This is a genomic window from Mycobacterium sp. NGS59 (genome assembly GCF_059812345.1).
Genome location: NZ_JCALCN010000001.1, coordinates 1 through 56,382, shown reverse-complemented (window position 1 = coordinate 56,382; position 56,382 = coordinate 1). Strand labels below are relative to the sequence as shown.

Sequence of the window (56,382 nt, the reverse complement as noted above, 5' to 3'; positions counted from 1 at the left end):
CAAATCCCCGGCGGGAATTCCGAGCAGGGCATTGATCGCCGCCTGCGGTGTACCGACCAGCAGCAGGTTGAGGCCGTTGAGAGCGTTGTTGACCGCTCCGTTGAGCGCCCCGCCGGTGCCGAAGATGCCCAGCTGCAAGAGCTGTTCGTTGGCAACCAGGTTGGTGTTGAAGGCCAGCTGGGCGTTGACCAGAGCATCCAAGTTCGCGGGGGTCAGCCCGAGCTGCGTCAGCAGCGCGACATCGAGTCCCGGCACACCACCCAGGGCTGTGTTCAGCGAAAGCAGCTGCTGCACAACACCTGTCAACCCACCGACCGGCGGGAAGCCGCCGCCGAGCGCCAGCGTGGGGCTGACCAGCAGGTCGGCGGTCAGGTTGACCGCCGGGGCACCCACGACACCGTTGACCAGTTGCGCGCCGGTGCCCAGCAGCAGGTTGCCGGCGTTGAGCAGATAGCCGGCCGGACCGAGCAGCGCCGCGGGTCCGAGCAGAGCGGTGACCAGTGCCTGCTCGTTGATCACCAGGGCCTGGCTGAAAGCGATCTCGTTGGCGACCAGCGAACCCAATACGCTGCCTTGAAGTTGGTTCAACCCCGCCAGACCAGCCGTGGGAAGGCCCGCCACGGTGTTCACCAGCGCCGCGAGTGCGGCGGTGTCTCCGCTGAAGGCTCCGGTCAGCGCCGCATTGAGCTGCGCGCTCAGCGGGCCGAGGCCGCCGGTGAGGTTGGCCGCCAACGCGGGCAGGTTCAGCGCGAAACCGCTGCCCAGGCCGGCGAGTGCGGCGTTGAAACTGGCCGCCAGGCCTTCCAGGTTCAGCGGGAATCCGCCCGGCAGCGCGGGCAGCACCAGACCGAAGTCCAGGGCGGGCAGGCCGCCGAGGAAATTGCCGGACAGCGCCCCGGACAGGGCGGCATTCAGCTGAGCATTCAGGTTGGACAGGCTGCCGCTGATGTTGGCCGTCAGGGCCGGCAGGTTGACTCCGAAGTTGCCCGCCAGCGCGGCGAAGTCGGGCAGGCCGCCGGCGAAGCTTCCGGAGATGGCCGAGTTCAGCTGGGCAGCCAGCGAGCCGCCGGTCTGCGCCAAGGCATCCAGACCTGCATTGATGTTGCTGCTCAGCGACCCGCCGGTCTGGGCCAGCGCGGACAGGTTGGCCAGACCGGCATTCACTTGCGCGATCCCGGCATTGACCTGCGCGATCACCGAGTTACCCGCCTGCACCAGTCCAGCGAGCTCGGGGGTCAAGCTGAAGTTGCCCGACAGCGCGGCATTGAGTTGGGCGCCAAGGGCATTCAGGCCGCCGCTGAAGGCACCGGAGAGGCCACCGAAGCCGACGTTTCCGGTGCCGTTGACCGCCAGACTCGCGTTGAAGTCGGCCGGAATCTGGGCGCCCACCACCAGATTCAACGCCTGCTGGCCCGCGCCTATAACGGAGTTGAAGGAGGTCAGACCCGCGTTGATCGCACCGTTCAGTGCGGTGTCGGTGCCGAAGATCAACTGCTGCAGACTGAGCTCGGCGCCCACCAGCGCCCGGTTGAACGAAACCTCGGCATTGACCAGGTTGGCCGTGAATGCGGCATGCGCCTGGGCGAAGACGTCCAGCGGGGCGGCCGGTGCGGCCAGCAGGCCCGAGAGGGTCTGCACCGCACCCGTCTCGGCCGCCACATACGCGTTCGCGCCCGCCGCCACTGTCTGGACGAACTGCCCGTAGGACGCGGCCACCTGACCGCTGAGCTGCTGATATCCAAGACCGTTCTGGGAGAAGAGCGCGGCGATCGCGACCGATACCTCGTCCTGCGCCGCGGACACCAGAGCGGTCGTCGACCCCGCCACCGCCGCATTGGCGGCGCTGAGCGCCGAACCGATGCCTTCGAGTTGCGCGGCGAACGAAGCCATTATTTGTGGCTCGACAAAGACAAACGACATGGTGACCCCTCACCTAGCAAAATTGCTGGCTTACCCCTGTTCGCCAGGTAGCCCCCGACAGCACCTGGTCGAACGTATCGCGGGTGTTGACCACCGGCGCCGATTCCAAACCATAATTTCGATAACAATTTGTCACGAGCACAATTGGCCGCCGCGGACGTCGGCCCGGGCGCCCGCCAGCCCGCGCCTACGTCGGCGTCACGCCTGGTGAAGGGCCGTTTTGGATTACGGGCCGGTCTTGACCCACTGCCCGGCGTCACCGACGATCCCGACCGGTACCACGCCGGTGAGGCTGACGTTCTGCACGCTGGGTCCCGCCGCGACGATCGTGGTGTCCTGCAGGATCGGCAGCACTGTCGACATGTTCCACAGTCGCGGTTCCACCGCGGTGATCACGTCGTTGATGTTCTTGGTTCCGTTGAGTGCGGCCTCGATGTTCGATTCGATGCTGCGATCGCAGATTCCGGTGAGATTGGACGGCGCTTTCACCAGCGCCCCGGGGTCCGGCGGGCGGCTGGAAGTGGTGGTGTCGGGTCCGATCGACGAGCTCGCCGCGGTCGAGCCGGCCGGACTGCTGGTCGGCGTAACCGGCGGCGAGATTTGCGTGGCCTGCAACGCTGGGCAGCCGAAGCGGGACGCCAGCGACGTGGCCAGGTTCCCACCGGCCTGATGCCAGCCCACCAGCGCGTCGACTTGGTGGTTGTTCAACGCGTCGCGGTACAGCGCCACCGGGTCCAGCGCCAGCACGGTGGCGGCGATCCCGACATTGCGGAGCTGGTCGGCGGCGGTGTTGGCGACGGCCACCGCGGTCGGGTCGTTGGCCGCCACCCCGATGACCAGCGACAGTTGCTTGCCGTCCTTACTGATCCGGCCCCGGATGACTTCCGGAGGTCCGGCGCTCGCCGTGGTGGTGGTATTGGGTCCCGGCGGCGCCGGGGACACCGACGTGGTGCTTTCGATCTGGAACCCGGAAGCCTCCAACAGGCCCAGTGCCGCGGTGGTGCTCATCGCCGGCGGAGCGGTCGGCACATAGCCCGGGTCGCTCGGCGACCGGATCTGGGCCTGGTCCAAGGTGACCGTGTTGTCGCTGCCGGCACCCACCGCGGCCAGCAGGTCGACGTCGATCAACCCCAGGATCGCTTTGCGCACTTGGGAATCGGCCAGCTTGGCCTCGTTGGCCCGCAGTGTCAGCTGCATGACGCGCGGCGTCACGATCCGGGCGGTCCGCACGTCGGGAATCGCCGACAACTGCGCGAACGCGGCCGAACCGCCGTGCACCTGAGCCACCTGGGTGTCGCCGTTACGCACCGAATCCGCCAACGCGGCCGGCGCCCCGGCGCGGCGGAACTGGATCAGCGCCGGCTTGGCGGGCTGGCCCCAATAGCGGTCGTTGCGGGCGATCAGGATCTCGTCGCGCTGGGGATCGATGTTCTCCACGCGGAACTGACCACCGGTGACCGGTAGCGCACGGGCCAGCCCCGACGTGAACCCGCCCGGCACATCCTTGACGATGTGCGCGGGCAGCAGGTTGTTGAACAACTCCCGCCATGCCGGATACGGCTGGGTGAAGGTCACCACGGCCTGCTTGCCACCCTCGAGTGACTGGACCGAGGTGATCAGGTCATAGCCGGCCGGGTCCACCACGCCGGGCTGGCTGACCATCTGCCGCCACAGGTACCAGAAGTCGTCGGCGGCGATCGGCGCGTTGTCGGTCCACTGCGCTTCCGGGCGGATCTTGTAGGTGACCGTGAATGGATTTTCACTGGTCACCTCAGCCGAGATCAGCAGAGTCGGATCCATCTCCCAGCGCGAACCCGTCGACGAATTCGGGTCGGGTACCGGCCGGAACGCGCTCGGCAGCACCAGCGCGCTGATCGCGGCATTCACCGGAGACAGGTCGGAGAGCAGGTGTGGGTTGAAGCCGGCGCCGATCGAGTCGATGCCCATGATGATCTGGGTGGGGTGCTGCGGGGGTGGGGGCACGTTGTGCGGGGTGTCGGTGCTCTGCGGCGCCGGCGGCGGGCTCACCGTGCAACCCGACAACACCAGGCCGATGGCTGCGACCAGCACACCGACCGCTACCAGGACGTGGCGGGCTCGGTGCAGCACGCCCATCAGGGTATCGAGCCGCACGCGGCCTAGCCCCGAGCCTTTGCCCGCGACCGGCTGCGTGCTCTCGAGGTCGCGTCGAGCTCGACTTTGCGGACCCGCACGATCTCCGGGGTCACCTCGACGCATTCGTCGGCCGCGCAGAACTCCATGGCCTGTTCCAGGTCCAGTTCGAGCGGCCGGGCCAGCGTCTCCATCACGTCGGCGGTCGAGGAGCGCATGTTGGTCAGCTTCTTCTCGCGGGTCACGTTGACGTCGAGATCCTCAGCGCGAGGGTTGATCCCGACGACCATGCCCTCGTAGGTGTCCTGCCCGGGCTCGACGAAGAACTGGCCGCGGTCGGCGAGCTGCAGCATCGCGAACGGGGTGATGCTGCCGGTGCGGTCGGACACGAGTGAACCGGTGTGGCGGGCCCGGATCTCGCCGGCCCACGGCCGGTAACCGTCGAACACGGCGTTGGCGATGCCAGTGCCGCGGGTGAGGGTGAGGAAATCGGTGCGGAAGCCGATCAGCCCGCGGCTGGGGACGATGAAGTCCATCCGGACCCAGCCCGCGGCATGGTTCTTCATTTCTTCCATGCGTCCCTTGCGACCGGCCATCAACTGGGTGATGGCACCGACGAATTCCTCGGGACAGTCGATCGTCATCGCCTCGAACGGTTCGTGCAGCTTGCCGTCGATGGTGCGGGTGACCACCTGCGGCTTGCCGACGGTGAGTTCGAAGCCTTCCCGGCGCATCTGCTCCACCAGCACCGCCAGCGCCAGCTCGCCGCGGCCCTGCACCTCCCAGGCGTCGGGCCGGCCGATGTCGACGACCCGGATCGAGACGTTGCCGACGAGTTCGGCGTCCAGCCGGTTGCGGACCATGCGCGCGGTCAGTTTGTGACCGGATACCTTGCCGGCCAGCGGCGAGGTGTTGGTGCCGATGGTGACCGAGATGGCCGGCTCGTCGACGGTGATGCGCGGCAGGGCGTGGGCGTGGTCGGGGTCGGCCAGCGTGTCACCGATCATGATTTCGGGAATGCCGGCGATGGCGACGATATCTCCAGCTGTCGCTTCGTTCGTCGCGCTGCGTTCGACGCCTTCGGTGGCCAGCAATTCGGTGATCTTGGCGCTGGTGATGACCGGCAGCCCGTCCACCTCGCGCATCCACGCCACCTGCTGGCCCTTGCGCAACCTGCCGTTGTAGATGCGGACCAGAGCGAGCCGGCCCAGGAACGCCGAGGCGTCCAGGTTGGTGACCAACGCCTGCAGCGGCGCCTCGGGGTCGCCTTTGGGCGGCGGGACGTGTTCCTCGAGCACCTCGAACAGCGGATCCAGGTTGGTGCCGTCCGGGACCTGGCCGTCGGGCGGCTGCGCGGTGCTGACGATGCCGGCGCGTCCGGACGCGTACAACGTCGGCAGGCCCAGCGCGTGCTCGGCGGCCGCGGCGGCCTCGTCGTCCAGGTCGGTGGCGACGTCGAGCAACAGGTCGTGGCTGGCCTCGACGACTTCGGCGATGCGCGCGTCGGGCCGGTCGGTCTTGTTGACCACCAGGATCACCGGCAGATGCGCGGCGAGTGCCTTGCGCAGCACGAACCGGGTCTGCGGTAGCGGGCCTTCGGATGCGTCGACCAGCAGCAGCACCCCGTCCACCATGGACAGGCCGCGCTCCACCTCGCCGCCGAAGTCGGCGTGGCCGGGAGTGTCTATGACATTTATTACTGTGACGGTCCCGTCCGGGTGGTGACGGTGCACGGCGGTGTTCTTGGCCAGGATGGTGATGCCCTTTTCCTTCTCCAGATCACCGCTGTCCAGGACGCGTTCCTGCACTTCACCGCGCTCGTGCAGCGCGCCGGACTGCCGCAGCATCGCGTCGACCAGGGTGGTTTTGCCGTGGTCGACGTGGGCGACGATGGCGACATTGCGGAATGGCACGTCGGTGATTGTGGCAGTGGGGCCGCCGGATAGCGAACTGGGCGTGATCCGCTGTCGACTCTGCGTCTTTCGCTGTTGACTCTGCGCCTAGGGCGCGAAAGTGCGAGTAAGTTGCGACCTCAGCGCAGAATCAACGTGTTGGACCGCAGGACAGGGCACGGATCAGGTCGGGCAACCAGGCGCGATCAGCGGGCACCCAGTCGACCTCGGGCAGTTCGGCCGTCGTCACCCAGCGCAGCGCCCGGTGATCATGCGGCTGTGGGTCACCGCGCAGCAGGTGCACGCGATAGGCCCGTAAGACCGTCGACGAGTTCAGCGTGACGTCCTCGCCCAGCCGCTCCCCGACCGCGACGTCGACTCCGAGTTCCTCGGCCAGTTCACGGGCCAGCGCGGCGGGTTCGGATTCTCCGTCGGTGACCTTGCCGCCGGGCAGTTCCCACAGGCCGGCGAGCTCAGGAGGTCGTTCCCGTTGCGCCACCAGAAGGGCCGACCCGGCGACGATGGCGCCGGCGACGACGACCTGGTTCGGCATGGGCAGTGAGGGTATACCTAGCTGCTATGGCTGTGTTATCGGACGAGCAAGTAGACGCTGCACTGCCCGACCTGGACGGCTGGGAGCGGGTCGACGGCACGATACGCCGGGCGGTCAAGTTTCCGGCGTTTCTCGACGGGATCGACGCGGTGCGCCGGGTGGGCGAGCACGCCGAATCCAAGAATCATCATCCGGATATCGACATCCGTTGGACGACAGTGACTTTCGCGTTGGTGACACATTCCGAGAACGGCATCACTCAGAACGACATCGACATGGCGCGCGCCATCGACGGGATCGTCGGCAGTTGACGCTCCGGCTTCTGGGCCCGCCCGTCACGCTGGCGTGACGCTCCGGTTTCAGGGCCCGCCCGTCACGCTGGCGTGACGTTGGGCGTCGGCCGTCGCGCTGGCGTGACGCTCCGGCTTCAGGGCCCGCCCGTCACGCTGGCGTGACGTTGGGCGTCGGCCGTCGCGCTAGCGTGACGTTCGGCGCAGCGCGGGCGATCCAACCCAGCGTCGCCACCGCGGCCACCACGTAGACCGTCCCCGCCCAGGCCAGGTACCACGGCCTGCTGATCACCCAGATGGTCGGCTGCGCGAAGCTCAGCAACCAGGGCACGCCGACGACGGTGAGCACCAGCCAGCCCCACCCCAGGATCTTGGCTCCCAGCCGCTCGCGCAGCGGCCCATGCAGCATCCAGATCATCAGCGGAACCAGCCACACCCAGTGATGGGTCCAGGAGATCGGCGACAAGAGCAGCCCGAACAGCTCGACCACCAGCAACCGGCCCAGCTGATCGGTGGGCTCCAGCGCCCGCCATGCCAGGACGGCAACGACCGCCGTCACCGCGATCGCGGCCAGCACCGGTGGCCCGTAGCCGGCATCGTGGCCGAGAATGCGTGAGATCGCGCCGCGCCAGGACTGGTTGAACGACGTCGCGATCGGACCGATGCGGTGCGCGTCGCCGAGTAGATCGGTGAAGTAGTACCTCGCCTGCTCACCGACAACCAGCAACGACACTCCGACCGTGGCGAGGAAGACCGCCATCGAGAACAGCGCCGCCGCCCAGCGGCGCGCGCCCAGCAGGTACAGCCCGGCAATCGCTGGGGTCAGCTTGACCCCGGCGGCGAGACCGACCAGCAAACCCGAAAGCCACCACCGGCTGGTGTGGACCGCCGCCAGCACCGCCAGCACCAGGAACACATTGATCTGTCCGTAGTCGAAGTTGCTGCGCAGCGGTTCGATCCAGATGGCGATCGCCGTCCACAACAGCGCCACCCGCCGGTCCGAACCACTGCCGATCAACAGCTGACTGATCCGCACCACCCCGTACAGTGCCGCCACGATCGCGACGTGCCACAGCAGGGCAAGCAGCCCGAACGGCACCGCGTGCAGGGGATAGAGCAGCACCGCAGCAAAGGGCGGATAGGTGAACGGCAGCGGGAAGTCCGGAGTCTGGTCGGCGTAGACGTAGCTGTACAGCGTGCCGGGGTGGTTCAGGGCGGCGGCCCCGCCCACGTAGACGTGCAGGTCGACGAAGTTTGCGCCGTGCGGCGACATGTAGGTCCAGCCGAACCTGGCGGCGACGCTGAGGATCAGAAGCAGCGGTGCCACCATCGCCAGCGAAAGCGGGCGTCGCCGGCCGGTGGTTGCCGCCGGGGCGGCCGATGTGGTGTCTATCCGACCGACTTTAGTCAGCGCGCCGGGTCGATAACGACCACGCAACGAATCCCTGGTGGTCGGTCACCGCTGTCGCTCGTATCGATAACGATCCCGTAAATGCCACACGTGTCACTTGAGTCACTTCTGTACCGCGATAGCTTCGTCCGCAGGTCCTTGGGGGGCCTTGCTAGAGCCAGTTGAAGACAACCAGGGAGAGTCATGCCAACCATTTGGACTTACGTCCGGGCCGCCGCCGTACTCGTCGGCTCGTCCGCCGCGCTACTGACGGGCGGTATCGCCCACGCCGACCCCGCGCCGGCTCCGCCGCAACCCAACATCCCGCAGCAGCTCATCGCCTCGGCGGCCAACGCGCCGCAGATCCTGCAGAACCTGGCGACCGCACTGGGTGCCACCCCGCCGTTGACGCAGGCGACTTCGCCGGCCCCGCAGGGTGTGCTGCGCGCGCCCGACCCGGCGCCCGCGGCTCCGGGTGGGTTGAACCTTCCCGCCGTGGTTCCGGGAGCCACCGCACCCGCGACCGCCCCGGCGGCGACCTCGCCAGGGACGGTCCCGGCGGCGACCTCGCCCGGGACGGTCCCGGCGATTCCCGGCGTCAACACGCCGATCCCCGGGATCACCGCACCGGCGGCTCCCGTCGCGCCCGCCCCGGCCAGCGTTCCGTCCATCCCCGGGGTGAACACGCCGCTGCCGGCCCTCGCGGCTCCGACGGCTCCGGCGGCCGCCGCGCCGGCGAGCGTGCCGTCCATCCCCGGGGTCAACACCCCGTTCCCGGGCCTGTCCGCTCCGGCGGCCCCGGCGGCACCTGCCTCGCCGCTGCCTGGGTTGGCGTCGTCGCTGCCGGGACTGGCACAGGCCGCACTGCCCGGGCTGACCTCGGCGATTCCGGGGCTCTCGGGCGCCACGCCTGGTGCGCCGGCGGCGACCGGGCCGCAGACACTGCTCGCGGCGCTGCCCTGAGTCCTGTCTTCCGACGACTGACCTACCACTGATAAACAGGAGAAACACCGTGGCAAGCACTTGGAGTCTGTCCAGAGGTTTGGCCGCAGTCGTCGTCACATCGGCTGCCGCGTTCGTGCTCAGTCCGAGCGCGGCAGCCGACCCGGCGACGCCGTCGACCGACCCTGTCCAGTTACCGGGGCTGCCGGCGTTGACCCAGTTGAGTCCGATCATCCAGCAGGCAGCCAGCGATCCGGGGCAGGCGACGCAGCTGCTGATGGCGGCCGCGCAGGCGTTCACCCACAACCCCTCGGCACCCGCCGAGGCCAAGAACGTCGCGTCGTCGGTGCACCAGTTCGTCGCCGAACCACCGGCGCCCGAAGCCGGCCCGGTGGCGCACGTGCCGGCGCCGGGTGTCGTGCCCGGCGTGCCGCAACACCTGCCGACGGGTGTGGACCCCGTGTACGCGGCGGGCCCGCCGCCCGTCGGCGTGCCGGTGAATCCGCGCCCGGTGTCCCCGCCGCTGCCCGGGCCGGCGGTTCCGCCGCCTGCCGCGGCCCCTAGCGCGCCCCCGGCTCCGGCCGCTCCCGCGCCGGTGGCCGCACCCTCACCCGTCGCGGCACCCGTCGCGGCACCTGCGGCCGTCGCGGCACCAGCGCCGTCTCCGGCCCCAGCGCCCGCGGCCGCGGCCCCGGGGTTCGGCCCCGACGCCCCGCCCACCCAAGACTTCATGTACCCCTCGATCGGCACCAACTGCCTGGGCGAGGGCAACAATGCGCTGGCAACGGCGTTGTCGGTGGCCGGTCCGGCCGCCATTCCGACGCCGGGACCCGCTCCCGGCCAGACCGCCTACGTGTTCACCGCGGTCGGCACTCCCGGGCCTGCCGAGGTGCAGCGGCTGCCGTTGAACGTCACCTGGATCAACCTGACCACCGGCAAGTCGGGCAGCGCCACGCTGAAGCCACGCACCGACATCAACGCCGAAGGGCCGACCACGCTGACCGCAATCGTCGACACCGGTTCGGGCAGCATCATGTCCACGATCTTCGGTCAGGTCACGACCAAAGACCGCCAGTGCCAGTTCATGCCGACCATCGGCACGACGGTGGTGCCGTAGCTGCCATCCACTCGGTGGCAAGCGCGCACAAATACCGGGCGCACCGGCGTGGCACCGTACAACTGCTCACGCTCGCGACCGGCAAAGCGCCTGACTAGTAAGCCATGAACAGGATCGCGTCGCGGTCGTACTCCAGACCGGGGTGCACGCTGGCAAGGTGCGCCTGGGTGAGCTCGACGAGCTCGTCCTCGTCCTTGCCGACGATGGCTTCACCACACGGACACGTAATGTGCGTCTTCACTTGGCCGCCTTTCCTTTTGCTTTCCCCGAAGCAGAGGCCTTCATCTGCTTCTTGTACGACCGCACCCGGCCGAGCGATTCGGCATCGACGATGTCGGCCACGGAGACGTAGCTGCCGGGTTTGCCGAACTCTCCGGCCGCGGACTGCCAGCCCGCCGGCGTGACACCGTATTGCTTGCCCAGTAGCGCCAGGAAGATCTGAGCCTTCTGCTCGCCGAAGCCGGGCAGCCCCTTGAGCCGCTTGAGCAATTCTTTGCCATCGGGGTCGCCGGCAGTCCACAGGGCAGTCGCGTCCCCGCCATAGCGGTCCACAATGATCTGCGCGAGCGCCTGGATCCGCTTGGCCATCGACCCCGGGAATCGGTGAATCGCCGGCTTTTCCGAACAGAGCGCGGCGAACTTGTCCGGGTCATACTCGGCGATCTCGGCCGCGTCGCAGCCACCCATCCGGTCCGCGATCTTCTTGGGTCCGGCGAATGCGGTCTCCATCGGGACCTGCTGATCGAGCAGCATGCCTACCAGCAACGCGAACGGGTTGGAGTCCAGCAGGCCGTCGGCGGCCGGATCTTGGACGAGCTGCAGCTTCGGCACGGCCTCAGTCTAGAACTGCCGCATCGCGGCGACGTCGCAGCATCAGTTTCATCACTGAATTCGGTTGCCCGCCAACAACTATCCGCTCTTGCGGCGAAATTCCCGACGGTTACCGGCCACCCCGTGCGCCCGCGACTGCTTGCCGCCGCCGTCCTTGTGGTCGGACCCGCCCGACGACTTCGTCTGCTTGCGCTCCAGGGCTTCGCGGAACTTGCGCTTGGTGTCGTCCTCTGGGGGTTCCGATTCAGCCATACCGGCAGCCTAACGCTTGCCGGGCGGCAGCCCGTACACGTGCGAGATCGGCATCGTCAGCAGCACCCGCCGATCGGTGACCATGGCTTCGCGGTATTCGTCCCAGTCGGGATGTTCGCCGGCGATGTTGCGGTACAACGCAATCAGCGCCTCGACGGTGTCGTCGTCGGCCGCGGCGGCCGGCGGCGTCAGCTCCGCGACACCTTCGGCGACGGCGTAGGACCAGCCGTCGTCGGCGTCGACCAGCAGCGAGGCCCGCGGGTCACGACGCAGGTTTCGGGTCTTGGCCCGCGGCTCGGTGACCGAGACCTGCAGCACCAGCTGCCGTGGATCGAAGTGGTACTGCACGTTGGACAACTGGGGCCGCCCGTCGCGCTTGATGGTGGCCAGCACCCCGATCGAGTTGCAACTGATCACGGCCAGCAGCTTGTCGTCGAAGACTTGGCGTCCCATGCCGAAAGCCTACGTCTCCTACCGCCCTGGTGAAATTGAGTGATGACCAAGTACGCGGCATTCCTGCGCGGCGTCAACGTCGGTGGCGTCAACCTCAAGATGGCCGAGGTCGCGGAGGCATTGACCGCCGCGGGCTTCGAGAATGTCCGCACCATCCTGGCCAGCGGCAATGTGCTGCTGGAATCGTCGGCCAAGGTCGCGACGGTACGGAAGAAAGCGGAGGCCGCGTTGCGCGACCGGTTCGGATACGACGCGTGGGTGCTGGCCTACGACATCGACACGGTGCGCGCCATCGACCAGGGGTATCCGTTCGAACGCGAGCGCGACGGCTACCAGTCCTACGTCACCTTCGTCACCGACCCGCAGGTGCTCGATGAGTTGACCGAATTGAGTGCCGGTCCCGAGGAGCAGATCGGTCGCGGCGAGGGCGTCATCTACTGGCAGGTGCCCAAGGGCAGCACCCTGGACAGCACCATCGGCGCGACGATGGGCAAGAAGCGCTACAAGTCGTCGACCACCACCCGCAATCTGCGCACGTTGGGCAAGGTGATCAAGTGAATACCCCCAAACCACGCAAGGTCGTCCTCAAAGGCGTCTCGGAGACCGCGCTGCTGACGTTGAACGCCAGAGCCGCCGAAGCGCGGCGGCCGGACGCGATCCTCGAGGATCCGATGGCGGTGACTTTGGTGGACTCGATCGACTTCGACTTCGCCAAGTTCGGCCGCACCGGCCAGGACATCGCGCTGCGCGCCCGGACGTTCGACCTGGCGACACAGGACTATCTGAGCACCCACCCTGCCGCGACCGTGGTGGCGTTGGCCGAAGGCTTGCAGACCAGCTTCTGGCGCTTGGAAGCCGCCCTGCCGGAGGGCAAATTCCGTTGGCTGACAGTGGATTTGCCCCCGATCATCGAGGTCCGGGAACGGTTGCTGCCATCGTCGTCGCGGGTTTCGGTGCGGGCGCAGTCGGCACTGGACTACAGCTGGATGGACGACGTCGACCCGGGCGACGGGGTGTTCATCACCGCCGAAGGGCTGCTGATGTACCTACAGCCCGAGCAGTCGCTGGAGTTGATCGCCGAGTGCGCCAAGCGTTTTCCCGGCGGCCGGCTGCTTTTCGACACCCCGCCACGCTGGTTCAGCCTGTGGAGCAAGGTCGGCATGCGGACGACGCTGCGCTACAAGGTGCCGACCATGCCGTTCAGTCTGTCCGTTTCGCAGGCGGCCGATCTGGTGAACACGGTGCCGGGCGTTCGTGCCGTCCGCGACGTCAGGCTGACACCGGGGCGGGGCGCGTTGCTCAATGCCGTGATGTCGACGGTCTATCGGGTCAAACTCCTCGACCCGCTACGACCGAACCTGACGCTGCTGGAGTTCTAATCCTCCGCGACGTTGGTGAGGTAACGCATCGCGTCGTTCTTGGTGAGCCCCAGAGCGTGGGCCACCTCGACGTACTCCTTGGCCGCGGCCGCCATCGCGGCGTCTGTCGGATCGAAGCGGGAGATGAAAGTGCCGAAGCGGCCCCGTGTTTCGACGATCGCCGCGGACTCGAGCTCACGGTAGGCACGGGCGACGGTGTTGGCCGCCACACCGAGTTGACCGGCCAGGTCACGCACGGTCGGCAGTCGGGTGCCCGGCGGCAGCGACCCGGCCCGCACTCCGTCGATCACCTGGGTCCTGAGCTGGTCGAACAACGGCTTGCCTGCTTTGACGTCCACCCTCAGCAAATCGCGCAACTCCACGCATCCAGTATTGCCCAAGCGCGGCTATGTTTGTGGGATGCGAGTGGCGGTGCTGAGCGGCGCGGGGATCTCCGCCGAGAGCGGAGTACCGACGTTTCGCGACGACAAGAACGGGTTGTGGGCCCACTTCGACCCGTACGAGTTGTCCAGCGTGCAGGGCTGGGAGCGTAACCCCGAGCGCGTCTGGGGCTGGTACTTGTGGCGTCATTACCTGGTGGGCGACGTCCAGCCCAACGACGGCCACCGCGCGATCGCCGACTGGCAGAACCGGGCCGACGTGACCGTCATCACCCAGAACGTCGACGATCTCCATGAGCGCGCCGGCAGCGCTCCGGTGCACCACCTGCACGGCAGCCTGTTCGAGTTCCGTTGCGCGCGTTGCGGTTCGTCCTATCGCGAGCCACTACCGGTGATGACCGAGGCCGCCATCGAAGTGGAGCCGCCAATCTGCCGGTGCGGTGGCCTGATTCGGCCGGACATCGTGTGGTTCGGGGAGGCGCTGCCGCAGCAGCCGTGGCAGTGCGCGGTCGAGGCGACCGAGAATGCCGACGTGGTGGTCGTGGTCGGTACCTCGTCGATCGTCTATCCGGCGGCCGGGCTGCCGGAGCTGGCGCTGGCGCGCGGCACGCCGGTCATCGAGGTCAATCCCGAGCCGACCCCGCTGTCCCCGCACGCCACGCTGTGTGTCCGCGACTCGGCCAGCGTGGCGCTGCCGGGCTTGTTGGACAAGCTGCCGAGCTTGCTGAGCTAGACGCGACGCGCCCGGCCGACCGCCAGCTCGGACACCGGTAGCGGCGCCCACGCCGGCAACGTCCACTCCCGCCGGGACGTCTCCACCACGAACCCGGCGTCGACGATCGCGCGTTCGGTGTCGCGATGGGTGTGGCAGTTGCCGAACAGCCTCGGCCAGATCGTGGCGTCGGCCACCCGCTGCAACCGACCGCGAGCCCCGGCGCTGGCGATGTGCTCCAGGAAACGCAGCTCTCCGCCGGGCCGCAGCAGCGAATGCAGCCGTCGCAGCACGCCGGCCTGGTCGTGCACCGAGCACAACACCAGCGAGCACACCACCGCGTCGAATGTCTCGCCCTCGCCGAGGTCCTCGGCCATCTCGGCCGTCACGACCACCGGAATCGGCGCCGCGGCGGCCGCGTCGCGCGCTTTGGACACCAGTTGCGGCTCGGGCTCGACGGCGACGACCTGGGTGACGGTGTCGGGATAGAAGGCGAAGTTGGTCCCGGTGCCCGCACCGATTTCCAGTACCCGCCCCGTCAGCCCGGCCAGGTTCTCCCGGCGCAACGCGCGCACCGATTCGGCCTCGTGAGCGGCGACGACGGGCCAGATCCGGGCGAAGAACGGGTTCTGGACCTTGCCGGTGGTCATGACCCCGCCGGTGGGCGATGCTGCATGACCCAGTCCAGCAGCCGCTGCGAGGTCGCTTCCGCGCCGACGATCCCGGCCACCAGATGGCCGCACAGCACCGCGCCGAGTGCCCGGTCGGCGAACGCCTCGACGTCACCGAACGGCAGATGCGATTTGGCAATCAGAATGGCCGCCACTCCGTGCGCTGCGGTCCACAGTTCCAGGGCCACCATGGTCGGATCGTCGGTCCGGTAAAGGCCCTCTTCCATCAGCGTCTGGACCGAGGCGCGCATATTTGTGAACGCCGCGCTCTTGACCGCGATATCGAAGTTGCTGCCCGACCGGGTTTCGCACATGGTGGCCAACCGGTACAACTCCGGGGTCTGCACGGCGAACCGCACATAGGCCAGACCCTGCGCCCGCAGGACGTCCACGGTGCAGGTCTGCCCGACGACGGCGCGCGCCATCTCCTCGTCCAGTCTGTCCAGATAGCGCACGCACATTGCGTCCAGCAGCGCGTCCTTGTCCTTGAAATGCAGGTAGATCGACGGCGAGGTGACCCCCACGCGTTCGGCCACCGATCGGATCGAGATGGCCCGGACCTGACCGGTCTCGAGCAGCAACGCCGTTGCCGCATCGACGATCTCGTGCCGCAACCGGTCACCCCGGCCGCGGGGGGCACGCTGACGGCGCAGGCCGCCCACTGACACGTCAACCATTACGCGTCACCGAAGCGTGGATCTCGTGCCCGTTGTTGCGGGCCGACGCCTTGGCCGGGTCGGCGTCGGCGGCAGCCTCGTTTCCCGGGACCACGCCGGGCGGATCGACGGCGCCGCCCTCGCTGATCCCGAACCGCTCGTGCAGCCACACCAGCGGCTTGGGCGCCCACCAGTTCCAGCGGCCCATCACGTGCATGAACGCCGGCACCAGAACCATCCGCACCAGGGTGGCGTCGGCGATCACAGCCAACGTCAGGCCCAATCCGAACATCCGCATGAACGACACGTGCGCGGCGATCAGCGCGGCGAACGACATCGACATGACCAACGCGGCCGCGGTGATCACCCGGCCGGTACGTGCTACTCCGCGCGCCACGCTCTCGTCGTTGGCGGCGTGCGCCTCGGCCGCGGTGGGCCGGGCCGGACGCGCCGCCCCGGAAGCCAGCCAGTACTCGCGGATCCGGGAGACCAGGAACACCTCGTAGTCCATCGACAGCCCGAACGCGATACAGAACAGCAGCACGGGCATGTTGGCAACCAGAGTGCCGCTCGGCGTCGTGCCGAGCGCGCCGAAGTGCCCGTCCTGGAAGATCCAGACCAGCGCGCCGAACGCCGCGGTCAACGACAGCACGTTCAACACCAGTGCTTTCACCGGCAACACCACGCTGCCGGTGAGCAGGAACAGCAGCACGAAGGTGACCACGGCCATCAGCCCCAGCACCAGCGGAACCCGATCGGTCACGGCGTCGACACTGTCCCGGTTGACCTGCGCGACACCACCCATCTCAACGACGCGCCCACCCGGACCCGCGACCTGATGCAGCCGGTCGAGTTGCGTGTCGGACGCGCGGGAGAACAGCGGGGCGGTGCTGCTCACGGTCAGAAACGCGCTGCCGTCGGCCATTCCGGTCGCGCCGGTGGGCGGACCCGCGGCCTTGCCCGCCACGAAGGTGCCCGTCGGCGCCGATACCGCCGCCACGTCGGACACCTGGGACAGTTCCGCGGCGTATCTGCCCAGCTCGTCCGGGCTCAGGCCGCGGGCATCGGGGACGACGATCGGTACCGCGGTCGCCGAGTCCCGCGCGAAGTTGGTGCGCAACTGATCACCGACCTGATGGGCCGACGCCGACTTCGGCAGCACCCGGTCGTCAGGGAAACCCCACTTCACCGAGAAGAACGGCAGACCCAGGAGCAGCAGCAAGGCAACCACGGCGCCGCCGAGCGGCAGCCAGCGTCGCATCACCAGCTTGCTGGACCGGTACCAGAACAACTCCTCGATCGGCTTGTGCGACGGCTCGGGGCGCCGGAAGATCCGCCGGAGCAGTCGTCGCACGTCCAGTGCGTCGATTCGGGAACCCATCAGCACGATCGCGGCCGGGGTCACCACGATGGACGCGGTCGCCACGAAGGCCACCGTCGCAACGCCGGCGTAGGCGAAGGACTTGAGGAAGTACATCGGGAACAGCACCGTGGCCGCCATCGACAGCGCGACGGTGACGGCCGAGAAGATCACCGTGCGTCCGGAGGTGGCCATCGTGCGGATCAGCGCCTCGTCGCGGTCGGCACCCTCGGCCAATTCGTCGCGGTAGCGGCTGATGATCAGCAGCGTGTAGTCGATGGCCAGCGCCAGGCCCAGCGCGGTGCTGAGGTTGAGCGCGAAGATCGACACTTCGGTGGCGAAGGTGACCAGTCGCAGCACCGACATCGAACCCACCACGGCCAGCGCGCCCAGCGCCATCGGCAACGCGGCGGTCAGCAACCCGCCGAACACCCAGACCAGCACCAGGAAGCTGAACGGAATCGCGATCATCTCCATCACCAGCAGATCGGCCTGGTTCTGTTTGTTGATCTGGGCGTATTCCATCGCCGAACCACCGGCCTGGACGGTGACGCCGTCGCGGTCGTGCACGATCTCGTCGGCCAGGGTCTGGGCGTTCTTCTGCGCGTCGTTCTCGCCGCCCTTGAGGTTGACGACGATCAGTCCGGTCTTGCCGTCCTTGCTGATCAAGTCGGCGGCCGCTTCCGGCGGCGTGGTCCACGGCGAGGTGGCGTTGTAGACCAGCGGTGACTGCTTGAGTTGGTCGACGATGTCGGTGCCGGCCCGGCGGGCCTGATCGCTTTCGGCGCCGCCGGGCGCGGTCACCAGGATCAGCATTTGCTGGCCGCTTTGACCGAACTTCTCGGTCAGCACGCTGATGGCACGCGCCGATTCGGAGTTGGGGTCCTGGAAACCGCCGGGCGACAGGCTGTTGGCGACCGGGACACCGAATACCGCGGCGGCGATGAAGACGAGGACGGCGATGGCGATGATGCGTCGGGGGGCCGCAATGGCCAGCCGAGCGATGCCCTGCAGCATGTGTGTGTCCCTCCGCTGGCAGCGCAAGCCGCCCCGCCCGGACCCGCACCGTACCGCGATAACTTAGCAACGTTAACTTACAAGTGTCAAACAAGACCCTGTGGGTGATACGAGCGCAGGTCCGGCATGGTTCATCCGGCTTTGAAATGGGTATTCTCGCGCGATCTCGGCGAACCTACCCGTCGGTAAGAATTGCCATCATTTTCCGAATCGTGACTCAAAGATTCCTTAATGGCGGCTCTTACGCTCAATGTCATGTGGATCGACGACACCAGTGCCGATGTCATCAAGGCTGACTTCGAGGCTCTCTACCACGGCGACATGCTTGTCGAGGGCGAGACCTCCGAGCAGTTCGAAGACTGGCAACCCCTGCCTACGGCGAGCTGAGGTAAATCATGGGCGTAATCGCACGGCTGCTAATGGCCGAACCCACCGCGACCCGGTGGTTCCGTCGATAGCTAGCTTTCTAGCTCCAAGCCCCCCGCTGTGGCGGGGGGCTTTTGGTTTGTCGGGGGGCTTTTGGTTCGTCGGGGGTGAGGCGTTGGCCTCGGGTGTGAAGCGTTGGCGTCGGGTGTGAAGCGTTGGCGTCGGGTGTGAACTCAGGGCGTTGCGGGTGAACTCAGGGCGGGATAGTCGACCCGATCTCCACCCAGACTTCACCCGCAACGCCCAGACTTCACGCCCAACGCCCAGACTTCACACCCAACGCCCAGGCTTCACGCCCAACGCCCAGACTTCACGCCCAAACGCCGCAGACCAGTTACCGCGGCGCCATCCGGATCGCGCCGTCCAAACGGATCACCTCGCCGTTGAGCATCGGGTTCTCGATGATGTGCACGGCCAGCGCCCCGTACTCGTCGGGGTCGCCCAGTCGGGCCGGGTGCGGCACCTGCTTACCCAGCGACTGCTGCGCCTCTTCGGGCAGCGAACCCAGCAGCGGCGTCTTGAACAACCCGGGTGCGATGGTCACCACGCGGATCAGCTCGCGCGACAGGTCGCGGGCGATCGGCAGGGTCATGCCGACGACACCGCCCTTGGACGCCGAGTAGGCGGCCTGGCCGATCTGGCCTTCGAACGCGGCAACCGAAGCGGTGTTGATGATGACGCCGCGCTCCTCCCCGATCGGCTCGGCCTTGGCGATGCGCTCGGCCGATAGCCGCAGCACGTTGAACGTGCCGATCAGGTTGACGCCGACGACCTTCTTGAACCCGTCCAACGGGAACGGTCCGTCCTTGGACAGAGTCTTGATCGCGTTGCCGATACCTGCGCAGTTGACGTTGATGCGCAGGGTGCCCAGCGATTCGGCGACGTCCAGTGCGGCGCCGACGGCAGCCTCGTCGGTGACGTCGGCCTCGACGAAGCGGGCACGATCCCCCAGCTCGCTGACCGCGTCGCCGCCCCGCAAGTCCAGCACCACGACCTGAGCTCCCGCGTCCAGCAGTCGCTTGGTGGTTGCCAGGCCCAGACCTGACGCTCCCCCGGTGACGACTGCAACGGCGTCCTTGATCTCCACGCTGTGTTTCCTTCCGCTCCGGCTAGCCGACCTACTGGTTGGTCGGGACTATACCCAGTCCTGCAGCACCGCTTCGACGTCCCCCAACTCCGCCGGCCGAGGAGTATCGGCCGGGGTCCGGGAGAATCGCGGCGCCGGCATCGGCTGCAGACCACCGTCCAGTTCGTAGAAGGTGTCACGCTCGGTGATGTGCGGCTCGGTCTGCACCTCGCCGAACGCCAGGATCGGCGTCACGCAGGCGTCGGAGTCGGCGAACACCTTGGCCCAGTGGTCGCGGTCGCGGCTGCCGAACGTCTCGGTCAGGATCGCCCGCAGTTCCGGCCAGCGGCTGATGTCGTTCTGACCCGGCAGGTCGGCACCGTCGAGACCCAACCCGGTCAGCATCGCCGCGTAGAACTGCGGCTCGATCGCGCCGACGGCGACGTAGCGACCGTCGGCGCACTCGTAGGTGTCGTAGTACGGCGCGCCGCCGTCGAGCATGTTGGTGCCCCGCACGTCGGTCCACATGCCGGAGGCACGGAACTGCCACATCATCTGAATCAGCACGCTGGACCCGTCGACCATCGCGGCATCCACGACCTGACCTTTTCCGGACTGCTGCCGCTCGAACAGCGCCGACAGGATGCCCAGCAGCAGGAACATCGAGCCCCCACCGAAGTCACCGACCAGGTTCAGCGGCGGCACCGGACGTTCGCCGGCCCGCCCGATCGAGTGCAGGATGCCGTTCAGCGAGATGTAGTTGATGTCGTGACCGGCCTGCTGGCTGCGCGGCCCGGTCTGGCCCCAGCCCGTCATCCGGGCGTAGATCAGCCGGTCGTTGACTTTGGCGCAGTCCTGGGGACCCAGGCCCAGACGCTCGGTGACACCGGGCCGGTAACCCTCGATCAGCACGTCGGCCTTGGCGACGAGCTCGAGCACCTGTTGGCGACCCTCGTCGGACTTCAGGTCGGTGAACACCAGCCGGCGGTTGCGGTTGGTGGTGTCCTTGACGGCGTTGCTCTTACTGGTCGAGGGGCGCTCGACGCGGACCACGTCGGCGCCGAGGTCACCCAGGATCATCGAGGCGTGGGGGCCGGGGCCGATGCCGGCCAGCTCGATAACGCGCAATCCGTGCAGGGGTCCCGCCATGATGTTTCGACCTTCCGTCAGCTTCGTTGCCTAACAACCGGTTGATCACATATTCGCAGCCGCGGTGTCGGACCGTGCGTGCTGGTCGCTTAATCTCAGACGCATGCCCGAATCAGGAATCGCGTCCTTGCCACCCGTCGACGGCCTCGACGTCAAGCTGACCGACGGTGTGCTGTCGGTGACCATCGACCGTCCGGACAGCCTCAACTCGCTGGTCACCCCGGTGATCACCGGACTGGCCGACGCCATGGAACGCGCGGCCGGCGATCCCGCGGTCAAGGTGGTGCGACTCGGTGGAGCCGGTCGCGGCTTCAGCTCCGGGGCGGGGATCAGCGCCGACGACATGTCCGGTAGCGGCGGGGCGCCGCCCGACGAGATCATCCTGGAGATCAACCGGCTGATCCGTGCGATCACGGCGCTGCCGCATCCGGTGGTCGCCGTCGTGCAGGGGCCCGCGGCCGGCGTAGGGGTGTCCATCGCTCTGTCCTGTGACGTCGTATTGGCTTCGGAGAAGGCGTTTTTCATGCTGGCGTTCACCAAGATCGGGTTGATGCCCGACGGCGGCGCGTCGGCTCTGATCGCCGCCGCCATCGGCCGGGTCCGCGCCATGCGGATGGCCCTGCTGCCCGAGCGGTTGACCGCCGCCGAGGCCCTGCAGTGGGGTCTGGTGACCGAGGTCTATCCCGCCGAACAGTTCGACGCCCAGGTGGACAAGGTGATCGCCCGGTTGGTGTCCGGGCCGGCAGTGGCATTCGCCAAGACGAAGGCGGCGATCAACGCGGCCACGCTGACCGAACTGGATCCGGCGCTCGAGCGCGAATTCGACGGCCAGTCCGGGTTGCTGCAGGCACCCGATTTCAAAGAAGGCACCAAGGCATTCCAGGAACGCCGCGCGCCCAACTTCAGCGATTCCTGAGTTTCGTCGGCACAACGCGGGCAATCCGTCCTCGAGTCGGTTCCGAATGACTGACAGACGAGAACGGAGCAGAAATCTGTGACGGCTGACCAGGTTCGTTGTTTGGTTACCGGCGCTACCGGCTACATCGGCGGCCGGTTGATACCGCGATTACTGGACGTCGGCCATCAGGTGCGGGCGCTGGCCCGCACGCCGGAAAAGCTGGACGACGTGCCCTGGCGGGACCGGGTGGAAGTGGCTGCGGGTGATCTGAGTGACGCCGACTCGCTGGCCGAGGCGTTCGACGGGGTCGACGTCGTCTACTACCTGGTTCATTCGATGGGCGGGTCGAAGGATTTCGCCGACAAGGAAGCCGAAGCGGCCCGCAACGTCGTGACGGCCGCACGGCGCACCGGGGTACGACGCATCGTCTACCTGGGCGGGTTGCATCCCGAGAACAGCCGGCTGTCCGAACATCTCGAGTCGCGTAAAGCGGTGGGCGATCGCCTGATCGGCTCGGGCATCGAAACCGTCGTCCTCCAAGCCGGTGTGGTGATCGGGTCGGGGTCGGCGTCGTTCGAGATGATCCGGCATCTCACCGACCGGTTGCCGGTGATGACGACGCCGCAGTGGGTGCACAACCGAATCCAGCCGATCGCCGTGCGCGACGCGCTGCACTACCTGGTCGGCGCGGCGACGGCAAAGGTGCCCGAGTCGCGGACGTGGGACATCGGCGGGCCGGACGTGTTGGAGTACGGCGACATGATGCGCCTCTACGCCGAGGTCGCCGGACTGCAGCCGCGCCGCATCATCGTGTTGCCGTTCCTGACCCCGGCCATCGCCAGCGTGTGGGTGGGTGCGGTGACCCCGATCCCGTCGGGCCTGGCGCGCCCACTGGTCGAATCCCTGGAATGCGATGCCGTGATGCGCAACTCCGACGTCGACACCGTCATCGACCCGCCGTCGCGCGGCTTGACCGGTTACCGCAGCGCGATCGAACTCGCGCTGCGCCGAGCGTCCCAGGGCCGCGCCGAGCCGAGCTGGGATTCGCTGGAGTCCGAACCGGCCGACCCGCTGCCCAGCGACCCCGATTGGGCGGGCGCGGTGTCCTACGTCGACGTGCGGACCGTCTCGAGCACCGCGCAACCCGACGACGTCTGGCGCGCCGCCGAGCTTGCCGCCATCGGCCGCGGCTGGCAGGCCTGCGAACGTGGACCCGGACGCATGCTGAGGTTGCGCGGCCCCGGACGCGCACCCGGGCGGGAATGGCTGGAACTGACGGTGACACCGCAGAACGGCAGCGGCAGCCTGTACACACAGCGGGCGACCTTCGTACCGCTGGGGATTCCGGGCCGCGTTTACTGGCGGGCGGTGCGCCCGGCTCGGCTGGCCGCGCTACGGGCGCTGGCCCGCGACGTCGACAGTCGCCTGACGGTGGTCAGACACCTGCAGATCGTCAAACCCCAAACAGAGGGGGCAACACGAGCACCATGATCAGGCCCCAGAAGAAGTGCGTGAGCATCGGCGCCAGCACTCCCCCGGTGGCACGGCGCTGTAGGGCGTTGACGGTGCCCAAGATGATGCCGGCGAACCCCAGCATGTAGTTGCCGGAGGCCATGGTGGCGAACACGTACAGCACCGTGGAGATCACCAGCGGATGGTGCCGGGCCAGCGCGGTATAGAGCGCACCACGGAAGAAGGTCTCCTCGGCGACACCGTTGATCACGGTGATCAGCACGACCAGCCAGAAGGCACCCTGGTTCGCGTAGAGCAACACCCGGGTGATCAGGTCCGCGACCGGCGTTATCTCCCGGACGATCAATGCCCCGACCACGAACGCGCCGCCGAGCAGCAGACCGGTAACTGTCCCGGTGATGACCGGACGCTGGTTGCGCCCGCGCCAACAGATACCGCCCAGGTGCAGCGGGCCGGATATGAACGAACCGGCAAACCAGACCGCCGCCAACGTCAGCGTCAGCCAATAGAACGCCGGATCGCCAGGTTTGCTGCGCAGCGAGAATCCCAACACCACGGCACCGAGCACCAGGGTGATGGCGACGACGATGCGCCGTCGCAGTATGACGCGTGGTGATTCGTGGTGGGGCACTGCGACATTGGTTATCGCGCGGCGGAATTCCTGGAACGGGTTGGTGCGGTGGGGCGGGGTGCAGGGAGCAGCGGTGGACTGGCTCATGCAATGCGTACTTTCGGGGTCAGGGAGAGCAGGATGTCGAGGCTGGTTCGCACCGCCGCGGCCACGGGGCCGGGGACGATGTTGACCAACCCTAGAGTGTGGCGCGCGAAGGGTGGCGTGATGGTGCGGGCCAGCCTCCGGATGCGCAGCGCGTCACCCCCGGCCCAGATCGGATCGGTGTCGGCCAGATCGTGCGGATCGGCCAGGGCGTCGACCGGCCGGGGCGCTCGCTTGGTGCCGGCCAGCGCCAGGACGATGGACTCCTCGACGTTCAGCAGGCCGCCCGGCGGGTCGGGCACTTTGTCTTTCAGGCCGCTCCCCGAGGCGCGCATCGGATGATCCAGTGACTCCACCAGGTCGCCGGCCAGCCCGGCGGGCACCGGCAGCGCCAGCGCGGTCACCCGCGATGCCAGTGCGGTGTTGATCCCGATCACCGGCAGCGCGGCTCGCCACTGGCCCGAGGCCCGCGCGTACGTCTTGAGCAACCCGCGGTAAGAGGTGGTGTCCGGGCCGGAGATGTCGTAGGCACCTGCCGGTACCTGCTCGGGATCGGCCGCGGCGACGAGGTAATGCAGCACGTCGCGGATGGAGATCGGATCGATGGGGTTGTCCAGCCAACTGGGGATCGGCAGAAGCGGGAACCGGTCGGACACGTAGCGCAGCATCTCGAATGACGTCGACCCGGCACCGATGATGATGGCCGCACCCAGCCACACCAATTCCGGGCCGCCTTCGATCGTCAGCGCTTCGGCGACCTCGGCGCGGCTGGCCAGGTGGTCGGACAGCGTGTCGTCCTCGGGCACGAAGCCGCCCAGGTAGACGATGCGGCGCACGCCGGCCTCCTTGGCCGCGACGGCCATATTGGCTGCCGCGGTGCGGTCAGCGTCGCGGAAGTCGGCCTGGCCGATGCCGTGGACCAGGTAGTAGACCACGTCGACGGGATCGCCGGTGTCTGCGGCGGTCCCGAACGCCGACGTCAGGGAGGACGGATCCGCCGCGTCCAGCCTCACCGGGGTGACCTCGTCGTACCAGCCGAATTCCTTCAGGCGTTTGACGTTCCGGCTGGCGGCCAGCACCTGGTGACCGTCCGCCAACAGGGCCGTCACCAGCCGTGACCCGATGTATCCGGTGGCACCCGTCACCAGAATCCGCATACTGCACAACCTATCTGCTCGTCGCCCGCGAAATCCCCTCCGGATACGTACCCCACCCGGGGCCGTCGCAAATCGTTGCAGGTCACGCCCGTTTGAACCGATCGGGCGGCGACGTCGTGACCCTGATATGGCGGGCCTCGCATCCTGGTGGCGGTGCCGCGCGCCCGGGAGCGGTCGGATTACGTTCCCCCACGGTTCAGCGCGAAGATTGCTCGGTGACGCCCATCCCCCCGGGCTCCGGCGCCGGCGCCTTTGAGATGGTGAAGCCGTGTACTACCTGCTGATCCTGGCCGTGGCGCTGGAACGCGTCGCCGAGCTGGTGGTGTCGCGGCGCAACGCGAAGTGGTCCTTCGGGCAAGGCGCCAGGGAGTTCGGCCGTCGCCACTATCTGGTCATGGTCGCCTTGCACACCGCGCTGCTGGTGGGCTGTCTCGTCGAACCCTGGGCGCTGCACCGGCCGTTCGTTCCGTGGCTGGGTTGGCCGATGCTGGTCGTGGTGGCACTGTCGCAGGGTCTGCGCTGGTGGTGTATCAGGTCGCTGGGCAAGCGGTGGAACACCCGGGTGATCGTGCTGCCCCATGCCCAACTGGTCAAGCGCGGCCCGTATCGGTTCATGAACCACCCCAACTACGTCGCCGTGGTCGCCGAGGGCATCGCGCTGCCGCTGGTGCACACCGCGTGGCTGACCACGGCATGTTTCACCGTGGCCAATGCGGCGCTGCTCACGGTCCGGTTGCGGGTGGAGAACTCGGCGCTGGGTTACACATGACGGACTACGACGCGGACGTGCTGGTCGTCGGCGGCGGGCCGGGAGGTCTGGCCGCGGCGTTACACGCACGCGCGCAAGGGCTTTCGGTGATCGTGGCCGAACCGCGGGAGAACCCGATCGACAAGGCGTGCGGCGAGGGTCTGATGCCCGGCGGGCTGGCTGAACTGACCTCGCTGGGCGTGGACCCCGCCGGAATGCCGTTTCGTGGCATCGCCTATGTCTCCGAGGACCGGCGCGCGCAGGCCTGTTTCCGTACCGGGCCGGGGCGGGGGGTGCGTCGCACCACTCTGCATGCCGCGCTGGCCGCGCGCGCCAAAGAGCAGGACGCCGAATGGATCCGGGCCAAGGTGTCCGCCGTCGCGCAGGACGCGCACGGGGTCAGCGCCGCGGGTGTGCGTGTCCGATGGTTGGTGGGTGCCGACGGGCTGCATTCGGCGGTGCGGCGGGCCGTCGGGATCAAGGCGACCGCGGGTACGCCGCGCCGGCACGGTCTGCGCTGGCATTACCGGGTGCCGGCCTGGTCGGATTTCGTCGAGGTGCACTGGTCGCGGTGGGGCGAGGCGTACGTGACGCCGGTGGAACCGGACCTGGTCGGCGTGGCCATCCTGTCCCGGCAGCGGCCCGAACTGGACTGGTTCCCGACGCTGGCGCCGCAGCTGCGCGACGCCGAGCGCGGACCGGCGCGGGGTTGCGGGCCGTTGCGGCAGGTGGTGTCGCGGCGGGTGGCCGGTCGGGTGCTGCTGGTGGGGGACGCCGCGGGCTATGAGGATGCGCTGACCGGTGAGGGCATCAGCCTGGCGGTCAAGCAGGCCGCGGCCGCGGTGGCTGCCATCATCGACGACGCGCCGCAGTCCTACGAGCGCGCATGGCACCGCGTCACCCGCGACTACCGGTGGCTTACCCGAGGTTTGGTGCTGGCCAGTACACCGCCGCCCGCACGACGTGCCCTGGTGCCCGCCTGCGCGTTGCTGCCGCCGCTGTTCCGTTGGGGCGTCAACAAATTGGCGTCGTAGGGGCGCCCCCGGGCCCCGGGGCCCCCCGCGAGCAGACGCAAAAGCCCCTCATTTCGGTACGAAATGGGGGCTTTTGCGTCTGCTCGCCCTACTAACGCAACTCAGCGCGCCTTCCAGACCGGCTCCCGCTTCTCGGCGAACGCCAGCGGACCTTCCTTGGCGTCCTCGGAGCGCAGCAGCGTCTTCATCTCGCGCACGGTGCGCTCCCAGCCCGGCTCGTCGCCGGTGATCACGCCGTCGTCGACGCCGTAGGCGATGCGCTTGCTGGCCTGCACCGACAGCGGTGCGTTCCCGGTCACCCGCTCGGCCAGCGCCAACGCGGCATCAAGCACCGAACCGTCCGTGACAACCTGGTTGATCAGACCCCACCGCAGGGCGTCGGCCGCGCTCAGCGGCTCGCCGGTCATCAACAGCTCCATCGCCACCTTGCGCGGCAGATGATCCATGATCCGGAACACCCCACCGGCGGCCGCGATCAACCCGCGTTTGACCTCCGGCAGCCCGAACCGGGCGCGCTCCTCGGCCACCACCAGGTCGCTGGCCAGCGCCAGTTCGGTGCCCCCACCCAGCGCGGTGCCGTTGACCGCGGCGATGGTCGGCTTGTCGATGAAGTGGTGCACGTAGCCGGCGAACCCGTATTCGGGATGCTCGGGGTGGTACAGGTTCTCCCGGCGGGCGATGGCCTTCAGATCGGCGCCGGCGCAGAACGACTTGTCGCCCGCGCCGGTGATCACCACCGCCCGCACTTCGGGATCGTGCTGCGCCTCCTCCAGCGCGTCGCCCACGGCAATGCTGACCGAGGCATTGATCGCGTTGCGCGCCTCGGGCCGGTTGATCGTGATGATCAGGACATTGCCGCGGCGCTCGGTCAGAGCGCCCGGCCCGTCTGTCACAGCAGCTCGAGAATGGTGGCGTTGGCCTGCCCGCCGCCCTCACACATCGTCTGCAGCCCGTACCGAATCCCCTTGTCCCGCATGTGATACAGCAGCGTGGTCATGATGCGGGCACCGGAGCCACCGAGCGGGTGACCCAGCGCGATCGCGCCGCCGTTGGGGTTCAGCTTGGACTCGTCGGCGCCGATGTCCTTCAGCCAGGCCAACGGCACCGGCGCGAACGCCTCGTTGACCTCGTAGGCGCCGATGTCGCCGATGGACAGCCCGGAGCGCTTGAGCACCTTCTGGGTGGCCGGGATGGGAGCGGTCAGCATGATCACCGGGTCGGCGCCGGCCAGGGTGGCGGTGTGCACCTTCGCGATCGGCTTGGCGCCGATTTCTTTGGCCTTCTCGGCGGACATGAACAGCAGCGCGGCCGAGCCGTCGGAGATCTGCGAGGAGTTGCCGGCGTGGATCACGCCGTCCTCCTTGAACGCCGGCTTCAGCGACGCCATCTTCTCCATCGGGGTGCCGCGGCGAATGCCCTCGTCCTTGAGGATCACGTTTCCGTCAGCGTCCTTGATGCCCACGATCTGGTCGTCGAAAGCACCGGAATCTTGTGCGGCCGCAGCCTTTTCGTGCGAGTCCAGGGAGAACTGGTCGAGCGTGCGGCGGTCGAAGCCCCACTGCTCGGCGATCATCTCCGCGCCGATGCCCTGGTTGGGGATCTGGCCGTTGTAGCGGGAGAGGAAGTTCTCGGGGTAGGGCCGCCCGCCGTTGGCCAGCGACGCTCCCATCGGGGTGCGCGACATCGACTCGACGCCCCCCGCAACCACCACGTCGTAGTGGCCGGCCACCACGCCCGCGGCGGCGAAGTGCACCGACTGCTGGCTGGAGCCGCACTGGCGGTCGACGGTCACGCCGGGCACCGTTTCGGGCCAGCCCGCGGTGAGCAGGGCGGTGCGGCCGATGTCGAGGGCCTGCTCGCCGGCCTGCATCACGCAGCCCCAGATGACGTCGTCGACCAGCTCGGGGTCGATGCCGGCCTTGGTGACCAGACCGTTGAGGACCTGCGCGGACAGTTCGGCCGGGTGCACCCCGGACAGCCCGCCGTTGCGCTTGCCGATCGGGGAACGCACTGCTTCGACGATGACGGCTTCAGCCATGAGTTTGTCTCCTTTGACACGTGTTATCTCCTCCGATTGTCAACCAACGCGTTGGCCGGTGAAAGGGCGGGGTGGGTTTCGCTGACCGGGCGTGATAATGGTCACGTGAAGCGGCTCAACGGCATGGACGCGATGCTGCTCTACAGCGAAACGCCGAACCTGCACACGCACACGTTGAAGATCGCGGTCATCGACGCCTCGGATTTCGCCGGCGAGTTCACCTTCGACCTGTTCCGGCGCACGTTGCGACAACGGCTGCCGCTGCTGGACCCGTTGCGCTTCCAACTCGTCAACATTCCGTGGCGGCTGCATCATCCGATGTGGCTGGAGAACTGCGAGGTGGACCTCGACTACCACCTGCGCCAGGTGCGCGTGCCCGCACCCGGAGGTCGCCGCGAGTTCGACCGGATCGTCGGGGAGATCGCCAGCACACCCCTGGACCGCAGCCGCCCGTTGTGGGAGTTCCACTTCGCCGAGGGTCTCGCCGGTGACAGGTTCGCGCTGATCGGCAAGATGCATCACGCCCTGGCCGACGGGGTCGCCTCGGCCAACCTGGTAGCCAGGCTGATGGACGAGAGCGGTTCGATCGGCGACGGGCCCGGTGCGAAAGATTGCGCTCCCCCGACGACCTCGGAATTGCTGCAGGCGGCCGGACGCGACCACGCCCAGCAGATCGCCGCGCTGCCCGGGTTGATCGGTGACGCAGTCACCGGCGTGCGCCGGATGCGACGCCGCGCCCGCGAGCGTGACGAGCAACCAGACGTCGCCGACTGGCTGCAGGCGCCGCCGACCTTCATCAACCACGTACTGAGCCCGGTCCGGACGTTCGCCACCGCCACGCTCTCGCTCGCCCAGGTCAAAGAGACGAGCAAGCACCTGACCATCACCATCAACGACCTGGTGCTGGCCACCGCCGCGGGCGCGCTGCGGGAGCTGTTACTGCGCTACGACGGCAAGGCGGACCAGCCCATCGTCGCGTCGGTCCCGGCGAGCACCGACAAGTCCCCGGACCGGATCAGCGGCAACGAGCTCGGTGGCATGGTGGTGTCGCTACCCACCCATGTCGAGGATCCGTTGGAGCGGGTGCGACTGACCGCGGTGGGCAGCGCGATCGCCAAAGAGAACAACGAGTTGCTGGGTCCGGAGCTGACGGGCCGGCTGATCGACTATCTACCGCCGGCGGCCGCGCCCGCCACCTTCCGGTGGCTGGCGAAACGGCAGTCCCAGAACAAGCTGTTCAACGTCCCGATCTCCAATGTGCCCGGGCCGCGCGAACGCGGCCATTTCGCCGGAGCCCCGATCAGCGAGATCTATTCGGTGGGCCCGCTGATGGCCGCCTGTGGCATCAACTTCACCGTGTGGAGCTACGTCGACCAGCTCAACGTCTCGGTGATCGCCGACGACCAAACCCTGACCGACCCACACGAGGCGACCGACGCGATGGTGCACGCATTCAGCGAAATCCGCACCGCGGCAGGCCTTTCCGGGGAACTCGCGCGGGTCGACTCCGCGATGAGCCCGGCTACCGTATAGATCGTCACGGGACGGGTTCGACGACCATGTCGAAGAATGCCGCCCCGGCGTCCCGAGGGGCGTCGGAGGCCGATGGTGCGTGCGCCCAACGCTTTTCGCCGACGCACGCAACGACATGAGGATCGCGCGCAAAGTGATCGCCGACTGCCGCCCGATCAACGGACACAAGGACCCAGCGTCAGCTGTTCCGCTCATCCGCGCTGCTGATGCGTGTGCTTGGACCCTCGAGGGGCGGCACCGGCGAACTCTTCACGTGTGAAGAACTGTTGGACTCTCGTGTCCGGTCAGTCAGACCAACTCGACCAACTCACCAGGTTGGCCGGGATCGGATCAGGCCGGGACGAACTCGAGACGATGTGTCGCCGGCGTGTAGTCGGTTGACACCTGGCCGGTCGCGGGGTCAGGGCAGCCCGGAAACTCAGGCGACCACATGATCCTTACGTAGCCGACCAGCCTGTCGCCCTCCGGATGAAGCACGACCTCTTCCGGCGCGTTCTTCGCTTGCCCGACCTTGCACTCCATGTCGACTAACCCGCCGGGCTTCAGCGCGTACCAAACCTGTTCGTTGGTTGCGCTGTTGTTCTTCCACTCGTACACCAACTGGATCTTTGGACCCATGACGGTAAACGTCCCCGGCGCGCCGGCTTCGATCTGCCGCTGATACGTGGGATATTCCTCGCTGGCCGGATTGGTATTTGCCCACTCGTGGATGGTGTAGAGGCCGTTGGGCGCCGGGGGTGCGCCCGGTGCGGGCTCCGCGGTTGCCGTGGGAGCAGTCAGCAGGGCGGCGAGTGCTGCCGCTGCTGCCGCGAGTGTGATTTGCTTAGTCATTGCCTTTTACCTATCTTTTGCCATTGGATTGCTGCCCCCGAAACGCTTTTCGGGGAGCACTTGCTCTATTGGTTCCAACATTGTTGGACACATCGCATGTCGGCACACGTCAAATAGGCGATGCGCGGGATTGTCAGTGAAATACCCTTAGTACAAACAGCCCGCACAAACACACGTGTATTGGCATCAATTATCCGACTGAATCGCCATTGGAGTTCCGCACAACGGCGCCGATCCTCGCAGCGCTAACGCAACGGGCAGGCGCCTTTCATAACTGTTCCACCCCTCGGTCTACGAGCTACCACCGGCTTCGCCCGAAGCGCCAGCAAACTTATCCGGATATCTACCCGTGCTTTCATTTCGGCAAACCCCAAATTCAGAGCACCGCCAGTTTCCCTCGAAAACCTCATATGCGGTCAGGAATGTTGTGGCGCCATTCCCGGGATTACCTCGGCGGGCACGGTCGCCGCCAGCACGAACGTCTGCTGTGCGCTGCGTGGCGATCATCAGCGGCGAGAAAGGCCGAGCACTCCCCCTTCGGGGTCGCGCCGTAGGCATAGTCGCAACGTTTGCTGTAACCGAAACACGGGTACGACCGACTCAACTTTCGTGGCCCATTCGGGCAGGGCCAGAAGGCAATTCGTCGTCATAACGAGGGCGCAGGCAAGTCCCGCTCAGGGCGGGGCGGGCAAGGCAGGGCAATCATGAGGCTTGAAGCTGGCATCGTCGGTGCAATTTGGCGGCGCCGCAACATGTTCAGGTCGCCGCGCCCCACCTACGATTAGGCGACTCCTGCGAGGAGCTTCGCATGGGCATCGTCAATGTTGCGAATGGCATTGTGACTTACGATCTTTCGGAAGCTGCGCCGGTGCGGCGCGGCAACGTACACACCTCCATACCCCTATGGAGTTAACAGTCTTTGCGGCGCCGATATCGAGATCGGCGCTGTACGAACAACACCTACGGCTGGCGCAAACCGCCGAGGAGTGTAGCTATTCAGGGTTTTTCCGGGGCGACCACTACTGGGGTGAGCAGCCGCCGGGAACGACCGATGCCTGGGTGACCTTGGCGGGGCTCGCTCGCGAGACCACTAGCATCCGACTCGGGGTGCTGGTGACTGCAGCGACGTTTCGGCACCCGGGTTCGTTGGCCATACAAGTCGCCCAGATCGACCAAATGAGCGGTGGTCGGGTCGAGTTCGGCCTGGGAGCCGGCTGGTATGAGCCCGAGCACCGCGCATACGGCATTCCGTTTCCCTCCGGCAAGGAGCGCTTCGACCGCCTAGAAGAATCACTGGCAGTGATCCTCGGCTTATGGCGCACCTCGATCGGTGACCGCTTCAGTTACCGCGGTAAATATTTCCGCCTCGATGACTGCCCGGCGCTGCCCAAGCCCTACCAGCCAGGCGGTCCCCCGGTCATCATTGGAGGCGCCGGCGCGGTGCGGACCCCAGCGCTCAGCGCCCGTTACGCCGACGAATTCAATCATCTGTCGGCCAGAACAGACTCAGACGATCCGTTCAATTCCCCGCCGACAGGAACCGACGCCGCTGTCGTACAGTTCGAGCGAGTCCGCCAAGCGTGCCGGGCTATCAACCGGGATCCCGCCGAGGTCAAGCTGTCCAACACCCTGGTGTTGTGTTGCGGCCGCACCGACGCAGAGGTCGCATCGCGGGCCGCGGCGATGGGACGCAGTGTCGAGGAGTTGACCCGAAACGGAGGCGCCGGATCTCCTGCCGAACTAGTCGACAACTTCGGCCGCCACGCCGAAATCGGGGTCAGCCGCATCCATCTCATGATCAGAGATATCGACGACCTCGATCACGTTGAGCTTGTCGCCTCCGAGGTCATGCCGCAGCTCGCGCCGCGAAGCGTTACTGCGCCGGATACCCCACGGACTTGATCTCGGTGTACTGGTCGAAGCCGGCCACACCGTTCTGGCGCCCGACGCCGCTGTCCTTGTAGCCGCCGAAGGGGGCGTCCGCGCCGTATGCGGCGCCGCCGTTGACGCCCATGAAGCCGGCTTTGATGCGCCGCGCCACCGCCAGGGAACGCTCCAGCGAACCGGACATCACGTTGCCGGCCAGTCCGTACTTGCTGTCGTTGGCGATCCGGATGGCGTCTTCCTCGTCGTCGAACGGGATGACGGACAGCACCGGGCCGAAGATCTCCTCCTGCGCGATCGTCATCGAGTTGTCGACGTCGGTGAAAAGCGTTGGGCGCACGAAGAATCCCTTGTCGAAGCCGGTTTCCGCGTCGGGGCCGCCGACCAAGGCGGTGGCACCTTCTTCGACACCCTTGCGGATGTAGCCCATCACCCGATCGCGCTGCCGCTCGGAAATGACCGGGCCGCACAGGGTTCCGGGGTCCTGCGGGTCACCGCACGTGACGTTCTCGTAGATGCTCTTCAGGATCGCCACGCCCTCCTCGTAGCGCGAGCGCGGCAGCAGCATCCGGGTCGGGTTCGCGCAACCCTGCCCGGCGTGCATGCACGGCGCGATGCCGATCGCGCAGGCCATGCCGAAGTCGGCGTCCTCCAACACGATGGTGGCCGACTTACCGCCCAGCTCCAGGAACAGCCGCTTCATCGTCGCGGCGCCCTTTTCCATGATCCGTTTGCCGACCACCGTCGACCCGGTGAACGAGATCAGGTCGACCTTCGGCGACAGCGTGAGTTCCTCGCCCACAAAGTGATCCGACGCGGTCACGACGTTGACCACACCGGCCGGGATGTCGGTCTTCTCGGCGATCAGCCGGCCCAGCCGGGTGGCGTTGAACGGCGTGTTGGGTGCCGGCTTGAGCACGACGGTGTTCCCGGTACCCAGCGCCTGGCCGAGCTTGTTGATGGTGACCTCGAACGGGAAGTTCCACGGCACGATCGCGCCGACCACGCCGACGGGCTCGCGCCAGACCTTGATCGTCGTGTTCGTTCCGGTCAGGCTGATCACCCGGTCGCCCAGGTCGGTCTCCCACGCGTACTCGTCGATCAGCCGGGCCGGGTACTTCAGCCCGTCGGCCAGCGGGGCGTCCAGCTGCGGGCCGAAGGTGATTGCGCGCGGCGACCCGACCTCGAGGATGAGCTCCTCACGCAGCTCTTCCTTCTCCTCCTCGATCGCGTCGTGCAGCTGCAGCAGACACCGCTTGCGCAGTTCGCGGTTGGTCGACCAGTCGGTCTCGTCGAAAGCGCGCCGGGCGGCGTCGATGGCCCGGTGCATGTCCTGCTTGGAGGCGTCGGCGACCTCACCGAGCGACTCCTCGGTGGCCGGGTTGATGTTGGTGAAGGTGCCGGCCTGCCCGTCGACGAGCTTGCCGTCGATCATCATCTTCGGCTCGAACCGGACCTTTACAGTGTCAGCCATATCTGTCACTTTCTTCTGACTCGTTAAACGGGCTACAGAGAGCCTTACCGGAAACTAGCCGATTGGCAAGTTGCAACTCGCAGAGCCCCCTACTGCGGGTCGAAAAGCACCGGCACCGCCGTCGGCGACCGGAACACCTGCCCGCGGATGTGCGGGTCGTCCGCGTCGGGGTCCAGACGCAAATTCGGCAGCCGGTCCAGCAGCAGATTGATCGCGGTGCGCATCTCCAGTCGAGCCAGGTGCATGCCCAGGCAGACGTGCACGCCGTGCCCCCACCCCAGGTGTGCCCGGGCCTGACGGTGGATGTCGAACGTGTCCGGGTCGGGATAGCGGTCTTCCTGACGGTTGGCCGAACCCAGCATCGGCATCACCGTGGCGCCGGCCGGAATCGCCACCCCGCCCAGTTCGGTGTCGCGGGTGGCCACCCTGGTGATGGTGAGCAAGGGCGACTCCCACCGCACGCCCTCTTCGATCGCCTGCGGTAACAGCGAGCGGTCCGCCCGGATCGCCTCCAGCTGCTCGGGATCTTTCAGCAGCGCGAGCAGCAGGCTGCCCAGCGACCGGTACGTGGTCTCGACACCGGCCGGCAGCAGTAGCCGCAGGAACGAGAAGATCTCCTCGTCCGCCAGCATCTCGCCGTCGATCTCGGCCGCGCCGAGAGCGCTGATCAGGTCGTCTTTCGGCTCGGCGCGCCGCGCTTCCAGGATCGGCGCGAAATACTCGCACAACGCCGCGGCGGCCGCGAGTCCGCGTTCGGGGTTCATCAGCCAGCTCAGCAGCGAGATCGACCATCGTTGGAACTGCGGGTAGTCCTCCTCCGGCAACCCCAACAGGCCCGCGATGATCTGGCTCGGGTAGTCGAAGGTGAACTCCTTCACCAGATCTGCCTTGCCGTTGGGGGCGAACTCGTCGATCAGACCGTTGGCCACCCGACCGACCAACTCGTCCTGCCACCGCGCTAACGACTTCTGCGAGAACGCCTTTGACACCAGCGACCGCAACCTGCCGTGGATCGGCTCGTCCATCCCCAGCATCACGCGTTCGCCCAGCACCGGGCCGAACGCCGCGATGACGGCGGCCGACGAGAAGGTTTCGTTGTCGCGCAGCATCTGCTGAATGTCTTCGTGGCGATACACGATGAACATCGGCAGCGATTCCTCGTGCGGAAGTGCCCCCGAAGTCTCGAGCCGCTGCACCGGTTCCTCACGGCGCAGTCTCGCCAGTTCGGTGTATGGGTCACGCACGTCACCGGATATCGCGTCGTCGAAGGCGCCGAAATCATTCAGGTCGTCAAATAGCTGTTCCATCAGTGCCTTTCACCATCCTCGGCTGCTTTGCCACGCCGGGCCGCCAATGTCGCCAAGCGCTGCAGTACGGGTTGGGGCAGCACGCGCGCGGCCGCCACCATCGCTTTCTGGTCGACCGTCAGTGGCCAGGCCCCGTCGCGCATCGCGCCTTGTCGCGGTATCCCCAGCACGATCCGTGACATGTGGTGCATGCCGGCGGCGGGAAGAAGTCGGCTGAACGCCAACAACATCGAGGCATCCGGGCCGACGCCGCGACGGCGGAACGGGGCCTGGTCCGCGAGCGCTTTGAGCAGTCCGTCGGTGAATCGCTCTGGTGGACGGGCGAGTTTCATCGCGAACCTGCCCCGGGTGTTCATGGAGTTGTGCAGCCGGGCATACGGACCGGCGAAGTCACGGTCGTCGGTCGTGCCTGCGTCGGTGATGATGTCGGTGTCATAGGTGCCCGACACCAGGACCGTGACACCGAGGCCGAAGGGTGCGATCTCACATGCCATCGACTCGCCCCACCGTTCCAGCGCGCCCTTGGCCGCCGAATAGGGCGCCGTCGCCGGCTGACCGCGCACCCCGGCCGCGCTGGACACCAACACGATCCGCCCCTGCCCCGCCGCCCGCATCGACGGCAGCAACGCCTGGGTGAGCGCCACGGGACCCAGGACGCTGGTGGCAAACATCTTCTGCCACAACGCCATATCGGTCTCTTCCACCATCCCGGCGGCGGATATTCCAGCGTTGTGCACCAACGCGTAGGGAGCGCCGACGGTTTCCTCGATCGTCTTGGCAGCCGCGGAAATCGACGCCGGGTCCAGCAGGTCGAGCTGCACGCAGCGCAGTCGGTCGTCGTCTTCGTCGGCACCGGTCGCCTGACGCAGCAACGGCATTCCGCCCTCCGGTGGCCGCATGGCCGCCACTACCCGCCACCCTTCGCGGTACAGCCGTACGGCCGAGGCGAATCCGAGACCTCGGGAAGCGCCGGTGATGACGACGGCGCGCGGTTCAGCCATTCTTGTCGGCGACTTGATTCTGTGCCGCGCACGGACCTTGTCCCGGCGGCGGCGGATCGACATGTGGCCGCCCGTCGGGCTGTCCGCTCATCCAGGTCGACCAGATGCCGACTGAGAACGGCCCTTGGGCGCCGGATTTCTCGTAAAACCCTTGCGGGTCATAGACTTTGGCTTCAGGGTAGGGCCACGGGCAGGCCACCGACGTCGCCAGCTTGCTGGCCTTGATCGCGGCGAACCATCCGCCGTAGGCGAAGTAGGACACGTTGATGATGACGAACATCACCAGGAACGTGCCCAATACCGGCCTGCTCGGGAAGATCTTGGCTTTCGCGGCCAGCTTCTCGGCCACCGACTTCCCGGTGTCGTCGCGATAGACCAGGATCGCCGCGGGCACCATCACGAACGTCACCGAAAACGACTCCCAGATCAACGGGAACTGGAAGGTGGTGCCGGTGAAAATGGAGCCCCACGGAATCACCTGCGAGTAGATGTACATGCCCCAGTGGACCAACGTGTTCTCCAGCATGGCATCCATGACGAAGCCGATCACCAGGACTATCGAGCCCAGGCAGATCAACGGGTGCCGCGACACGAAATGCTCGGGACCCTTTCTGGCCTGCAGCTTGCGCAGGATCCATACCCCTGGGAAGTACGGGCCGAAATAGAACATCACGTAACCGAATACGACGAATGGTTCCACCGTCGGCGACAGCGAGACCAGCGGCCACGACTCCGGCCAGTGGATGAGGTCGGGGTTGTAGACCGCGAACGGCGCCCAGTTCATGATCGGGTCCTGCCACACGATCAAGGTGGTGCACAAGAACATCAGCATCGCCGGGCTGCCCGGATTCCGCCGCCAGCCCCTGACGAACACCGCCACGAGCACGACCAGCGCCACCGCAGTCGCGCTGTCCAGGAACGTGATGTAGTCCAGGCCGAACATGAACTCGACGGGACGCGGCCGGCCCTGCACGTTGGGATTGGCGACGCGTGGGCCGAGGGCCTTCCGGCAGTTCACGATGAAGAACAGCGCGAACGCTGCCAGCGCAGCAGCGGCAATCCACCCGCCCCACTTGCGCTTTCCGGCTCGCTGCGGTGTCTTCTGTTCTGCCACAAGCGGTATGGACTGGTCAGTGCTCATTGCGTGCGCCTCACTCTCCGAAGCGGTCCACCAGGTGGGAGTTGACGCCGTCGGCGTCCAGGGTCCGCGCCACCAGATACCCGGCACCCATCCAGGCACGGCGGGTCCACTTGCCCAACGACACCCGGGTGCCGGGTGCCCCCGACGCCGCGGGCAGCATCTTCACCCGCTCCAGCGCCTCCTTCACGCCACGCGGGCTGAGCGGGTGGGCGTCGGTGAACGCCCGCACCAGCGTCGCGGCGACGTCGCGGTTCACCACGGTCACGCAATACTCGGGACGGCTGCCGTTGTACTTCTGCGCGTAGGCGTCGAGGAAGTCCTGCCCTACCTGGTTCGCCTCGTCGTACTGGTCGACCCCGATCCAACCCATGAACGCGTTCCACATGATCGGGTTGACCCAGGCGTTCTGCCACGCGGTGGTGCTGAAGCGCGGCGGGTCCCAGCCGAGCCCCTCGAGTGCGGGGTTGACGAAGACGATTCCGAAGCCGAAGCCCAGGTGCACGATCGCCTCGGCCTTCGCCTCGTGCAGCGTCTGCACGGCAGCGTTGATGTCCTGAGCCGTCTGGGCGATCGACACTTCGGCGACAATCCGAATTCCCTTGCGCCCACAGGCACTTCGCAGGTTCTTCAGATAGCTCTCACCGATCAGGCTCCGCTCGACCAGGACCCCGATCTCGGTGAGTTCTCGTTTGGCGATGAGGTCGGCCAAAAAGATCGGCTCGTCGGTCATGGATCCCTGCGGGAACGCAAAGGTCCACTCGCCCAGCCAGTCGTCGGTGCCGGTCACGCTGATCGCAGGCACCTTGAAGCGTTCCTCGATGGCCTCACGCAGCGGCACACAGTTGTCGGTGATATTGGGGCCGAAGACCACCAGGCAGCCCTCGTCGACCAGTTCGCCATACGCGTCGATCACGGCCTTGACCGACCCTTTGGGCAGACCTTCCACCTCGCGATAGATCATCTGCACGGGCCGGTCCATCAACCCCTGCTGCAGCGCCTCTTCGAAGACGAGCTCGAACGTCCGGGTGAACGAGGCGAACAGCTCTTCCGGAAACCCGGGCGGCAGCTTGAAGTCCATCAGATAGCCGACCTTGATCGGCTCAGCGGTGCTTTCGTAGGACATCTGGCCTCCCGGACGGCCGCGAATGCGGCGGCACGTACTCGTGTTAAAACCTAATATTTGTTCAGACCCTAGTCCGGGCGGTTTGTAGCGTCAATTGCGGGATTGGTCCGTGTCGCCCAGATAGACCTCGATCATCTCGGCCAGCGCCCGCCCCACCGCCACGTCGTCGGTGAGCGGTCCGGCGATCGCCGCCAGTGCCGCCTCCGACATGGTCAGACCCTCGGCGACCAGCCGGCCCGCCGCGATCAGCACCCGCGTCGAGGCGACCTCGCGCAGGCCGCCGGTCTCCAACCGACGGATAGCCTGCCCGAAACGCACCAGATCGGCCGCCGTGCCGGCATCCACCCCGGCCTCGTGCGCGATAATTCTCTCTTCGACTTCCGGTGTGGGAAAGTCGAATTCGATGGCCACCATGCGTTGGCGCGTCGAGTCCTTGAGGTCTTTGAGCACACTCTGATAGCCGGGGTTGTAGGACACCACCAGGCCGAATCCGGGTGCCGCGTCCAGGGTTTCACCGAGCCGCTCGATGGGCAACTGTCGCCGGTGATCGGCGAGCGGATGCAGCACCACGGTGGTGTCCTGCCGGGCTTCCACCACCTCGTCCAGATAGCAGATCGCGCCTTCGCGCACCGCGCGGGTCAGCGGACCGTCCACCCACACCGTCTCGTCACCACGCAGCAGATACCGGCCGACGAGGTCCGCGGTGGTCAGGTCGTCGTGGCAGGCGACGGTGATCAGCGGCCTACCCAGGTCGTGCGCCATGGCCTCGACGAACCGCGTCTTGCCGCAGCCCGTCGGCCCCTTGAGGACCAGCGCCAGGCCTTGCCGGTAGGCCGCCTTGAAGACGGCCTCCTCGCGGCCGACCGCTTGATAGTAGGGCCGCAAGTCATCCACCTCGGGGGTCGCGCCGTTTCGGTAAGCGAGTCCGGACTCGTTTGACATGTCTTCCTTTCCGCCACCGTGGCTTGAGCTTAGCCGGAACAGATGTTTGTTTCAAGCGGACAGCCGGGGTGTCCCCAGCGGCCCGGGAGACTCACGAACTCCGTTCTGCTCCATGCGATTAGGAAACCCGCCGACGCACCTCAGCCGAGCGCAACGCGGACCGGAACAGCGGACCGATCACGCCGGCGAGTTGGTCCGGGCGGCCGATGGTCGCGTGCGCGGTCCTGCCGAAGACGCGACGCAGCGACTCCACGTCGGTCCCCGCGCCGATGGTCAGGCACACGCATCCGGTACCGCGGCGGCGGGCTTCGGACAGCGCACGGCGCGCGTCCGCGGCCCCGTAAGCACGTTCGTACCCGTGGTCGTAGGCCAACCCGTCGGACAGCACCACCAACAACCGCCGGGCCGTGCCGCCGCGCGCCTCCAGGACGGTCGAACCGTGCCGGACCGCCGCCCCCAGCCGCGAATACGCCCCGGGCTCCAAGCTGTTGAGGCGGCGCATGATCCGGGTGTCGAAATGGTCGTCGAACCGTTTGACGGGCACCATGCTCACCGCGCCCCGGCCCTGCGAGTAATACGCGTACAGCGCCACCCGGTCCCCCAGGTCGTGCAACGCGACGGCCAGGTTGGCGACCGCCGCGCGCTGTTGTTCGTGCACCGTGCGCCCGGCCGTGCCCGGTTCGGCCGTCGACCCGGAAACGTCGAGCAGCAGCAGCACCGAAAGGTCGCGCCTGCGTCGCAGGCTGTCCAGATACACCGCCTCGTCGGGCGCCGAACCCGACCGCACCTCTACCCGGGCTTCCACCGCGGCGTCGATGTCGATGTCGTCGCCTTGGGGTTGGCGGTGGCGCCGGTGCAACCCCATGCCCAGCCGGGACAGCGGGCGCCGCACGCCGATCGCGTCGTCGATGGCCTGGGTGGCCGACGGTTTGATCTTCGGTTGGATCTCGCGCACGGTGCACCATCCGGGGCGGTAGCGCTTGTTCCCCGCGTCCCATTCCGGGTACCGCGCGCCGTCGGCTTGCGCATCGTGGATCCGGTCTTCCTCGCTGGACGTCGACGCCAGCGACGACACCGCATGCGCACCACGCTTTCCGGAGTTGGTGCGGTGCGTCGGTGTGTCCGCGCCGGGCGGACCGCCGCCACTACCGGTCTTGCGCGCCGACGACAGCATCTTCTTGAGCCATTTGCCGATGAACCCACCCCCGCCCACCGGGCTGGTGAACATATCCGGATCGTCGGAATCGTCGATCTCGTCATCGTCCAGTTCCTCGAGCCGGTCCGGCTCCTGAGCCTTGCGGTCCCGCGGCACATGCTTGGGGTCCGCTTGATCCTGTTGCTCTGCCCGCCGGGTGTTGGCGGCCAGCACCTTGGCCGCGCGAATCACGCCGAAGGCCGGGCCCGGATCGTCGATTGCGGTCCGCCCCTCGGCGATTCGCAGCGACGCCATCGGTGAGTCGCTGAGGGCGGCGATGTCGCGGTTGCCCAACGACACCAACGGATTCGGCAACAGGTCCCGGTTGGCGCACAGCGCGCGGTGCGCTTCGATCGCCAGGTAGCGACCGGCCAGCTTGCGGTGCCGGACCAGCGGACGCACCACGTCGGGTTCGAGGCTGCCGGCTGCGATCAGCGAGGCCTGCACCGCGACCGCCTCGCGCTGGTAGCGCCGGCCGCCGGACGGATCGAGATAGATCGTCTGGCCGTCGGTCCACGGTGCTTCACCGGGCTGCAGTGCGGCAACCGCCATCGGCCGCCCGGCCAGCGCGGAAGCAAGCATGCCCAGACCCTGGTGGTGGCCCTGGTGATCAGGGGTGTCGCCGACCACGCCCCTCCTTCGTTGACCAAATATCTGTTCCACCGTAGAGTCCGGTCCGATTGCAGTCAACCGAGAGGATCCGGTGCATGACCACGGACAGCGAACTGCGAGAACAGATCCGGCGCCGGACCGACCGCGCGGAGACCCACGACTGCATGCGGTCCCCGGTGGCCGGGACGCGTACGGCACGGCACGGCACCGACGGCCCCTCTTACCACCGGCCGTTGACGGCGTCGCGCTGATTGACCAAATATCTGTTCCAACGTAGAGTGCGGCTTGGTCGCAGACAATTGCCCGAGGTCGAATAACAAACGTGGACTTCTCATACCCGGTGGAAGTGGAGCGCTTCCGCGATGAGTTGCGCGCCTGGCTGTCGACCAATCTGACCGATGAACTCCGGGCCGCGCGAAGGCCGTCGGGCCGTGACGACGCGGTGTTCGAGAAGCTGCGCGCGTGGGACGCAACCGCTGCGGATGCGGGCTGGGGCGCGGTCTCCTGGCCCACCGAATACGGCGGTCGCGGTGCCACGGTGCTCGAACAACTGGTCTACACCGAAGAAACCACGCGCCAGCGAGCCCCGTTGCCGCTGAACGTGATCGGGATGAACAACATCGCCCCCGCGATCATGCAGTACGGCACCGAAGAGCAGAAGACGACGCTGCTGCCGCGGATGATGCGCGCCGACGACATCTGGTGCCAGGGCATGTCGGAACCCGAGGCCGGATCCGATCTGGCCGCACTACGCACTCGGGCGGTGCGCGACGGCGAACACTTCGTGGTCACCGGGCAGAAAATCTGGACTTCGTTGGGCCACAAGGCGAACTGGTGCCAACTGTATGTCCGAACCGACCCGGAAGCCCCGAAACACCAGGGCATCTCCTGCCTGATCGTGGACATGAGCCTGCCCGGCATCGAGGCCCGCCCCCTGGCGACCCTGAACGGCGACACGGATTTCGCCGAGGTGTTCTTCAACGAGGTGCGGATACCGGCCGATGCGCTGCTCGGTCCGCTCAATGCGGGGTGGCAGGTCGCCACCACCACGTTGAGTCACGAGCGTGCCGGGGCCGCACGGTTGTACGCCGAAATGCACGTGCGGCTGGACGAACTCGTGGCCGACTTGACGGCCGTGGACGGCGCGCTTGAGGACCCGGTGGTGCTGCGCCGACTGGGCGAGCTCAGTGTGCGCATCAAGTATCTGGAAGTGTTGTGTCAGCGCGCCATTTCGGCGACGTTGCACGGCGGCGACCCGCTCGGGTCGGCCAGCCTGGCCAAGACCGTGTGGGGCGAGATCGGCCAGGACCTGGCCGCGCTGGCGTTCGACGTGCTGGGCACGCAGGGGCACTGGGCCGACTACCGGTTGTCGTCGCGGTCCTTGACCATCGCCGGAGGCACCAGTCAGATCAACAAGAACATCACCGCACAGCGAGTGCTGGGGCTGCCGCGCAAATGAACCTGGAACTGACCGAAGAGCAGCTCGCCCTGCGCGACACGGTGCGACGGTTTCTCGCTGAGCGGGCCTCGATTTCGGAGCACGTGCGTCCGTTGCTCGACGATCCGTCCGGCCTGACGGACGTGGTGTGGCGCGGACTGGCCGGCCTCGGGGCGACCGGCCTGCTGGTGCCCGATCGATACGGCGGCGCCGGCCTGGGGATGGTCGAGGCCGGCATCGTCGCCGAAGAACTCGGCGCCGCGCTGCACCCCGGCCCCTGGCTGTCCACCGCCGTCGCGGCCGCCCGCCTCCTGGACCGCCTCGGCGGTGACGCTGCCGGGCCGATCCTCACCGGGATCGCCAACGGCACCACCGTTGCCAGCGTCGCCTTTTTGCGCGAGCAGACGCAAAAGCCCCTCATTTCGTCCCGAAATGGGGGCTTTTGCGTCTGCTCACCACCCGTGGCCATCCCGGACGCGGGCGCGGCCGACGTGCTGCTGATCCTGGCCGAAAACGACGACGGCATCGGGGTTTTCGCCATCGACACCGGCGATCCCGGTGTCGTGGTGACGCCCGAACGCGGTATCGACCAGACGCGCAAGCAATTTCGGGTCGAATTGCGCGACGCCGAGGCACGACGGCTGGGCACGCTGGAGCCTTATGCCGTCGCCGCAGTCGAGGATGACGTACTCATCGCGATGGCCGCCGACGCTCTCGGGGCCGCGCAGGCGGTGCTGGACATGGCCGTCGAATACGCCAAGACGCGAAGGCAATTCGGTCAACCGATCGGGTCGTTCCAGGCTGTGCAGCACTTGTGTGTCGACATGTACGAGACGGTCGAGTTGGCCCGCAGCGGGGTGATCCACGCTCTGTGGGCGGCCGACGCATGCCCGCCCGAGCGGCACGCGGCGGCACTGCGGGCCAAGGCATTCGCCGGGCGGTTGGCCACCGTCGGTGACACCGCAATCCAGGTTTTCGGCGGCATCGGTTTCACCTGGGAACACGACGCGCACCTCTACCTCAAGAGATTGCTGAGTTGGAGCGCGTTCAACGGCGCACCCGACCGCTATCTCACCGAAATCGGGAAGCTCCTATCCAAGAAGGAGGCCAGATGATCGACTTCACCGGCCAGGTGGCGATCGTCACCGGAGCCGGCCGCGGCCTGGGCCGCTTGTACGCGCTGGAGTTGGCTCGCCGGGGCGCCGCCGTCGTCGTCAACGACCTCGGCGGAACCATGCACGGCGAAGGCTCCGATACCACCGTCGCCGACGAGGTCGTCGCCGAGATCAAGGCGGCCGGCGGAACAGCGGTGGCCTCGCATCACTCGGTGGCCAGCGCCGAAGGCGGCGAGGCGATCGTGGCGGCTGCCGTAGAGAATTTCGGCCGGCTCGACGCGGTGGTGAGCAACGCCGGCATCTTCGGCAGCGTTGCCTTCGACGAACTGTCCACCGACGATTGGCGTCGCATGCTCACCGTGCACCTCGACGGCGGGTTCTATCTGAGTCAGCCCGCCTACCGGTTGATGAAAGCGCAGAAGTACGGCCGGTTCGTGTTCGTCTCCTCCTCGGCCGGCATGTTCGGGCAGCCGCTGGAAGCCCACTACGCCGCGGCCAAATCCGGGCTGGTGGGGCTTTCTAACGTCATCGCGATCGAGGGCTCCGAACACGGCATCCAGTCCAATACCGTACTGCCGTTCGGGTTTTCGCGCATGGTGACCGAAACCGTCGGTGACCCGAAGGTGCTGGAAGAGATCGGTTTCCTCAGTGCGATCAAGCCCGAGCTGGTGGTGCCGATCGTCGCATTCCTGGCTAGCCGCGACTGCGGGTTCACCCACCACAACTATTCGGCCTGCGCGGGACGTTTCGCCCGGGTCTTTGTGGGTCTGGGCCAGGGCTGGTTCGCCGAATCCGGCAGCGAGCCCACTGCGGACGACGTGCTGGCTCATCTGTCCGAGATCTCGGCGACCGAGCCCTTCACCGTGCCCGGCTCGATCTTCGAGGAAGTGTTCGGCGTGGCCGCACAACTGGGCGTCGGCACCGGCTGATCATGGACATCCCCTACCTGCTGAACGCCACCCGGTCGGCCCGCAAGTCGCTCGATCTGGACGCGCCGGTCGAGCCAGCCGAGATCCGCGACTGTCTGCAGATCGGGCTGCAGGCGGCCAACGGTTCCAATCAACAGAACTGGCGATGGTTGGTGATCACCGACCCACAGTTGCGCGAGCAGATCGCGCGGCTCTACCGCGAGGCGTATCTGCGCCGGGTAGGCGGTCAATTGCTCGCCGGGTTCCTGCCGGCCGGCACCCCGGAGAGCCGGTTGATGTCGTCGACGGAGTGGTTGGTCGAGAACATGTCGCGGGTGCCGGTGCTGGTCATCCCCTGCTATCAGCCGTATTTGCCTCGCATCGAGGGCGACGAGTCGTTCCATCTGGCCACGCTGTACGGCTCGATCTTCCCGGCCGTGTGGAACTTTCAGCTGGCCTTGCACACCCGCGGCTACGGCACCTGTATCACCACCCTGCACCTGCATCACGAGGCCGCCGTGGCCGAACTGCTCGGCATCCCCCCGGACTACGTCCAGGGCTGCCTGCTGCCCGTGGGCCGGCTGCGCGCCGGACACACATTTCGGCCGGCTCCGCGGGCGTCCGTCGAGCACGTGGTCGCGCTGGACCACTGGACCGGCCCACCCATCTAGGATGGGGTCGTCGATGCGGAGCAGGTCGCTCAGCAGCGCGTTTGCCGCAGCCAATCTGATAACCTCTAACAAAGATTTGGTTCGGCAGGAGGACGGATTTCCGATGGTTTCCGCACTGCGATCCGCCCGGTCGTTCGAAGCGCCGTTCAGCGGGCCATGACTGACAGCGCCATCGAAACCGGTACCCGCCGCGCCGAGATCCTCGAAACCGCCGCGTCCCTGATCGCCTCCTCCGGACTGCGAACTTCGTTGCAGGAGATCGCCGATGCGGCAGGGATCCTTCCCGGCAGCCTGTACCACCATTTCGAATCGAAAGAAGCGATCCTGGTCGAATTGATCCGCCGCTATCAGGCCGACCTGGAACGCATCGGGCAAAGCGCCCAAACGAAATTGGACGAGGCCGACTCGCGACCCGCCGCCGGGAAGATCGTCGAATTGGGCCAGGCGATCGCCAACTGCGCTGTGCGGCACCGCGCCGCGCTGCAGATGTCGTTCTACGAGGGCCCGAGCGCGGACCCCGAGCTGATGAAGCTGACGCGGCAGCGGCCGGTCGCGATCCAGGAGGCGATGCTGCAGACCCTGCGGGCCGCCAGGTGGAGCGGCGACATCAATGCCGACGTCGATCTTCCCACGTTGGCCGACCGGATCTGCCAGACCATGCTGCAGGTCGGCCTCGACGTCATGCGGCACAATTCCTCCGCCGATCAGGTCGCAGCGCTGCTGTGCCGGATAATATTGCAGGGCTTGGCATCTCGTCCTCCTGACGATGGTCCGCTGGACCGCTCGACGGCTTTCACCGCGGCCAGCGACGTCATCGACACGTGGGCCGACGACAGCGAAGCCGACCCCCGTGACAAGGCCGCCCAACTGCGTGCGGTCGCACGAACGGAGTTCGGCCGCAAGGGATACGAAGTCACCACCGTCCGCGACATCGCCGCCGCGGCCGGACTGGGCACCGGAACCGTCTATCGCGTCATCGGGTCCAAGGACGAACTGCTGGCGTCGATCATGCGGTCGTTCGGCCAGAAGGTGGAGGCCGGGTGGATCGCCGTGCTGCGCGCCCAGGCGAGTCCCGTGGCGAAGCTGGACGCGCTGAGTTGGGTCAACGTCAATGCGCTGGACCAGTTTTCCGACGAGTTCCGGATCCAGCTCGCCTGGATGCGCCAGTCCCCGCCCCGGGATGCGGTGAACCCGGGCTGGTCGTACACGACGCGGTTGCGTCAGATGAAATCGCTGCTCTCCGAAGGGACTCGGTCCGGCGAGATCGCTATCGACTCGCCGTCGACCACGATGCTGGCCCGCTGCGTCATCGGCATGCAGTGGATTCCGGAGAACATCCTGCGCGACATCGGCACCCGGGCCTCGCTCATCCTGGCCCGCGACACCGTCCTGCGCGGTGTCGCCGTTCGCGGCAAGTGACGATCCGTTCCGAGCTGTAGCGTCGAATCATGGCGAACATCATCGTGATCGGCGGCCACGGCAAAGTCGCCCTACACCTGGCCCGCATCTTGAGTGACCGCGGCGACGCCGTGACCTCGGTATTCCGCAATCCCGACCACACCGACGACGTCGCTGCGACCGGCGCGAAGCCTGCCGTCGCCGACATCGAGCGTCTCGACACCGACGCGCTGGCCGACCTGCTGTCCGGACACGACGCCGTCGTCTTCTCGGCCGGGGCCGGTGGCGGCGACCCGGCGCGAACCTACGCGGTGGACCGCGACGCCGCCATCCGGGTGATCGATGCGGCCAGCCAGGCCGGCGTGCCGCGGTTCGTGATGGTGTCGTATTTCGGCGCCGGCCCCGATCACGGTGTGCCCGCCGATGATTCGTTCTTCGCCTACGCAGAAGCCAAGGCGGCCGCCGATGAACACCTACGTGCCAGTGCTCTCGACTGGACCGTGCTGGGGCCGGGCCGGCTCACGCTGGACCCGGCGACCGGCCGGATTGCGGTGGGCGAAGCGAAGGGCGCGGTTTCCCGCGAAGATGTCGCGCTGGTGGCGGCGGCCGTGTTGCCGGACGACTCGACCGTCGGCCGCACCATCGAATTCAACAACGGCGATGTGCCCATCGCGGACGCACTGACCGCGGCCGGGGAGTCGAGCTAACGCTCTACGGGCTGTTGTATCGACTCGAGACCGCGCAGCGACACGAGGCGCAGACATGCCTAGTAACATCTACCGTGCAGCTGGTCTGTTGTCGTCGCACCATGTGACGCCGGCATCGAGCGGGGCGACTTTTGCCCCGCGAGAGGGAACCCGGTGGGAATCCGGGACTGTCCCGCAGCGGTATGCAGGAACGAACGCCGTTTTCGACAAGCACTGGTCCCGAACGTGGGGGCTGGGAAGCGACGGTCACTAGGAGCACCACCTCGGTGCGCGCCTGCGAGTCCGAAGACCTGCCAGCTGTGCCGGGCGCGCCGCGTCCGGCGGTTCATCGCCTCGTGGAATGGGCGTTTGGCCGCACCCGTTGAGGTGTATGCGACTGACGACAGTCCGACACGCCCAACGGACGGCTGCGCGTCCGCGGGCGGTGTCCACTCCGTCGATCGAAGGACGAACCCGCTCGTGAACGCCACACCATTCACCGCCACCATCACCGGCTGCCCCCGCATCGGTCCGCGCCGCGAACTCAAACGCGCGACCGAAGGCTACTGGGCCGGACGTACCAGCCGAGCCGACCTGGAGTCCGTCGCCGCCTCGCTGCGCCGCGACACCTGGTCGGACCTGGCCGCAGCCGGCCTGGACTCGGTGCCCGTGAATACCTTCTCCTACTACGACCAGATGCTCGACACCGCGGTACTGCTCGGGGCCCTGCCGCCACGGGTAGGTGACGTTCCCGACGAACTTGACCGCTACTTCGCCGCGGCGCGCGGCAATGACGAGATCTCGCCGTTGGAGATGACGAAGTGGTTCGACACCAACTACCACTACCTGGTTCCCGAGATCGGGCCGTCCACCCGGTTCGCGCTGAACCCCGACAAGGTGCTCTCGGAGCTCAAAGAGGCTCAGGCCCTGGGGATTCCCGCCCGTCCCGTGGTCATCGGGCCGGTGACGTTCCTGCTGCTGGCCAAGTCCGTGGACGGCGGCGGCGCACCGATCGAGCGCCTCGAGGAATTGCTGCCGGTCTACACCGAGCTGCTGTCGCTGATCGCCGACGGCGGTGCTCGGTGGGTCCAACTCGACGAGCCCGCCCTGGTCACCGATATCTCCCCCGACGCACCCGCGCTGGCCGAGGCCGTCTACACCGCGTTGTGCGCGGCAAGCAATCGACCCGCCATTCATGTCGCCACCTATTTCGGCGACCCGGGTGCCGCCCTGGCGGGCCTGGCCCGCACCCAGGTTGAGGCGATCGGTATCGACCTGGTCGCCGGTGCGGGCACAGCGGTCGCGGCCGTTCCGGATCTGGCCGGCAAGACGGTGGTGGCCGGTGTCGTGGACGGACGCAACATCTGGCGCACCGACCTGGAAGCGGCGCTGGGCAAGTTGACGACTTTGCGCAATTCGGCTGCGGCAGTGGCGGTTTCGACGTCGTGCTCGACCATGCACGTGCCGTACTCGCTCAAACCGGAGACCGGGCTGGACGAGAACCTGCGCAGCTGGCTGGCTTTCGGCCGCGAGAAAGTGGATGAAGTGGTCGTGTTGGCCCGCGCGCTGCGCGACGGGCGCGAGACGGTCGCCGACGAAATCGCGGCATCCAACGCCGCGGTGGCCGACCGCAAGCGCGATCCGCGGCTGCACAACGCCGAGGTCCGGGCCCGGATCGATTCGATCGTGGCCTCCGGCGCGCATCGCGGTGACCCGGCCGAGCGTCGCGCCAGCCAGGAGGCGCGGCTGCATCTGCCGGCCCTGCCCACCACGACGATCGGCTCCTACCCGCAGACTTCGGCGATCAGGGTCGCCCGGGCGGCGTTGCGCGCCGGCGAGATCGACCAGGACGAATACGAGCGCCGGATGAAGGCCGAGATCGCCGACGTCGTCAAGCTGCAGGAGCAACTCGGGCTCGATGTGCTGGTACACGGGGAGCCCGAGCGCAACGACATGGTGCAGTACTTCGCCGAGCAACTGGACGGCTTTTTCGCCACCCAGAACGGCTGGGTGCAGTCCTACGGCAGCCGGTGTGTCCGTCCGCCTATCCTCTACGGCGACGTGTCCCGGCCGCAGCCGATGACGGTCGACTGGATCAGCTATGCGCAGTCGCTGACCGACAAGCCGGTGAAGGGGATGCTGACCGGTCCGGTGACCATCCTGGCGTGGTCGTTCGTCCGTGACGACCAGCCGCTGGCCGACACCGCAATCCAAGTGGCACTGGCGATTCGGGACGAGACGGTGGACCTGCAGTCGGCCGGGATCGCGGTGATCCAGGTCGACGAGCCGGCGCTGCGGGAGCTGCTGCCGTTGCGCCGCGCCGAGCAGGACGAGTATCTGACGTGGGCGGTGGGAGCTTTCCGGTTGGCCACCTCCGGTGTCGCCGACTCGACCCAGATTCACACCCACCTGTGCTATTCGGAGTTCGGCGAAGTGATCGGCGCGATCGCCGACCTGGACGCCGACGTCACCTCGATCGAAGCGGCCCGCTCGCACATGGAGGTGCTCGACGATCTCAACGCGATCGGCTTCTCCAACAGCGTCGGGCCGGGGGTCTACGACATCCATTCACCGCGGGTGCCGAGCACTTCGGAGCTGGCCGAGTCGTTGCGGGAGGCGCTCAAAGCCGTTCCCTCGCGGCGCCTTTGGGTCAATCCCGACTGCGGGCTCAAGACCCGCAATGTGGACGAGGTGACCGCGTCGCTGGAGCACATGGTGGCCGCCGCCAAACAGGTCCGCGCGGGGCTCTAGTTCCTTGCGCGAGCAGACGCAGAATCGCGTTCCGCCGGGGCGAAACATGCGATTCTGCGTCTGCTCGCGCTACTCGGGCGACTCGCGCGGCTCGGGCGACTCGCGCGGCTCGGGCGGCTCGAACAGCACCTGGACCGGCACGTCGTCGGCCCAGGGCTGGCGGGTCACCATGTCGGCGACCCGGACGTAGCCGCGCTCGAATTCGCCTGTGGCAGCGTCGTATAACCGATAACGCTGGGTCTGCCGGTGGATCGGCTGCGCGTCGAGCAGCACCACCCGCACCTCGCCGGGCTCGAACTGGCAGCGTCGCTGCATCGCCTGGATCAGCTGCTCGTTGTGCATATGGCCGTCGCCGAAGTTCCAGCCGATCGCGGTGCTGCAGATCCGTTCCCCGTCGGTGATGACGTAGTCCTCCTCGTTCTGCCCGGCCATCGCGCGGTGCGCCAAGGTGAACAGCGCGCGGCCGTGCGTGTTGAAGCCGCGGAACGCATATCCCATGTAGATCGGGATCTGCGCGGCCTCCGGACTGCCGTAGAACCGCTCCAGCTGAGCCTGCGGCATGCTGGCGATCGCGACGATGCCGCGCGAAATCTTGTCGCTCGCCGAAGGTTTGATGCACCACAACGTGGTGTCCCAGTTCCCGGCGTAGTACCGCATCCCCGGCAGGAAGGAGATCTTGCGCGGGAACAGGTTTCCGGCGATCACGGTCCCCACCAGCACGGCGAACAGAAGCGCCACCAGGACAGGGTGTCTGACATCATCGAGACCGAGCGTCGGATGGCCGACGAACAGCGTCAGCACCCCGAAGATCATGAAGACGTTCCACTCCAGCGGGACACCCATCGGGATCGCGGACAGGATCCCCAAGTGGAAGATCCCCATGGCGATGGCGGCGACTTTGAGTTGCCAGCCTCCCTCGGCGAAGAACAGCGCCACCGGCACGAACATCTCGATGAACGTGCTGGCGTGGGCCAACATGCGCGACAAACGTCCGGGCCGCAGGTCGTCGGGAAACTTCTCGAAGAAGCGCCGCTTGAGCCAACGGGTCCGGATCAGCGGGTTGTTGGACATCATCGTGGAGATGACGAACGGGAAGTGCTTGTTGAGCTTGGACGTGGCCGCGCCCATCCAGATCACCAGGAACACCAGCTTGGCGGCGACGATCATGTCGACACCGCCGAACAGGAAGGTCACCGTCAGCGACCCGTACACCTCGCCGCGGGCGGCCAGGAAGATCACCTTGTCGCGCAACCCGCACGCGCCCAGCACCAGCAGGATCGCCACGATCTGCCACGTCGGCAGCAGCCCGACCTTGCTGCCCACCTCCGGTATCGGTCCGCTGCCGTCGGTGAACAACGCGGTGACCAACAACAGCAGCAGCAGCGCGTACAGCGCGACGTCCAGCGGCTTGCGTTTGGTGCCGAAAGTCAGCGGAACGCGGTCCGGCCACGGTGGCAGGCGGATGGTGCCGAACCGCAGCCAGTACAGGATCGAGCCCAGCGGCGGGAAGAACCGGTTGTTCAGCGGCCCGAAGCCGCAGCCCAATCCGACCACCTCGAACAGCATCGTGTACAGCACGATCTTCTCGAAGACGATGGGTTCGGCGTACCAGGCGCGGACATTGGTGAACCCGTCAATTCCTTTGGTGCTCAACACGATCAGCCAGCCGACCAAGATATAGAGCAGGATCTTGACCACATAGAACAGGTGCAGCACGACCGGCGTGCCGAAGCCGACCTCGGCCCAGTGCCGGGCCATCGGGCGGATCCGCTCGCTACGGGTGCCCTTGCTCCATTCGGCGAAGTCGACTTCCGGAAGTTGGGGCTTGAGAAATCCCATGGTTTGACACATTAGAACGTGTTCTAGCGCTGCGGGACCTCACGGCGCTCCCGGCGGGAGGAAGGGCAGCCCCGGCGGGCAGCCGTGCCGGGCGAGTTCGAGGACGGCGTCGACGTCGAGGTGGCGTTCGACGAGATCGCCGAGCAGGTCGAGACGGCGCTCGCGGGCGGCCGAAAAGCACATGCCCGACGGGTCGAGGCCCAGCGCTTCGCGCAGGAACGCCGCGCGCAGGTGGTCGTCTTCCAGGGCGCCGTGCCACATCGTGCCGAACACCTGTGCGTCACGCGCACCGCCGAGGAACTCCGCCACATCCGCGCCGCGGGTGATCCTGCCGTGGTGAATCTCGTATCCGGACGCGGCCACGCCCAGCGCCTCGCCTTGCGGCCGTCGCAGCACTTTGCGGGCGTCGAACGTGGTCTCCACGTCGAGCAGACCCAGCCCCGCGACCTCGGTTGCCGGTGGACCTTCGACGCCGTCCGGGTCGCGGATCACCCGTCCCAGCATCTGGAAACCGCCGCAGATGCCGAGCACGGGCTTACCCGCCGCCGCGTGCGCTGACACCGCCCGGTCCAGGCCCCTGTCCCGCAGCCACGCCAGATCGGCAACCGTCGAGCGGGTGCCCGGCAGCACGATCAGGTCCGCATCGCCCAGAGCACGGCCGTCGGAGACGAACACGATATCCAATCCGGGCTCCAGGCCCAGCGCGTCCACGTCGGTGAAGTTGCTGATTCGGGGTAGTCGCACGACGGCCACGCGGCACGCCGCCGGACCCGACGCGCGTCGGCCCGCCAGGTCGAGTGCGTCTTCGGAGTCCAGCCACAGGTCGGGATGCCACGGCACGGTGCCGTACACCCTGCGCCCGGTGACCCGTTCCAGATCCCGCAGCCCCGGCGCCAGCAGGTCGAGGTCGCCGCGGAACTTGTTCACCGCGAACCCCGCGACCAGCGCCTGGTCCTGGGCGGACAGCAGCGCGACGGTGCCCAGGAACGCCGCGAACACGCCGCCGTGGTCGATGTCGCCGACCACGAGGGTCGGCAGCCCCGCGTGCCGGGCCAACCCCATGTTGACGTAATCGCCTGCGCGCAAGTTGATTTCGGCCGGACTGCCGGCACCTTCGGCAATGACGACGTCGTAGCGGCCGGCGAGGTCGTCGAAGGCCCGGTGCGCCGCCTCGGCCAGCGCGCGCCGTCCTTGCAACCAGTCCGACGACTCCAGCGCACCCCAGGGCTGCCCCAGCAACACCACGTGGCTGCGGTGATCGCTACCCGGCTTGAGCAGGACGGGGTTCATCGCCGGCTCGGGCGTGACCCGCGCCGCCAGGGCCTGCACCCATTGCGCCCGGCCGATCTCCGCACCCGCACCGTCCGGGCCGGTGCAGACCATCGAGTTGTTGGACATGTTCTGCGCCTTGAACGGCGCCACCCGCACCCCGCGTCGGGTCAACGCGCGGCACAATCCCGCGGTGACGGTGCTTTTTCCGGCGTCACTCGTCGTACCCGCCACCAGCAGACCTGACATCAGCACGAGCATGCCACTGTCACCGAATGTGCTCCTGACCACTGCTTGACGACTGGTCCGAAGGCGGCGGTGTCGAGTAACCTTGAGCCCGCAACTGGTTTGCTGGTGACATCGTGACCGTCGCCGGCGTCGAGGGGCCGAACGCTTATCCAGGTTCGCCCCGAGAGGGAACCCGGTGGGAATCCGGGACTGTCCCGCAGCGGTATGCAGGAACGACCGCCGTCAGGCGCACTGGCCCACAGTCCGGGCTGGGAAGCGACGGCCAGTAGGTACATCGATCAGTCGGTGTGTGCCTGTGAGTCCGAAGACCTGCCAGCTGCGCCGGACGCGTCGTGTCCGGCGCCCGGCGCCTCGTGGAGTGGGCGGACGGTCTTTGCTGGAACACAATCGTTCCGGGACTGGACGTTCCGAGGATGGCGGCGGGCATCCCGCCGCACCAAAGGAACCGTCGATGACCGCCCCGATCTGGCTGGCTTCGCCGCCGGAACTGCATTCGGCGCTGCTGAGCAGTGGCCCCGGGCCAGGCCCACTGCAGGCGTCCGCGGCCGAATGGACTTCGCTGAGCGTCACCTACGCCGAGGTCGCCGACGAGTTGTCCGCCCTGCTCGGCGGTGTCCAGGCCGGCGCCTGGGCAGGTCCGACCGCGGCAGCGTACGCAGCCGCTCACGTGCCGTATCTCGCGTGGCTGCGGCAAGCCTCGGCAGATTCCGCTATGTTCGCGGCTCGCCAGGAAGCCGCGGTCGCGGCCTATGCGTCGGCACTGGCGACGATGCCGACTCTGGTCGAACTGGCTGCCAACCACGTCGCGCACGGCGTGCTGACGGCGACCAATTTCTTCGGCATCAACACCATCCCTATCGCGCTCAACGAAGCCGACTACGCGCGGATGTGGATCCAAGCCGCGACCGTGATGGGCACCTACGAGGCCGTCTCCGCCGCGGCGCTGGCAGGCATACCGCCTTCCGGACCGGCCCCGCAGGTCGTGAAATCCGAGGCGCCGGCCACCGCGGAAGCGGCGGCGGATCCGCTGCAGCAGTTCCAGCAGTGGGCGTGGCAGATATATACATCGTTCTACGACAACGTCATTCAGCCGTTCATCGATTCGACGACCACCATCCCGTTCTTCCAGGAGATGTTCGGGGGATTCAACCCCTACCTCATCATCCTGGGTAATCCGCTGACCTATTTCAGTCCGCTCAACATCGCGTTCGCCATCGGCTACCCGATGGACATCGGCACCTATGTGGTCCTGCTGTCGCAGATGTTCTCTTTTGTCGCACTCGATCTCGCTGCCGCGTTCGCTTCGGGCAACCCGTTGACCATCGGCTTCACCATCATGTTCGTCACCGTCGAGATCTTCGGCACGGTGATCACCGACACCATCGCATTGCTCAAGACGACGCTGGAAAGCACTCTCGCGCTGACGTTGACCCTGGTGCCGTTGCTGACCACCCCGTTGGTGCCGCTGGCCGCCGGTGCGGTACTGGCGCCGATCGGCGTCAAAGGGCTGCTGGCGCTGGCGGCGGCGCCTGCGCCGCCGGTGACCGGTGTACCTGGCGCACCCGCGCTGGCCGCGCTCGCGGCGAGCCCTTCGCCTTCCACGCCGAGCCCGGCACCGTCGCCCGTCGAGGTGACCGCGTCGGCCCCGACGCCGGGAACGCCGCCACCGACCGCCGCGCCGCCGACGACGACCGGCACTGGGGTGGGTGCGCACCTGAATGCGTTCGACTACCTGGTAGGCGACCTGGGTTCGACGGCCAAGCGGGTGGCCAGCGGTCGCGCCCGGAAGCCGGCGGCCGAACCCGACAGTGCCGAGATCCCGGCGCCCGCCCCCGCGCCGGAGGAGTTCGCGCCTGCACGCAAGCGGCGGCGCTCGAAGGCCGAAATGCTCGGCCGCGGTTACGAGTACGCCGACTTGGATGACGACGCGTTCAGCACCGTGGGCGTTTCCGAGAAGGGCGCGGGGACGCTGGGATTTGCCGGCGTCGGCCCCAAACGCGGCGCCGAAGCCGTAGGGTTGGTCACGCACGGGGGTGAGGGAACGGCTGTCCCGCTGATGCCCAGCATCTGGGAGGCAGACAAAGGAATCGGAAGCAAACTGCCGTAAGCGCACGCAAAGGGGATGTATCCCCCGATAATTGGAGAAATTGAGCGGAGGGGTGGGCGTCATGACGTTGCGAGTGGTTCCCGAGGGATTGGCCGGCGCCAGCGCCGCGGTGGAGGCGTTGACGGCGCGTCTGGCCGCCGCGCACGCCGCCGCGGCGCCGTTGATCACCGCGGTGGTGCCGCCGGCCGCGGACCCGGTGTCGCTGCAGACCGCCGCCGGGTTCAGTGCGCAGGGGCAGGAGCACGCCGCGGTGGCGGCCCAGGGTGTCGAAGAGCTG

At 67.3% G+C, this 56,382-nt stretch carries 52 protein-coding genes, 1 pseudogene and 2 riboswitches (1 of these 55 only partly in view); of the genes and pseudogenes, 24 read left to right on the top strand and 29 right to left on the bottom strand.

The window, feature by feature from the left end; genetic code table 11:
• The 4 genes from AC5Y46_RS00265 to AC5Y46_RS00250 form a co-directional block, all read right to left on the bottom strand.
• Positions 1-1,920, bottom strand: the 5' portion of a protein-coding gene (locus tag AC5Y46_RS00265; protein WP_499989756.1) for a PE family protein. 207 nt of this gene lie to the left of the window's left edge; 1,920 of the gene's 2,127 nt are visible here — the first part of the coding sequence; its start codon is at positions 1,918-1,920; the stop codon falls past the left edge of the window.
• Between the two features lie 225 nt (positions 1,921-2,145).
• Positions 2,146-4,035 carry an ABC transporter family substrate-binding protein gene (locus AC5Y46_RS00260; RefSeq protein WP_499989967.1) on the bottom strand — a complete coding sequence of 630 codons (1,890 nt, stop codon included), beginning with the start codon at positions 4,033-4,035 and terminating at the stop codon, positions 2,146-2,148.
• Positions 4,036-4,058: 23 nt separating this feature from the next.
• Complete coding sequence (gene typA / locus AC5Y46_RS00255; RefSeq protein WP_499941311.1) at positions 4,059-5,945, bottom strand: translational GTPase TypA; 1,887 nt, start codon at positions 5,943-5,945, stop codon at positions 4,059-4,061.
• A 130-nt stretch (positions 5,946-6,075) separates the two neighbouring features.
• On the bottom strand, positions 6,076-6,477 hold the full coding sequence (locus AC5Y46_RS00250) for a (deoxy)nucleoside triphosphate pyrophosphohydrolase (protein WP_499941313.1): 402 nt from the start codon (positions 6,475-6,477) through the stop codon (positions 6,076-6,078).
• Between the two features lie 26 nt (positions 6,478-6,503).
• Between AC5Y46_RS00250 and AC5Y46_RS00245 the strand changes: the two genes are divergently transcribed.
• On the top strand, positions 6,504-6,788 hold the full coding sequence (locus AC5Y46_RS00245) for a 4a-hydroxytetrahydrobiopterin dehydratase (RefSeq protein WP_499941315.1): 285 nt from the start codon (positions 6,504-6,506) through the stop codon (positions 6,786-6,788).
• Between the two features lie 130 nt (positions 6,789-6,918).
• On the opposite strand, the gene AC5Y46_RS00240 is transcribed toward AC5Y46_RS00245, so the two are convergent.
• Complete coding sequence (locus tag AC5Y46_RS00240) at positions 6,919-8,205, bottom strand: mannosyltransferase (RefSeq protein ID WP_499989755.1); 1,287 nt, start codon at positions 8,203-8,205, stop codon at positions 6,919-6,921.
• A gap of 156 nt (positions 8,206-8,361) precedes the next feature.
• Between AC5Y46_RS00240 and AC5Y46_RS00235 the strand changes: the two genes are divergently transcribed.
• Positions 8,362-9,120, top strand: coding sequence for a hypothetical protein (locus AC5Y46_RS00235; protein WP_499989754.1), 759 nt, complete (start codon positions 8,362-8,364; stop codon positions 9,118-9,120).
• A gap of 28 nt (positions 9,121-9,148) precedes the next feature.
• Positions 9,149-10,216, top strand: a complete 1,068-nt coding sequence (locus tag AC5Y46_RS00230; RefSeq protein ID WP_499989966.1) for an Rv1157c family protein — start codon at positions 9,149-9,151, stop codon at positions 10,214-10,216.
• A gap of 94 nt (positions 10,217-10,310) precedes the next feature.
• On the opposite strand, the gene AC5Y46_RS00225 is transcribed toward AC5Y46_RS00230, so the two are convergent.
• From AC5Y46_RS00225 to AC5Y46_RS00210, 4 genes are all read right to left on the bottom strand, one after another.
• Positions 10,311-10,457 carry a hypothetical protein gene (locus AC5Y46_RS00225; RefSeq protein ID WP_003875447.1) on the bottom strand — a complete coding sequence of 49 codons (147 nt, stop codon included), beginning with the start codon at positions 10,455-10,457 and terminating at the stop codon, positions 10,311-10,313.
• Complete coding sequence (locus AC5Y46_RS00220; protein WP_499941320.1) at positions 10,454-11,047, bottom strand: HhH-GPD-type base excision DNA repair protein; 594 nt, start codon at positions 11,045-11,047, stop codon at positions 10,454-10,456. Before AC5Y46_RS00220 ends, AC5Y46_RS00225 begins: the two co-directional genes overlap by 4 nt.
• A 78-nt stretch (positions 11,048-11,125) precedes the next feature.
• On the bottom strand, positions 11,126-11,299 hold the full coding sequence (locus AC5Y46_RS00215) for a DUF5302 domain-containing protein (protein WP_499989753.1): 174 nt from the start codon (positions 11,297-11,299) through the stop codon (positions 11,126-11,128).
• 9 nt (positions 11,300-11,308) lie between these two features.
• Complete coding sequence (locus AC5Y46_RS00210; protein WP_499989752.1) at positions 11,309-11,752, bottom strand: PPOX class F420-dependent oxidoreductase; 444 nt, start codon at positions 11,750-11,752, stop codon at positions 11,309-11,311.
• Between the two features lie 42 nt (positions 11,753-11,794).
• On the opposite strand from AC5Y46_RS00210, the gene AC5Y46_RS00205 reads away from it, so the two are divergent.
• On the top strand, positions 11,795-12,310 hold the full coding sequence (locus tag AC5Y46_RS00205) for a DUF1697 domain-containing protein (protein ID WP_499989751.1): 516 nt from the start codon (positions 11,795-11,797) through the stop codon (positions 12,308-12,310).
• A complete protein-coding gene (locus AC5Y46_RS00200) occupies positions 12,307-13,131 on the top strand; it encodes a class I SAM-dependent methyltransferase (RefSeq protein ID WP_499989750.1) in 825 nt (274 codons plus the stop codon). The genes AC5Y46_RS00205 and AC5Y46_RS00200 overlap by 4 nt, the downstream gene beginning before the upstream one ends.
• On the opposite strand, the gene AC5Y46_RS00195 is transcribed toward AC5Y46_RS00200, so the two are convergent.
• Positions 13,128-13,493: an Rv1152 family transcriptional regulator gene (locus AC5Y46_RS00195; RefSeq protein WP_499941329.1), complete on the bottom strand. Its 366-nt coding sequence runs from the start codon at positions 13,491-13,493 to the stop codon at positions 13,128-13,130. The two genes, AC5Y46_RS00200 and AC5Y46_RS00195, sit on opposite strands and share 4 nt — an antisense overlap.
• A 37-nt stretch (positions 13,494-13,530) precedes the next feature.
• Between AC5Y46_RS00195 and AC5Y46_RS00190 the strand changes: the two genes are divergently transcribed.
• Positions 13,531-14,244: an NAD-dependent deacylase gene (locus tag AC5Y46_RS00190; RefSeq protein WP_499941330.1), complete on the top strand. Its 714-nt coding sequence runs from the start codon at positions 13,531-13,533 to the stop codon at positions 14,242-14,244.
• On the opposite strand, the gene AC5Y46_RS00185 is transcribed toward AC5Y46_RS00190, so the two are convergent.
• From AC5Y46_RS00185 to AC5Y46_RS00175, 3 genes are read right to left on the bottom strand one after another with little or no spacing between them, the layout of a single operon-like run.
• Positions 14,241-14,873: a class I SAM-dependent methyltransferase gene (locus AC5Y46_RS00185; RefSeq protein WP_499989749.1), complete on the bottom strand. Its 633-nt coding sequence runs from the start codon at positions 14,871-14,873 to the stop codon at positions 14,241-14,243. The genes AC5Y46_RS00190 and AC5Y46_RS00185 overlap by 4 nt on opposite strands.
• The gene (locus tag AC5Y46_RS00180; protein WP_499989748.1) at positions 14,870-15,571 is read right to left on the bottom strand and encodes a TetR/AcrR family transcriptional regulator; all 702 of its coding nucleotides are present in this window, start codon (positions 15,569-15,571) and stop codon (positions 14,870-14,872) included. The genes AC5Y46_RS00185 and AC5Y46_RS00180 overlap by 4 nt, the downstream gene beginning before the upstream one ends.
• A complete protein-coding gene (locus AC5Y46_RS00175) occupies positions 15,564-17,927 on the bottom strand; it encodes an MMPL family transporter (protein WP_499989747.1) in 2,364 nt (787 codons plus the stop codon). Before AC5Y46_RS00175 ends, AC5Y46_RS00180 begins: the two co-directional genes overlap by 8 nt.
• Before the next feature lie 255 nt (positions 17,928-18,182).
• On the opposite strand from AC5Y46_RS00175, the gene AC5Y46_RS00170 reads away from it, so the two are divergent.
• Positions 18,183-18,314, top strand: coding sequence for a hypothetical protein (locus AC5Y46_RS00170; protein ID WP_142277073.1), 132 nt, complete (start codon positions 18,183-18,185; stop codon positions 18,312-18,314).
• Positions 18,315-18,687: 373 nt separating this feature from the next.
• Here AC5Y46_RS00170 and AC5Y46_RS00165 read toward each other — a convergent pair whose 3' ends face one another.
• A complete protein-coding gene (locus AC5Y46_RS00165; RefSeq protein WP_499941337.1) occupies positions 18,688-19,440 on the bottom strand; it encodes a 3-hydroxyacyl-CoA dehydrogenase in 753 nt (250 codons plus the stop codon).
• A 48-nt stretch (positions 19,441-19,488) separates the two neighbouring features.
• Positions 19,489-20,568: a CaiB/BaiF CoA transferase family protein gene (locus AC5Y46_RS00160; protein ID WP_499989746.1), complete on the bottom strand. Its 1,080-nt coding sequence runs from the start codon at positions 20,566-20,568 to the stop codon at positions 19,489-19,491.
• Positions 20,569-20,671: 103 nt separating this feature from the next.
• Between AC5Y46_RS00160 and AC5Y46_RS00155 the strand changes: the two genes are divergently transcribed.
• Positions 20,672-21,484, top strand: a complete 813-nt coding sequence (locus AC5Y46_RS00155) for an enoyl-CoA hydratase (RefSeq protein ID WP_499989745.1) — start codon at positions 20,672-20,674, stop codon at positions 21,482-21,484.
• A gap of 78 nt (positions 21,485-21,562) precedes the next feature.
• On the top strand, positions 21,563-22,957 hold the full coding sequence (locus AC5Y46_RS00150) for a DUF2867 domain-containing protein (RefSeq protein WP_499989744.1): 1,395 nt from the start codon (positions 21,563-21,565) through the stop codon (positions 22,955-22,957).
• Here the strand turns inward: AC5Y46_RS00150 and AC5Y46_RS00145 are convergent.
• Positions 22,920-23,657 (bottom strand): CPBP family intramembrane glutamic endopeptidase, encoded by a 738-nt coding sequence (locus AC5Y46_RS00145; RefSeq protein WP_499989743.1) that lies wholly within the window; start codon positions 23,655-23,657, stop codon positions 22,920-22,922. The two genes, AC5Y46_RS00150 and AC5Y46_RS00145, sit on opposite strands and share 38 nt — an antisense overlap.
• Positions 23,654-24,811, bottom strand: a complete 1,158-nt coding sequence (locus AC5Y46_RS00140) for an SDR family NAD(P)-dependent oxidoreductase (RefSeq protein WP_499989742.1) — start codon at positions 24,809-24,811, stop codon at positions 23,654-23,656. Before AC5Y46_RS00140 ends, AC5Y46_RS00145 begins: the two co-directional genes overlap by 4 nt.
• Before the next feature lie 268 nt (positions 24,812-25,079).
• Here AC5Y46_RS00140 and AC5Y46_RS00135 point away from each other — a divergent pair, with 268 nt between their 5' ends.
• Both AC5Y46_RS00135 and AC5Y46_RS00130 read left to right on the top strand, forming a co-directional pair.
• Positions 25,080-25,580 (top strand): isoprenylcysteine carboxyl methyltransferase family protein, encoded by a 501-nt coding sequence (locus AC5Y46_RS00135; RefSeq protein WP_499989741.1) that lies wholly within the window; start codon positions 25,080-25,082, stop codon positions 25,578-25,580.
• Positions 25,577-26,593: an NAD(P)/FAD-dependent oxidoreductase gene (locus tag AC5Y46_RS00130; RefSeq protein WP_499989740.1), complete on the top strand. Its 1,017-nt coding sequence runs from the start codon at positions 25,577-25,579 to the stop codon at positions 26,591-26,593. The genes AC5Y46_RS00135 and AC5Y46_RS00130 overlap by 4 nt, the downstream gene beginning before the upstream one ends.
• Positions 26,594-26,694: 101 nt before the next feature.
• Here the strand turns inward: AC5Y46_RS00130 and AC5Y46_RS00125 are convergent, their stop codons facing one another.
• Both AC5Y46_RS00125 and AC5Y46_RS00120 read right to left on the bottom strand, forming a co-directional pair.
• A complete protein-coding gene (locus tag AC5Y46_RS00125) occupies positions 26,695-27,486 on the bottom strand; it encodes a crotonase/enoyl-CoA hydratase family protein (RefSeq protein WP_499941348.1) in 792 nt (263 codons plus the stop codon).
• Positions 27,483-28,631 (bottom strand): thiolase family protein, encoded by a 1,149-nt coding sequence (locus AC5Y46_RS00120; RefSeq protein WP_499989739.1) that lies wholly within the window; start codon positions 28,629-28,631, stop codon positions 27,483-27,485. Before AC5Y46_RS00120 ends, AC5Y46_RS00125 begins: the two co-directional genes overlap by 4 nt.
• 105 nt (positions 28,632-28,736) lie before the next feature.
• On the opposite strand from AC5Y46_RS00120, the gene AC5Y46_RS00115 reads away from it, so the two are divergent.
• Positions 28,737-30,164 (top strand): WS/DGAT/MGAT family O-acyltransferase, encoded by a 1,428-nt coding sequence (locus tag AC5Y46_RS00115; protein ID WP_499989738.1) that lies wholly within the window; start codon positions 28,737-28,739, stop codon positions 30,162-30,164.
• Positions 30,165-30,494: 330 nt separating this feature from the next.
• Here the strand turns inward: AC5Y46_RS00115 and AC5Y46_RS00110 are convergent, their stop codons facing one another.
• Positions 30,495-30,995: a hypothetical protein gene (locus tag AC5Y46_RS00110; protein ID WP_499941354.1), complete on the bottom strand. Its 501-nt coding sequence runs from the start codon at positions 30,993-30,995 to the stop codon at positions 30,495-30,497.
• 611 nt (positions 30,996-31,606) lie between these two features.
• On the opposite strand from AC5Y46_RS00110, the pseudogene AC5Y46_RS00105 reads away from it, so the two are divergent.
• Positions 31,607-31,780 (top strand): annotated as a pseudogene (locus AC5Y46_RS00105) (hypothetical protein); the annotation flags it as partial.
• A 118-nt stretch (positions 31,781-31,898) separates the two neighbouring features.
• On the top strand, positions 31,899-32,897 hold the full coding sequence (locus AC5Y46_RS00100) for an LLM class F420-dependent oxidoreductase (RefSeq protein WP_499941356.1): 999 nt from the start codon (positions 31,899-31,901) through the stop codon (positions 32,895-32,897).
• Here AC5Y46_RS00100 and AC5Y46_RS00095 read toward each other — a convergent pair.
• From AC5Y46_RS00095 to AC5Y46_RS00065, 7 genes are all read right to left on the bottom strand, one after another.
• Positions 32,869-34,353, bottom strand: a complete 1,485-nt coding sequence (locus tag AC5Y46_RS00095; RefSeq protein ID WP_499941358.1) for an aldehyde dehydrogenase family protein — start codon at positions 34,351-34,353, stop codon at positions 32,869-32,871. The two genes, AC5Y46_RS00100 and AC5Y46_RS00095, sit on opposite strands and share 29 nt — an antisense overlap.
• 89 nt (positions 34,354-34,442) lie before the next feature.
• Positions 34,443-35,660 carry a cytochrome P450 gene (locus AC5Y46_RS00090; protein WP_499941360.1) on the bottom strand — a complete coding sequence of 406 codons (1,218 nt, stop codon included), beginning with the start codon at positions 35,658-35,660 and terminating at the stop codon, positions 34,443-34,445.
• Complete coding sequence (locus AC5Y46_RS00085) at positions 35,660-36,661, bottom strand: SDR family oxidoreductase (protein ID WP_499941362.1); 1,002 nt, start codon at positions 36,659-36,661, stop codon at positions 35,660-35,662. The genes AC5Y46_RS00090 and AC5Y46_RS00085 overlap by 1 nt, the downstream gene beginning before the upstream one ends.
• On the bottom strand, positions 36,654-37,802 hold the full coding sequence (locus AC5Y46_RS00080) for a spirocyclase AveC family protein (protein WP_499989737.1): 1,149 nt from the start codon (positions 37,800-37,802) through the stop codon (positions 36,654-36,656). Before AC5Y46_RS00080 ends, AC5Y46_RS00085 begins: the two co-directional genes overlap by 8 nt.
• Before the next feature lie 10 nt (positions 37,803-37,812).
• Positions 37,813-38,925: an ABC transporter substrate-binding protein gene (locus AC5Y46_RS00075; RefSeq protein ID WP_499941366.1), complete on the bottom strand. Its 1,113-nt coding sequence runs from the start codon at positions 38,923-38,925 to the stop codon at positions 37,813-37,815.
• 90 nt (positions 38,926-39,015) lie between these two features.
• Positions 39,016-39,867 carry a CbbQ/NirQ/NorQ/GpvN family protein gene (locus tag AC5Y46_RS00070; protein WP_499941368.1) on the bottom strand — a complete coding sequence of 284 codons (852 nt, stop codon included), beginning with the start codon at positions 39,865-39,867 and terminating at the stop codon, positions 39,016-39,018.
• Positions 39,868-39,985: 118 nt separating this feature from the next.
• Complete coding sequence (locus AC5Y46_RS00065; RefSeq protein WP_499941426.1) at positions 39,986-41,644, bottom strand: nitric oxide reductase activation protein NorD; 1,659 nt, start codon at positions 41,642-41,644, stop codon at positions 39,986-39,988.
• A 125-nt stretch (positions 41,645-41,769) separates the two neighbouring features.
• Here AC5Y46_RS00065 and AC5Y46_RS00060 point away from each other — a divergent pair, with 125 nt between their 5' ends.
• The 8 genes from AC5Y46_RS00060 (at position 41,770) to metE (ending at position 50,641) form a co-directional block, all read left to right on the top strand.
• Positions 41,770-41,925 carry a hypothetical protein gene (locus tag AC5Y46_RS00060; protein ID WP_499941370.1) on the top strand — a complete coding sequence of 52 codons (156 nt, stop codon included), beginning with the start codon at positions 41,770-41,772 and terminating at the stop codon, positions 41,923-41,925.
• Between the two features lie 71 nt (positions 41,926-41,996).
• Entirely contained in the window at positions 41,997-43,133 is a 1,137-nt protein-coding gene (locus AC5Y46_RS00055) for an acyl-CoA dehydrogenase family protein (protein WP_499941372.1), read from the top strand.
• On the top strand, positions 43,130-44,227 hold the full coding sequence (locus AC5Y46_RS00050; RefSeq protein WP_499989736.1) for an acyl-CoA dehydrogenase family protein: 1,098 nt from the start codon (positions 43,130-43,132) through the stop codon (positions 44,225-44,227). The genes AC5Y46_RS00055 and AC5Y46_RS00050 overlap by 4 nt, the downstream gene beginning before the upstream one ends.
• Entirely contained in the window at positions 44,224-45,156 is a 933-nt protein-coding gene (locus tag AC5Y46_RS00045; RefSeq protein WP_499944811.1) for an SDR family NAD(P)-dependent oxidoreductase, read from the top strand. Before AC5Y46_RS00050 ends, AC5Y46_RS00045 begins: the two co-directional genes overlap by 4 nt.
• A gap of 2 nt (positions 45,157-45,158) precedes the next feature.
• Positions 45,159-45,806, top strand: a complete 648-nt coding sequence (locus AC5Y46_RS00040) for a nitroreductase family protein (RefSeq protein WP_499944810.1) — start codon at positions 45,159-45,161, stop codon at positions 45,804-45,806.
• Between the two features lie 156 nt (positions 45,807-45,962).
• Complete coding sequence (locus AC5Y46_RS00035; protein WP_499944809.1) at positions 45,963-47,225, top strand: TetR/AcrR family transcriptional regulator; 1,263 nt, start codon at positions 45,963-45,965, stop codon at positions 47,223-47,225.
• Between the two features lie 29 nt (positions 47,226-47,254).
• Entirely contained in the window at positions 47,255-47,911 is a 657-nt protein-coding gene (locus tag AC5Y46_RS00030; protein WP_499944808.1) for an SDR family oxidoreductase, read from the top strand.
• A gap of 64 nt (positions 47,912-47,975) precedes the next feature.
• Positions 47,976-48,223: riboswitch (cobalamin riboswitch) on the top strand.
• A 147-nt stretch (positions 48,224-48,370) separates the two neighbouring features.
• A complete protein-coding gene (gene metE, locus AC5Y46_RS00025) occupies positions 48,371-50,641 on the top strand; it encodes a 5-methyltetrahydropteroyltriglutamate--homocysteine S-methyltransferase (protein ID WP_499989735.1) in 2,271 nt (756 codons plus the stop codon).
• A gap of 69 nt (positions 50,642-50,710) precedes the next feature.
• Here metE and AC5Y46_RS00020 read toward each other — a convergent pair whose 3' ends face one another.
• Together AC5Y46_RS00020 and AC5Y46_RS00015 are read right to left on the bottom strand one after the other, a co-directional pair.
• Positions 50,711-52,480: a DUF3556 domain-containing protein gene (locus AC5Y46_RS00020; RefSeq protein WP_499989734.1), complete on the bottom strand. Its 1,770-nt coding sequence runs from the start codon at positions 52,478-52,480 to the stop codon at positions 50,711-50,713.
• 39 nt (positions 52,481-52,519) lie between these two features.
• On the bottom strand, positions 52,520-53,998 hold the full coding sequence (locus AC5Y46_RS00015) for a cobyric acid synthase (RefSeq protein ID WP_499944805.1): 1,479 nt from the start codon (positions 53,996-53,998) through the stop codon (positions 52,520-52,522).
• A gap of 107 nt (positions 53,999-54,105) precedes the next feature.
• A riboswitch (cobalamin riboswitch) is annotated at positions 54,106-54,329 on the top strand.
• A gap of 120 nt (positions 54,330-54,449) precedes the next feature.
• Here AC5Y46_RS00015 and AC5Y46_RS00010 point away from each other — a divergent pair.
• Together AC5Y46_RS00010 and AC5Y46_RS00005 are read left to right on the top strand one after the other, a co-directional pair.
• A complete protein-coding gene (locus AC5Y46_RS00010) occupies positions 54,450-56,105 on the top strand; it encodes a PPE domain-containing protein (RefSeq protein WP_499944804.1) in 1,656 nt (551 codons plus the stop codon).
• A 61-nt stretch (positions 56,106-56,166) separates the two neighbouring features.
• Positions 56,167-56,382, top strand: a 216-nt coding sequence (locus AC5Y46_RS00005) for a PE family protein (RefSeq protein WP_499989733.1), incomplete at its 3' end; no start/stop codon positions are given.

Excerpts from the sequence above, each read along its gene's own strand:
- AC5Y46_RS00080 (WP_499989737.1), bottom strand. The coding sequence starts at position 37,802 with ATGAGCACTGACCAGTCCATACCGCTTGTGGCAGAACAGAAGACACCG.
- AC5Y46_RS00085 (WP_499941362.1), bottom strand. The coding sequence starts at position 36,661 with ATGGCTGAACCGCGCGCCGTCGTCATCACCGGCGCTTCCCGAGGTCTC.
- AC5Y46_RS00020 (WP_499989734.1), bottom strand. The coding sequence starts at position 52,480 with ATGGGATTTCTCAAGCCCCAACTTCCGGAAGTCGACTTCGCCGAATGG.
- AC5Y46_RS00065 (WP_499941426.1), bottom strand. The coding sequence starts at position 41,644 with ATGCTTGCTTCCGCGCTGGCCGGGCGGCCGATGGCGGTTGCCGCACTG.
- AC5Y46_RS00060 (WP_499941370.1), top strand. The coding sequence starts at position 41,770 with ATGACCACGGACAGCGAACTGCGAGAACAGATCCGGCGCCGGACCGAC.
- AC5Y46_RS00075 (WP_499941366.1), bottom strand. The coding sequence starts at position 38,925 with ATGTCCTACGAAAGCACCGCTGAGCCGATCAAGGTCGGCTATCTGATG.
- AC5Y46_RS00205 (WP_499989751.1), top strand. The coding sequence starts at position 11,795 with ATGACCAAGTACGCGGCATTCCTGCGCGGCGTCAACGTCGGTGGCGTC.
- AC5Y46_RS00095 (WP_499941358.1), bottom strand. The coding sequence starts at position 34,353 with ATGGCTGACACTGTAAAGGTCCGGTTCGAGCCGAAGATGATGATCGAC.
- AC5Y46_RS00120 (WP_499989739.1), bottom strand. The coding sequence starts at position 28,631 with ATGGCTGAAGCCGTCATCGTCGAAGCAGTGCGTTCCCCGATCGGCAAG.
- AC5Y46_RS00010 (WP_499944804.1), top strand. The coding sequence starts at position 54,450 with ATGACCGCCCCGATCTGGCTGGCTTCGCCGCCGGAACTGCATTCGGCG.
- AC5Y46_RS00260 (WP_499989967.1), bottom strand. The coding sequence starts at position 4,035 with ATGGGCGTGCTGCACCGAGCCCGCCACGTCCTGGTAGCGGTCGGTGTG.
- AC5Y46_RS00210 (WP_499989752.1), bottom strand. The coding sequence starts at position 11,752 with ATGGGACGCCAAGTCTTCGACGACAAGCTGCTGGCCGTGATCAGTTGC.
- AC5Y46_RS00185 (WP_499989749.1), bottom strand. The coding sequence starts at position 14,873 with ATGACCACCGGCAAGGTCCAGAACCCGTTCTTCGCCCGGATCTGGCCC.
- AC5Y46_RS00235 (WP_499989754.1), top strand. The coding sequence starts at position 8,362 with ATGCCAACCATTTGGACTTACGTCCGGGCCGCCGCCGTACTCGTCGGC.
- AC5Y46_RS00015 (WP_499944805.1), bottom strand. The coding sequence starts at position 53,998 with ATGTCAGGTCTGCTGGTGGCGGGTACGACGAGTGACGCCGGAAAAAGC.
- AC5Y46_RS00145 (WP_499989743.1), bottom strand. The coding sequence starts at position 23,657 with ATGAGCCAGTCCACCGCTGCTCCCTGCACCCCGCCCCACCGCACCAAC.
- AC5Y46_RS00040 (WP_499944810.1), top strand. The coding sequence starts at position 45,159 with ATGGACATCCCCTACCTGCTGAACGCCACCCGGTCGGCCCGCAAGTCG.
- AC5Y46_RS00100 (WP_499941356.1), top strand. The coding sequence starts at position 31,899 with ATGGAGTTAACAGTCTTTGCGGCGCCGATATCGAGATCGGCGCTGTAC.
- AC5Y46_RS00190 (WP_499941330.1), top strand. The coding sequence starts at position 13,531 with ATGCGAGTGGCGGTGCTGAGCGGCGCGGGGATCTCCGCCGAGAGCGGA.
- AC5Y46_RS00160 (WP_499989746.1), bottom strand. The coding sequence starts at position 20,568 with ATGGCGGGACCCCTGCACGGATTGCGCGTTATCGAGCTGGCCGGCATC.
- AC5Y46_RS00140 (WP_499989742.1), bottom strand. The coding sequence starts at position 24,811 with ATGCGGATTCTGGTGACGGGTGCCACCGGATACATCGGGTCACGGCTG.
- AC5Y46_RS00155 (WP_499989745.1), top strand. The coding sequence starts at position 20,672 with ATGCCCGAATCAGGAATCGCGTCCTTGCCACCCGTCGACGGCCTCGAC.
- AC5Y46_RS00090 (WP_499941360.1), bottom strand. The coding sequence starts at position 35,660 with ATGGAACAGCTATTTGACGACCTGAATGATTTCGGCGCCTTCGACGAC.
- AC5Y46_RS00070 (WP_499941368.1), bottom strand. The coding sequence starts at position 39,867 with ATGTCAAACGAGTCCGGACTCGCTTACCGAAACGGCGCGACCCCCGAG.
- AC5Y46_RS00170 (WP_142277073.1), top strand. The coding sequence starts at position 18,183 with ATGTGGATCGACGACACCAGTGCCGATGTCATCAAGGCTGACTTCGAG.
- AC5Y46_RS00030 (WP_499944808.1), top strand. The coding sequence starts at position 47,255 with ATGGCGAACATCATCGTGATCGGCGGCCACGGCAAAGTCGCCCTACAC.
- AC5Y46_RS00175 (WP_499989747.1), bottom strand. The coding sequence starts at position 17,927 with ATGCTGCAGGGCATCGCTCGGCTGGCCATTGCGGCCCCCCGACGCATC.
- AC5Y46_RS00045 (WP_499944811.1), top strand. The coding sequence starts at position 44,224 with ATGATCGACTTCACCGGCCAGGTGGCGATCGTCACCGGAGCCGGCCGC.
- AC5Y46_RS00130 (WP_499989740.1), top strand. The coding sequence starts at position 25,577 with ATGACGGACTACGACGCGGACGTGCTGGTCGTCGGCGGCGGGCCGGGA.
- AC5Y46_RS00050 (WP_499989736.1), top strand. The coding sequence starts at position 43,130 with ATGAACCTGGAACTGACCGAAGAGCAGCTCGCCCTGCGCGACACGGTG.
- AC5Y46_RS00250 (WP_499941313.1), bottom strand. The coding sequence starts at position 6,477 with ATGCCGAACCAGGTCGTCGTCGCCGGCGCCATCGTCGCCGGGTCGGCC.
- AC5Y46_RS00110 (WP_499941354.1), bottom strand. The coding sequence starts at position 30,995 with ATGACTAAGCAAATCACACTCGCGGCAGCAGCGGCAGCACTCGCCGCC.
- AC5Y46_RS00215 (WP_499989753.1), bottom strand. The coding sequence starts at position 11,299 with ATGGCTGAATCGGAACCCCCAGAGGACGACACCAAGCGCAAGTTCCGC.
- AC5Y46_RS00035 (WP_499944809.1), top strand. The coding sequence starts at position 45,963 with ATGACTGACAGCGCCATCGAAACCGGTACCCGCCGCGCCGAGATCCTC.
- AC5Y46_RS00180 (WP_499989748.1), bottom strand. The coding sequence starts at position 15,571 with ATGGTTGACGTGTCAGTGGGCGGCCTGCGCCGTCAGCGTGCCCCCCGC.
- AC5Y46_RS00245 (WP_499941315.1), top strand. The coding sequence starts at position 6,504 with ATGGCTGTGTTATCGGACGAGCAAGTAGACGCTGCACTGCCCGACCTG.